A 57,671-nucleotide genomic window follows, 5' to 3' on the forward strand; every position below is an offset into this window, starting at 1 on the left:
AGGATAGGACGTTGCCACGCAGACTAGACCAACGTGTAGTTTCCTACACGTTGGTCTTTTTTCTTATAAAGAGTTTGTTTTAAGTAAGACTTTATAAATCTAGGAGTATGAAATAAAGCTTTTAAATTCAAATATCCAATTTTGTTTGTAGATAGGATTAGAGTTAACTAAGGCGTTTAAAAGAAAAATGCCTAATATCGATATAAAGATGATATCCCTATATCGATATTAGGCATGATGGAAAAGGCTTAACAAATTTTTCCTTTATTTATTATTTCCACTTCATAACACAAACTGGTTCAGGGCAATAAATATCTTTTTGAATAAGTGTCAATTTTCCTGTTTCTGGGTTACGTTTATACAATGTGAGGTTATCAGAATTTTGATTAGATGCTAATAGATAACTTTCATCTTTGCTAAGGTTAAAGTCACGGGGGAAGTCACCCTCAGTAGAGATAGATTGAATGTGTTTTACCGTGAAATCTGGTTGAATTTCAAAAACAGCAATTGTATTTTCCCCACGGTTAGAAGTGTAGACGTATTTGCCATCTTTTGAAATACGGATAGCAGCAGCACCGTTATGCGCTGTCCAAGTTGCAGGGATTGTTTTAATAGTTTGAAGATGCTTAAAGCTGGCGTCTTTATCGTTGTATTTTAAGACTTCTAATTTACTGCTTAGTTCACCTAATAAGTAGGCGTACTTACCATTAGGATGGAATGCAATATGGCGTGTACCAAAACCATCTTCACATTTATAGCGAGAAACTGCCGTTAGTTTACCATCATCTGATATATCGTAAACAACTACTAGATCCATTCCGAGGTCACAAACAACAAGTCGCTTGTCAGGTGTAAGATCAGCGTAATGGACATGTGGAGCTTCTTGTTCTGGTTGGGGACCAGTTGCACCTTCATGAAGAACTGAATCAGTTTGGGTTAATTCACCATCAGGACTGATTTTAAATACATCAACTTTAGCTGTGTGGTAGTTTGCACTATAAAGTAAGTGGCGTTCTTCATCTAAGCCGACATATGCAGGAGGTGCACCAGCAGCTAAAACATCACTTAACATTTTTGCATTACTATCGCTAAGTGAATAGGATGCAACACCGCCTTGATCGTCAACTTGCTTAATAGCATAAACTCGTCCATTTTTACCAACTTGCAGGTATGCTGGCTTTTGTGATGGAATTGCTAATTCCACATTAGTAATTTTACCTTGATCTGTGTCAAGAGTAGCCTTATAAATACCCTTACTTGTCTTTTTAGTATATGTTCCAATTAGAAATTGTTCAGTCACGTCAATTTCCTCCTTTTGAAAATGCTTACCTATATAATAGCAATTTGCCCATCGTAATTCTAGCTGTGATACACTGTTCTTAGTAATTTTAAAGTGGTTGGAGGAACAAAAGTGAAAAAAGTAGAACGTCAGCGTGCCCTTGTGGCCAAAAATCTTGCGCTTTTTCAGTGTCCTGTCTGTAGGCAAAAGATGATATCGGTGACAGGAAATAGTTTGATTTGTGAAAATAATCATCATTTTGATTTTAATCGTCATGGTTACCTTCATTTTCTTAATGGTGCCGCTAATACGGAATATAGTCGCGAAATGTTTGAATCGCGCCGTCAGCTGTTAACAGCAGGATTATTTAAGCCAATTATTCAAAAAATAAGTCAATTAATGCCGCAAAAAGCAATGCGGATATTAGATGTTGGTACTGGTGAGGGAACGCCATTACTTCAATTAGCAAATTTAAGGTCTAAATGTAATGACACAATGGTTGGGTTTGATATTTCAAAACCAGGGATAACTTTAGCTACGCAATTACCATTGAACGCTTTCTTTTGTGTCGCTGATTTGCGGAAGTTACCTTTTGCTGCCAGTAGTTTTGATTTTATTCTTGAACTATTCTCACCATCTGATTATCGTGAATTTAACCGTGTCCTTAAAGATGATGGAACTCTTATTAAAGTAATTCCTAACGCGAATTATTTAGTTGAACTACGCCATTTATTGTATCAAGCTGGCGAGCGAAATTACCAATACGATAATTCACGAGTGCTAAAGCTATTTAAGCAGCATTATCCTAATTGTCGACATCAAGCGATTACGTATGAATTTAATATTCCTGCTGGATTACAGGCAGCAATGCTAGAAATGACACCTTTACATTGGGGAGAGAATGCTAAACCATTAACTAATGAAGAATTAAGCAGTTTAACAAAAATTACTGTCGATGTTAGTTTGTTAATTGTGAAAAAAAGTTGATTTAAATATTGCATAAATAAGAAATTAGTGCTAAATTATTATAAGAAATCGTTTGATAATTGACATCGAAATGAATATGTTCGTTGGTGATTATCAAGGAGTACTTCATTAAAGCAGCGTTTCGCCGTGCCCACACCGAGACCCTGCTTTTTTTATTTGTTTAAGGAGATTTTACTATGACCAATCATATTGTCCTATTTGAACCGCTTTTTCCAGCTAATACGGGTAATATTGCGCGTACTTGTGCGGGAACCAATACAGAATTACATTTAATAAAACCACTTGGCTTTTCAACTGACGACAAGCATATGAAACGAGCTGGACTAGATTACTGGGATAAAGTTAAAATAACTTATCATGAAGATTTACCTTCATTCATGGAAACAATTCCAGATATAAAGCACTTATATATTGTGTCAAAATTTGCGACTCATGATTATACAGATGTTGATTACACAGATGAAGGAGACCATTATTTCTTGTTTGGTAAAGAAACGACTGGTTTACCGGAACGATTTATGCAAAAATATCCTGAAAATGCAGTTCGGATTCCACAAAATGATAATAATATTCGGGCACTGAACCTATCAAACAGTGCAGCAATCGTTATTTATGAAGCTTTACGACAACAAAGCTTCCCTAATTTAGCACGAGTTCACCGTTACGAATTTGATAAATTAAAGTAAGTTTAAGGAGGCACGTTACCATGGCGAGAAGAAGAAAAACATCATCCCGCCGCACAAAGGGACCGACACGAAAGAAAAAACAACAGTATCGACTAATTGATAACTTAATCGGTATAATCATTTGTTTATTAATGTTAGTCGGCCTATTTAATTTGGGTATGTTAGGGACCTTTCTCGACAACTGTTTCAAAATTTTTGTCGGTGAAACGTACCCTATTGCTATGATTATAGTTTTCCTTTACGGCCTATGTTTTGCCCTTTATAGTCATTGGCCTCATTTTAAGAAAAGATGGGTGCTTGGAACAATTATTGCGTATGCAGGGTTGTTAATGTGGCTACAAACCGCAATGTTTCAACAGCTTAGTCTACATTCAAAGATAATAGAAACAACCTGGAACAATCTTAGCAAAGTGATTTTTAATGGCGATTCAACAGTGTTGATTGGTGGTGGGATGGTTGGTGCTTACCTATATAACGGAAGCAATATTTTGATTTCTGAAGTAGGTACGGCAATCTTGTCCTGGCTATTAATGACTATTGGGATAATTATTTTCTTTGCGTTACCATGGCGAGAATTCTTAGTTAAATTGGGAATCGGGATTAAAAAATCGGGGGCGGTAGTCGCTGATGCTCATGATCAATTAATGAAAAAGCGAGCTGAAAATGTCAGTGAACCGACCACAGCGCCCTCAATAAATGTACCAATTGCCAAAGTTTCGCGGCAGGTTAAAGACTTTTTTGCTGATAATGATTCAGAAATTGATTCGCCATCAGCAGCTTCAGCGCCCGTATCCCAATCAGCTGAACCAACTATTCGGGTAGCGAGTGAAAGCCAGCCCGATAGCAAAGCGGCTCCTGCATCAGTGGTGGATACGGCGGAAAGTACAGCTGGAGAGATGGACTTAGCAGGAATTGATGCGCAAGAAGATGATGATTATCAATTGCCACCGGTTAGCTTATTGAGTCAAGTAAAAGCAACCGATCAGCAAAAAGACCTTCACAATATTAAGAAAAATACACAGACGCTTCAGCAAACATTAAAATCATTTGGAGTTGATGCAACGGTTGAAAATGTAAATCTTGGGCCATCAGTAACCAAGTATGAATTACGTCCAGCAGTGGGAGTAAAGGTTAGCCGAATTACTCATTTAGCCGATGACCTAGCATTGGCTCTTGCTGCTAAGGATATTCGAATTGAAGCACCAATTCCTGGAAAATCACTGATTGGGATTGAAGTGCCTAACCAACAGATTGCGACGGTTGGTTTTCGTGATATGGTCGAAAATGCTCCCAATAATGATAACCCGATGGAAGTTCCCCTTGGACGCAGTGTTACAGGGGATGTTAAAATGGCTGATTTGACTAAGATGCCTCATCTATTAATCGCCGGAGCAACCGGTAGTGGGAAGTCCGTTGCAATTAATGTTATTATTACGAGTATTTTATTAAAAGCCAAACCTCATCAGGTTAAGATGTTGATGATTGACCCTAAAAAGGTGGAGCTAAGTGTTTATAATGGAATTCCTCATTTACTAAGTCCGGTTGTTTCAGAACCAAAAAAGGCAGCCCGGGCACTTGGTAAGGTAGTCGCTGAGATGGAAAGACGCTATGAACTATTTGCTAAATTTGGTGTCCGCAACCTAGACGGCTATAACAAGCTTGTGCAACAAAATGAGGAACATCCAGATGAACCCCAGCCAAGTTTACCGCTGGTTCTTGTTATTGTGGATGAGTTAGCTGATTTGATGATGACTGTTTCACATGATGTTGAAGATGCAATTGTCCGGATTGCTCAAATGGGGCGGGCAGCTGGTATCCACATGATTCTTGCAACTCAACGGCCATCTGTTGACGTTATTACCGGATTAATTAAGGCTAATGTTCCGTCAAGAATAGCTTTTGCTGTTTCAAGTGGAATTGATTCGCGAACGATTATTGATACTAATGGTGCCGAAAAACTGTTAGGACGAGGTGATATGTTATTTGAACCGATCGATCAAAATAAACCAGTCCGAATTCAAGGCGCTTTTATTTCAGATCATGATGTTGAGGCGGTCGTTGACTTTATTAAAAATGAGCGACCAGCTGAATATGATGATAGTATGGTTGTAACTGACAATGAAATTGAACAAGAAGAGCAGGCGGAAGAAGAGGATGAATTATTCCCAGAAGCTTTAGACTTTGTTGTTGACCAGCAAAAGGCTTCGACATCACTAATTCAGCGTCGGTTTCGGATTGGTTATAATCGGGCCGCACGAATTATTGATGACATGGAACAGCGAGGCTTTATCGGTCCAGCTAACGGCTCAAAACCACGGGAAGTTTATAAACAAAAAGATGAATAAAAAGAGGCCGGCGAATTTTACGCCAAGCCTCTTTTTTAATTTAGATTAAGTTTAAGGATGCAACAGCACCAAAGATCAATGAACCAAGCATTGCAATCAACATTAGCCAAATTGCAACCATTGTAATCTTTTGGAAACGGGTCTTCTTTTTTCGCTGCATTATTAACCGTCCTTCCATTTATCGATAATAGTAGTGTAACGCATTTTTACAGTCTTTTTCAAATCTTGTTTTAAATTATGGTAAACTTAAGTTATTTACATCAGTAGAAAGGAACTGAAAGAGTGTGGCGGTAAGTATTCGCGTTATAATTTTGGAAATTATTTTATTGATTTTTATTTGGTTTGTCGAGCACTTATTTTTACGAATTTTTCACTTTAACAAAAAAGTTAAACATTTATGGTGGGGATGGACCATTATTTTATGGATTTTGATCATTGTTAATCTTGGGTATTATTGGCCTGCCTATCCGATTGCCTTGTGGATGATTTTAGCATTGATTCTAATTGCTTTACAAATTGCCCATAACCATGAATTCCTTTATCGTCGTTATTGGCCGGTATTTTGGCGATATTCTGCATACTATGCGTTAATTATATATATAGGTAGCTTTATTATTTCGCGATGGCTACCGTTAGTATAAGGCTTGCGACTGCAATTCAAAGCAGTTACGAGCCTTTTGCTGTATTTTAAATATAAGTGATTTATAAAGCGTCTATTACTTTTTGATAAAATTCACAAAATTACGTGGTGAGAAGTGGGGGATTGTGGTAGACTTGACCTATAAGTGGTAAGGGGGTAATTTGGTTGTGTTAATGGGTGAATTTACACATACAATTGACACCAAAGGCCGATTAATTATCCCTGCCAAATTTCGAGAACAGTTAGGCACGCACTTCATTGTTACTCGGGGGTTAGACGGATGCTTATTCGGGTACCCGTTAGAAGAATGGAAGCTTTTAGAGCAAAAGTTAAAAGCTTTACCACTAACAAAGCGCGACGCACGGGCGTTTGTGCGATTTTTGTATTCTGCTGCGACAGATTGTGAAATTGACAAACAAGGACGGATCAATATTCCGTTGACCTTACGCAAACATGCTACACTTACCAAAAAGTGCGTAGTTGTTGGGGTTTCAAATCGTTTAGAAATATGGAGCAATGAGCGGTGGAGTAAGTTTACAAACGATACGGCTGAGAATTTTGATGAGATTGCAGAAGATCTTAATATTGATTTTTAAATGGAGGGTTTAGTTGATGGCAGAATTTAAACATGTAACGGTACTTTTGAAGGAGGCCGTAGCAGGATTAAATGTGCAATCAACCGGCACTTACGTTGATGCAACATTAGGTGGTGGTGGCCACACGCAGGCGATTTTAAAACAGCTAGCGGGTGGTCATCTATATTCTTTTGATCAAGACAAAACTGCAATTGAATACAATAGAGAGCAGTTAAAATCAGCAATCGATCAGCATCGATTAACTTTAGTTGAGAATAATTTTCGCAACTTAAAAGCAGCTTTAGGCCGTTATGATATTAATCACGTTGATGGCGTTTTATACGACTTGGGCGTGTCATCACCACAATTTGACGATGCTAAACGGGGGTTTAGTTATCAGCACGATGCGCCATTAGATATGCGGATGAATCAAGAACAATCGCTATCGGCGATGGAGGTTGTTAATGAATGGCCATATGAGCGGATTGTCAAAATTCTTTATCGTTATGGGGAAGAACGTTTTGCAAAACAAATTGCTCGTAAAATTGAGCAACGACGTAAACTTACCCCAATTAGAACGACATTCGAATTGGTTGATGTAATAAAAAGTGCTATTCCTGCAGCAGCTCGTCGGCATGGGGGGCATCCGGCCAAAAAAAGTTTTCAAGCAATTAGAATTGCGGTCAATGATGAACTAGGGGCACTAGAAGAGTCACTAGAGCAAGCCTTAGATATGTTAAATGTTGGCGGACGAATTAGTGTAATTACGTTCCAATCATTAGAAGATCGCTTAGTAAAAACGATGTTTCGCGAGAAAACGACATTAAGTGATGATGTGCCACAAGGATTACCAGTGATTCCAACGGGAATGGAACCAAACTTTAAATTAATCAATAAGAAACCGATTGTCGCTAGTGAAGAAGAACTAGCAGAAAATCATCGTGCGCATAGTGCTAAGTTAAGAATCATTGAAAAAATAAAAGAAGGAAAGTGACTTATTATGGTTTCAAATGCGGCAAGGCAACTTGCGGGAGAGCAGCAACCTCGGCAAATACCTAAGAAAAAAGTTTCACGACAACCGAGAATTGCACCAAGTCCAGTTAGGTGGTCGAAATTTGAACGTTTTTTAGTAGTTGTTGGAAGTTTAGTAACGTTGACTTTAATGCTTAATCTTCTCTCTACTAAAATTAATATCAATAATCAGCAACGGCACTTACAAGATATACAAACTCAAATTAGTAAGGCGAAAAGTAGCAATACCAGTTCGCAGCAAGAAATTGCTGAATTGACGAGTCAATCGCATTTGAAATCAGCAGCACACAAGTATGGATTAACAGATAAAAATTCAAATGTAAGGAACGTTAATAAATAATGAATAAGAAGCCACAACGAACGAAAAATAGGGGACATAGAGAAAACCGAGGGACCTTTGGCAAATGGCTCTTTCTAATAACGGTTGGAATGTTTACCTTGTTTATCGTTCGTTTTGCGTATATCGCAATAAATAAGGATGTTCAGCATGTTAATTTACGATCACAGGCAGAACAAATTTATACCCAGCACCGGATTATTCAAGCGCGGCGTGGAAACATTTATGATGCAGACGGAAATGCGATCGCAACAGATACGAGCAAGTATACTTTGTATGCTGTATTAGATCGAACTCAAAAATCTTCCGATGGTAAGCCGCTTTATGTTAAAGACCGTAAAAAAACAGCGCAAATATTGTCAAAATATATTGATCTTACACCTACTCAAATTGAGAAGGTTTTGAAACCCAAAGGACAGGTATATCAGGTTGAATTTGGTAGTGCCGGTAGTAACTTATCTGTTTCAACCATGCAAAAGATTAAAAATTATCATTTGCCCGGAATTAATTTTATTGCAACTCCGGCTCGTCAGTATCCAGAAGGCGAATTTGCTTCCCAGATAATTGGGATGGCAACACCCAAAGTTAAAAATAATAATGGGACAGATGAAACTAACCTTGTTGGTCAATTAGGCCTTGAAGGCTATTTTGATAAACAGCTTACCGGCGTGAATGGATTACGAAAAGATAAGCAAGATGTTTATGGTTATCAGATAGCAAACTCAAAGCAAGTAACTAAAAAAGCAATTAATGGTGATAATATTTATACTACCCTTGATTCACAAACGCAGCATTTTCTGGAAAATAAGGTCAATAAAGTTTATAAAAGTTCTGATGCTAATTCAATGACGGCAGTTGTAATGGAAGCAAAAACAGGGAAAATCATTGCAGCTACTCAACGGCCAACCCTTCATGCAGAAAATAATCCAGTATGGCGAAACATGCTTGTTCAAGATGCTTATGAGCCCGGTTCAGTAATGAAGATTCTCGCATTAGCTGCGGCTATCGATACTGGTCATTTTAATCCTAATGCAACCTTTAACTCGGGAACTTGGGCAATGGGTGGTGGAAAAATCACCGATTGGTCAAGCTCAGGTTGGGGAACTATTTCCTACAAAGATGCATTTGATATGTCAAGTAATGTTGGGTTTGCCCATATCGAACAAGATATGGGAGCTGACACTTGGATGAAATATATTAAACGATTTGGCTTATTAAAAAAAGTAAATGTAGTTGGAATGGGAAATGAAGTTAACGGATATACAACGTTTAAGGGCGCCCTTGCTCAAGCAAATACGGCTTTTGGACAAGGGATTACGGTAAATGTAATGCAGATGATGCAAGCATTTAGCGCAATTGGCAATAATGGTAAGATGATGAAACCATATATTGTTAGCAAGGTCGTGGATGGCAATAGCGGTAAGACTATTCAGCGAGTAAAGCCCAAAGTTGTTGGTCATCCGATTAAAGCTTCAACAGCTAATAAAGTGCTTGGCTATATGCAGGGTGTTATTTATGATCAAAAAGGGTTGGGGCATGACTATCAGATTAAGGGATACCGGATTGCTGGGAAAACGGCAACCGCCCAGATTGGTGGCGCTCATGGTTATTCAACCGGTGATACAAGTTACTTATATTCATTTACCGGGATGGCACCAGCTAAAAATCCTAAATATATTATCTATGTAACATTGAGACAGCCACAAAACTTAAAGAAACCGGCAACTAAACAAATTGCTAGCGTCTTTAATCCAACCATGAAGATGCTATTAAGTCAGCAAAAAGTCGCCGAAAAGGCTAAAAAGAAAGTTATTACGATGCCGAACGTTGTAGGCAAATCGAGTGAAGAAGCTAATAAGCAACTGTCACAAAAGGGAATGCAAGTAGTTGTAATCGGTTCAAATAAAAAGGTTAAGCAACAATCTGTAGAACCAAATCAGCAGGTACTTACTGATCAGCACATTATTCTTGCTACTGGCGGTGAGTATCATATGCCTGATTTAGCGGGTTGGAGTTCCGCTGATGTTCAACAATTGGCAAAGATCCTTAAATTAGATGTGAAGGAAAGTGGCACAGGTTATGTTACTAAGCAAAGCATTTCACCTAATGAAACGGTAAAACGTGGAGCTACGCTGACAGTTCAATACGAAGCAAAAAACTAGCATTCAAAACTAATTGGAGGTCAATATGAATTTTTTAAGTGCAGTTTTGACAATTTTAAGTTCGTTTTTAATTACGTTCTTATTAATGCCCTCATTAATTAAATATTTTCGGGCAAAAAAAGAAGGGCAGCAAATTAGAAAAGAAGGTCCTACCTGGCATAAGAAAAAAGCCGGTACCCCGACAATGGGAGGATTGTTATTTATCTTTTCTGCCGTTGTAACAGTTTTATGGGTTGCTGCATGGCAAGGGTTAATAACTAATACCTTATGGGCACTTCTGTTTGTCCTAATAGTGTATGGCTTAATTGGAATGTGGGATGACAGTATTAAAATTTTCCATCATCAAAATGAAGGATTTAAACCATGGCAAAAGGCATTATGTCAAGTACTTGCTGCAATGGTATTTACTGTTATTTATCAGCATGAAGGATTTCAAATGGGCTTTGGAACAACTCAGGTCGGATGGCTGTATGGGTTATTCATTATTTTTTGGATTGTTGGTTTTTCCAATGCTGTTAACTTAACTGATGGTCTTGATGGTTTGGTTAGTGGTTTATCAATTATTTCATTTGCTGCATACTTGATTATTGCCTTGGTAAACCTAAATCAGCCTGGTTATCCAGAAATTGCCTTGTTTTGTTTAGCAATGATTGGAACCTTGCTTGGTTTCTTTCCTTATAACCATAAACCAGCCAAAATATTTATGGGGGACATGGGGTCATTGGCAATTGGGGCATCACTAGCAGCCGTTTCATTGCTTCTTCATCATGAATGGTCATTATTAGTAATTGGAATTGTTTATGTCTGTGAAACGGCAAGTGTTATTCTGCAAGTTGCCTCATTCAAAACAACAGGCAAACGGATCTTTAAGATGACACCGATCCATCACCACTTTGAAATGTGTGGGTGGAGTGAATGGAAAATTGATATTGTCTTTTGGCTTGTTGGCTTAATAGCATCTATTATTGCTGTTACGACAATCCTATTAGTTGGTTAAGGAGTACAGTTAAATGAAAAAGATCAATGATTATCAAGATAAAAAAGTACTTGTAATGGGGTTTGGGATTAGCGGAATTAATGCTGCCCGTTTATTAGTAAAATTGGGTGCTCATGTCACAGCTAATGATCAGGCTATTCCAAAAGATCATAAAGTTGTTGATGAGTTAAAAGCCGATGGAATAACGGTAATTACTGGCGATAATCCTTTATCTTTAGCTGATGAAGGATTTGATGTCGTTGTGAAAAATCCGGGCATTCCATATGACAATCCATTAGTAGCCAAATTTGTTAAGCAGGGAACACCAATTATTACTGAAGCAGAATTAGGTTGGCAAATTTTTGATGGTCACCTTGTTAGCATTACGGGAAGTAATGGTAAAACGACAACTACCACTTTGACGCAATTAATGATTGCTGAAAATGCAAAACACCAAGTAAAATATGCTGGAAATATTGGGGTTTCATTTAGTAAAGTAGCGGAGCAATTAGGACCGGATGATACCCTTGTTACAGAACTGTCGAGTTTTCAATTGCTTGGTGCGCCAACAATCCATCCGCATATTGCTATTATTACTAACATTTTTTCGAATCACTTGGACTATCATAAAACGCGAGAGAATTACATTAATGCCAAACTAAATATTACGCGGAACCAAACGAAGAACGACTTTTTAGTAATTAATTGGGATCGGGATGAATGGCAAAAAATTTCTCGGCGAAGTCAAGCAACAATAGTTCCATTTTCGCGTTTAAACAAGAGCCATGAGGGTAGTTACGTTGAAGATGGCATAATTTACTGGCGTGGCGAAAAAGTTATGAAGGCAGAAGATATTCGGTTGATTGGACCCCAAAATGTTGAAAATGCACTTGCGGCTATTGCTGCTGCTAAATTAAGCGGCGTTTCTAATGAAGCGATTGTAAAAGTTTTAACTACTTTTAGTGGAGTTCGTCATCGTCTGCAATATGTAACGGAGTACCAAGATCGGTTGTTTTACAATGATTCTAAGTCAACAGACATCGAGGCAACAGAGGTAGCTCTTCAAGGATTTAAGCGTCCAGTAGTTCTTTTAGCCGGCGGACTAGACCGCGGCTATACATTTGAACGCTTAGTTCCCTACTTTAAGCAACATGTGAAAGCAATCGTTGTATTTGGTGAATGCAAAGATAAAATGAAGGATGCTGCTCAACAGGCAGAGATACCAACGATTATCGAAAGTAAAGATGCAATTACAGCTGTTCCCGAAGCATGGAAGTTAAGTGAGCCAGGAGATGTAATTCTTTTATCGCCAGCAAATGCAAGTTGGGATCAATTCCCAAGTTTTGAAGTACGTGGCGATAAATTTATTGAAGCAGTTGAAAAACTGACAGGGCGAAAGGAGAAGTAAGATGCGATTATTAGTATCAGGTGGCGGAACAGGTGGCCATATCTATCCAGCATTAGCTTTAATTGAACGGTTGAAACAAGTGGAGCCAGATACAGAGGTACTTTATGTCGGCACCACACGTGGACTTGAAAATAAAATCGTTCCTGATGCAGGCATTAAACTTGAAACCATGCATATGCAAGGATTTAAGCGTTCTCTTTCACTTGAAAATTTTAAGACAGTTTACCTTTTTTTGAATTCTGTGCACCATGCCAAAAAAATTATTAAAGATTTTAAACCAGATGTTGTCCTCGGAACAGGTGGATATGTTAGTGGAGCAGTTTTATATGCAGCTGCTAAAAAACACATTCCGACAGTTATTCATGAACAAAATAGTGTGGTGGGGGTTACTAATAAGTTTTTAAGTCGCTATGTTGACCAAATTGCAATTGCATTTGAAGCAGCAAGAAATCAATTTCCTACTGCAAAAGTGACCATGACGGGTAATCCGCGTGCGCAACAAGTTGCTGCCCAAAAGGATAGTGACTTTTCATGGACAAGCTACGATTTGAAAGATAATGTCCCGACTTTAATGATTTTTGGTGGTAGTCAGGGGGCTCCAAAGATTAATAAGACCGTAGTTGATTCAATTGCTGAGTTTAACAAGCGACCGTACCAAGTTATCTTTGCGACGGGGCAGAAACGATACGATTCTGTAAAAGAGCAATTGACGGCAGCAAATGTTAAGATAGCAAACAATGTTAAAGTTGTTCCTTACATCAAAGATATGCCAGCCAAGATGCCTAAAGTTGCTGCATTAGTATCACGAGCAGGAGCAACAACCATTGCTGAAGTAACTGCTCTCGGCGTACCAACAATTTTGATTCCAAGTCCATATGTTACTGCTAATCATCAGGTTAAAAATGCCCAAGCGCTTGTTCGCAATAATGCAGGTTTAATGATTACAGAAGACAAATTAGATTCGCGTTCACTATTAATTCAAGCAGATAAAATCATGGAAGATGAACAGCTTCGGGAAAAAATGGCTGAGGCTGCTAAAAAAATGGGCCGGCCCGATGCTGCTGATCGCCTAATTAAGGTTTTACACAAGGCAATCGATGAGCACTAAGCAAAGGGTAGACTGTTTTCTAAACTTTAGTAGGAGGAGTATGGATGACAAATGGGAAATATGCTGTTGAACATCATAAATATTCACAACGACTAACAGAGTTAGAAAAACGCAGTGCGGCCGCCAAGCAGCGGCAAGAAGGTAAAAAGTCTCCTAAAGCTCATATTGGTAATAAGATACGCGGTATTAAAGTTAAACGGTATGTTTCAAATGGCGAGCGCGTTTTAAAGCTAGTTATCTTATTTAGTTTAATCCTTCTCCTGATGTTTTATATCATTTCTCCTTATAGCAAGGTTAAAGATATAAAAATAAATGGGAATCATGATTTAACAAGAACACAAGTTGAAAAGAAAACTACTGTTTATCCCGGACGCTTTATCTGGGGCGTTTATCTCAATCGGCATAAGATTGCTCAACAGGCGAAGCAAAATAGTCCGCAAATAAAAGACGTCACCATCAAAGTGATCGGTCCACAATCTCTGAAGTTAACAGTTAAAGAGAATGCGCTGTTAGGAACGGCAGTAATGAATAATGATACATATGCAGTTTTAGCAAATGGAAAGTTACAGAGAACAAAAACGGCGGATAACGGGATTGCCTATAAACGTTTTGATGGTCACCGTGAAGCCTTGGCAACGACGGCTGCGCAGTTAGGAAAGCTAAAACCAGCTGTAAGAAATGGTATTTCTAGTGTCAACTATCAACCAACTAAGAATTATCCTGACCGAATAATAATTTATATGCGAGATGGAAATACTGTTTACGCAGATCTTAATACGGTTGGTGATAAGTTAGCATATTATCCTGCGATAGCGGCAAGCATGAAGGATAAAGGAGTAATTGACCTTCAAGTAGGAGCATATTCTTATGGATATGGCTCTAAGGATAAATGATTTTGTGAAAAACCTTGATAATTCTCTTTTTTGTCGTTGTTTATGTGTGGTAAAATCTTATGTAGGTTAAATAAAATTCAAAAATAATTAAGTTAATAATAGTCTTAGGAGGGTTCCTTTTAGAATGAATAATTCAGAAGTATACGTTGGATTAGATATTGGAACCACCTCGATCAAAGCACTGGTGTGTGAAAGTGTTAAGGGTCAGTTAAAAGTTATTGGTGTTGGTGTAGAACGATCGGCAGGATTGAACCGAGGAGTTATTGTCGACATTGATAAGACCGCCCAAGCAATTTCGGCGGCGGTAGCACAGGCCGAGGAAAAGTCCAACGTGGAAATTAAGAGTGTTGTAGTTGGCTTACCGGCGAACTACTTACAAATGCAACGGGTACATGGTATGATTACAATTGCAACGAGAGGACAGTCCAGAGAGATTGTCAATCAAGATGTGATTGATGTAGCACGTGAAGCATTAACGCAAAGTATTCCGCCAGAGCGTGAAATAATAGATTTAATCCCAACAGAATTTACCGTTGATGGCTTTTCTGGTATCAAAGATCCTCGGGGAATGGTCGGTGTTCGTTTAGAAATGAAAGCGACCCTTTACACGGGACCTAAGACCATTATTCATAACACAAAAAAAGCAGTTCAACAGGCCGGGTATGACATTAAGGATTTTGTTATTACCCCAATTGCTACAGACTTCAACCTTTTGAATGATGGTGAACAAGATTTTGGAACTGTTGTCGTTGATTTAGGTGGGGGCCAAACGACTACTAGCATCATCCATGATCATCAATTGAAATATACATATGTTGATCCTGAAGGTGGAAAATATATTACCAAAGATATTTCCACTGTTATGAATACTTCGCTAAAAAATGCTGAGCAACTTAAGCTTAACCATGGATATGCAATGGCATCATTAGCGGATGAAGAGGTGCAGGTAGACGTTGATGTTGTTGGTCAAAATGACCCCGTCCAATATTCAGAGCAGTATTTATCAGAAGTAATTGAAGCACGGGTACGTCAAATCTTTGAACGTATTCAAAGTAAGCTACAAGCAATTCACGCGCCAGAATTACCAGGTGGTGTGGTATTAATCGGTGGAGTCGCTGCTTTACCGGGAATTAAAGAACTTGCTGAACAGTATTTCACTGGTAGTATCAAGGTGAATGTTCCGGAGCAAATGGGAATTCGCCATCCTCGGTATGCTGTTAGTTTGGCTTTAGGAATGTATGAAAATCAACTATCTGACATTGATCGTTTAATTAAGCAAACTGTCCAAAAAGTTGATACAATTAAGAGTCCGCACGAAGAAAAATCCCAAACAACTAGTACCAATACTGTTAATCAGGAATGGCCTGAAGAATCAGTTAAGCAGCGAGAACGGGCACAACGACAAGCCCAACAGCGGCTAGTTGCTGAAAAACCACAACAAAAGAAAAAGAAGCAAAGTGCATTTAGCAACCGATTTAAGAATATCTTTAATAATCTATTTGACTAATTTTACGGAGGAATACTGCTATGGATAATGAAACGATCACTACTGAAAACCAATTTGCGGAAGCACGAATCAAGGTAATTGGTGTCGGTGGTGGTGGCGGTAATGCCGTCAACCGAATGATTGCAGAAAAGGTGCAAGGGGTTGACTTTATCGTTGCCAATACTGATTTACAGGCACTAAATAATTCAGAAGCTGCAACAAAAATTCGTCTTGGACCTAAATTAACAAAGGGTCTTGGCGCAGGATCTAACCCTGAAGTAGGAGAAAAAGCCGCTCAGGAAAGTGAAGAACAAATCAAAAAGGCACTTGAAGGGGCTGATATGGTCTTCATTACTGCTGGTATGGGTGGTGGTACCGGTACTGGTGCTGCACCAGTTGTTGCTAAGCTTGCCAAGGACAGTGGCGCTTTAACAGTGGGTGTTGTTACTCGTCCATTCTCATTTGAAGGACCACGGCGTGCACGTTACGCTGCTGAGGGTCTTGAAAAGTTAAAGGCTAACGTTGATACTTTAATTATCGTTGCTAATAACCGTTTACTTGAGATGATTGATAAAAAGACGCCGATGATGGAAGCTTTTAAGGAAGCTGATAATGTTCTTCGTCAAGGTGTCCAAGGTATTTCTGACTTGATTGTTACCCCTGGATACATCAATCTTGACTTTGCTGACATTAAGACATTAATGTCTAACCAAGGATCAGCTTTAATGGGTGTTGGTTCCTCAACTGGTGAGAACCGGGCTACCGAGGCAACAAAGAAGGCTATTTCTTCTCCATTGCTTGAAGTTTCAATTGACGGGGCACAACATGTTTTAATGGATATTACTGGTGGCAAGGACCTCTCAATGTTTGAAGCTCAAGAAGCATCTGATGTTATTAAACAAGCTGCTGGTACCAACGTTGATATTTCATTTGGTATGTCATTAAATGAATCATTAGGTGATGAAGTACGAGTTACTGTTATTGCAACTGGAATTGATAAGAAAAAGAAGATTCAACAACAAAAACCAGCAGAAAATGATGCACCACGAGTAACGCGTCCAGTTCAACGGGAAGAACAGCCTATTGAACAACCTAAACAACGGGATCCTTTTGATGGCTGGAATGATCCGACAGCAGATTCCAGTAATCAATCACAAAATTCTGACAACGAGTTCTCACATGTTACTAAGCCAGAATTCAATGTATTTAACGATGATGCGGCTAATACGGATGACAATGATGATACTAACTTATCGACTCCACCGTTCTTCAAGAATCGTCGTAAGTAAATAACTTAAGTAAAGGGTGGATCAATATATCCGCCTTTTTGCGTCTATCTAATTTAATTAAGGAGGCAATCACAATGGCAGCAAACTTTCTAAAAAGCTTGTTTGGGGATGAAGATATTGATGAACAAGAAAACTATTATGAGTCAACTGATCAAAGCAATATAACTCCTACAAATTCTAATAATAAAATTGTGCCGATTAATAGCGGACGAGTAAACCAGCTGAGCCAAATTTCATTATATGAGCCACGATTATATGCTGATGTAAAACAAATCGCTTCGCAGTTACTTGATGGTCATGCCGTAATTGTTAATTTTACCCAAATGGATTCTAGTGTTGCAGCGCGGCTTGTTGATTTCTTGAATGGTACTGTTTTCGCAATTGATGGCGAGATGAAACGTATTGGCAAGGAAATTTTCTTATGTACGCCTAAAAATTATGAAATATCAGGTAATTTAACAAGTAATTTAAAAAATGATGGTGACAAATTTTAGTCACTAAAAGGAGTTTATATGATCGCATTTTTATTGTGGGCTCTTTATCAATTGGTGGATGCTTATATTTTAGTAATCATCGTTTGGTGTATTATGTCGTGGTTTCCTAACGCGCGTAATTCACGTTTAGGCGACATTATTAATCGATTGGTAGAGCCATATATGCACTGGTTTGACTTTATTCCACCAATTGGAGGAATCAGTTTTGCTCCGATGGTCGCTATTTTAGTTTTATATTTTGTTCAAGCTGGTCTAGCACATATTTCAGCAATCCTTTAGTAATCTAAGCGAGGAATATTTTGAACGAGCATAATATTAAACAACATTTTCGCGCGGAGGAAGCTCCGCTTATTGATCAGGCAAATGATTGGATTGCTACTGCTGAAGGTCAATATCGGCCAATCTTAACTCCTTTTTTGAATCCGCGTGAACGTTTTATTGTCCAAACGATTGTTAATCGTAATAACAATGTTAAAATAAAAATGTATGGTGGTTGGCAAGGCGCAGAAATGCAACGAGTTTTAATTTATCCGCCTTATTATGAACCCTCTATAGATGATTTTGCCTTACAGGTTTTAGAGGTTAATTATCCTGCTAAATTTTCAGAACTTCATCATCGTCAAATTATGGGGACATTGATTGGTGAAGGACTTGAACGTAGCGCATTCGGGGATATTTTAACTGATGGGCTACGGTGGCAAGTCATTGTGACTAAAACGATGGCTGAGTATTTACGCAAAAACGTAGATCATGTGGGCCGAATAAAAGTTAAATGGCTGCCAGTTGCACCCGAAGCAGTAGTAGTACCGCTTGAAGAATGGACACCGCTAGTAACAACTGTTTCTTCTTTGCGATTAGATGTAGTTGTAGCAGCGGGGTTTAATTATTCACGGAACCGAGCAAAACAATTAATAGAGCATGGTCAAGTTCGATTAAATTGGGAGGAAGTAAATCGCCCAGATTATCAAGTTGTGGTACATGATTTGATTTCTGTTCGACATGGTGGCCGCCTGCGGATCGATATGACCAATGGAAAAACAAAAAAAGATAAAGAAAGAATTACCATTTCAATTGTAAATGCGTAATTTGAATGGAGGAATTTACTCATGAGTTTGACGGTTGATCAAATTAACAATAAACAATTTAATACAAAGATGCGTGGTTACAATCCTGAAGAAGTTCAAGAATTTCTTCAAGAAGTTTCACAGACTGTTCAGCAATTAATAACCGAAAATAATAATTTACAAGAACAAGTTCGGGCAAATGATAGTAAGATTAAATACTTTGCTGACTTAAAGGACTCTTTGAACAAGTCTATTTTAGTTGCCCAAGAAGCTGCTGATAAGGTAAAGAATAATGCTAAACGGGAAGCCGATATCATGATCCGTGAAGCGCAAAAGCAGGCTACTGATATTGTTTCTGAGGCTAATGATAAATCTAATCAGGTTATTGAAGACGCAGCAAACTCAACTAAGAAGTTGACCAGTGAGACTAATGACCTTCGCAAGCAAACCCGAATCTTCCGTCAGCGTCTCCAAGTAATGCTTGAATCCCAATTAGAAGTAATTAAGAGCAACGAGTGGGACAAGCTTTTGGAAAATGATGATTTGAGTAAATATGATGAAATTGAAAAAATTTTGGGAAGTCGTCTTGACAGCAGTTCTACAACCAGTGTAGAATCAACTGCAACAACTTCTAGTGAAGAACCAGTTGCTCAACCAGCACAACCTACTGCAACGACTACGGAGTCAACAGAACAACCAGTAGAAGATGCAGCAGCGGAACAACCAACTGATAATAGTAATGATGGTTCTAATTCACCTGAAACGGTTGTTGTCTTTCCAGATAGCAACAAGTAGGACACTAGAAACGTATTTTAATAAAATCGCTGATAAGAAGTGGAATAGCTATAATAACACCAAAGCGAGTCAACAGATGGTGAGAGGTTGATGATGTTTAGTTATTTCTGATCATCTTGGAGTACCTTATCTGATCGATCCAGTAGGATAAGGCGGGTCATTACCGTTAAAAATGATTTGAGGAAACTTTAATATATTTAAAGTTTTGAATCCGGGTGGTACCGCGAAAAAGCTTCGTCCCAGTATAGGGAGGAAGCTTTTTTATTATTAAAATACGAGTTAATGAAAGGGGTAATTACAATGCGTGTCAAAGATACATTAAACCTTGGCCGGACAAAATTTCCAATGCGTGGAAAATTACCGGTGACAGAAGCGCAACGGGAACAGCTATGGGAAGAAAATAAAGTTTACGAATTACGACAAAAATTGAATGAGGGTAAGCCAACCTTTGTCCTTCACGATGGTCCTCCATATGCAAATGGGAATATTCACATTGGTCATGCGATGAATAAGATTTCAAAGGACTTTATTGTTCGCTATAAGTCAATGGCTGGGTTCCGAGCACCTTATGTTCCGGGATGGGATACTCACGGATTACCAATTGAACACCAATTAACAAAATCGGGCTATGATCGGAAAAAGATGAGTTTAACAGAATTCCGTGACTTATGTCGCGAATACGCATTAAAGCAAGTTGATAAGCAGCGGACCGACTTTAAGCGTTTAGGTGTCAGTGGCGAATGGGATCATCCGTACCTTACTCTTGATAAAGAATTCGAAGCAGCTCAGATTCGGGTATTTGGTGAGTTTGCAAAGAAGGGCCTGTTATACCAAGCTAAAAAGCCAGTATACTGGTCTTGGTCTTCTGAATCTGCCTTGGCAGAAGCTGAAGTTGAATACCATGATGTTGTTGCTAAGACCGCCTTCTTTGCCGAACAAGTTAAGGATGGTAAGGAACGTTTAGACAATAATACATATATGGTTGTTTGGACTACTACTCCATGGACCGTGCCTGCTTCAGAAGCGGTGGCGGTTAATCCTAAATTTGATTATTCCGTTGTAAAGCCTGCCAATGATGATCGGAAATTTGTTGTTGCAACAGATCTCCTTGAAAAGTTAGCTGAAAAACTTGGCTGGGAAGATTATGAAGTTGTTGATCACCTTGCTGGTCAAGAACTTGAAGGAATGACAACTCAGCACCCATACCTTGACCGTGACCTTTTAGTGGGATTAGCTGATTATGTTACAGCCGATGCGGGGACTGGTTTAGTCCACACCGCTCCTGGTTATGGTGATGATGACTACAACTTTGGGAAGAAATATGATTTGCCAATTTTTGCCCCAATCAATGATCAAGGGGTATTAACGAAAGAAAACGGTGACGGCTTTGACGGTGTATTCTACCAAGATGCTGATGACGTTTCTCTTCAAAAGTTAGAAGAGAATAATGCTTTACTTCTTCAAGAACCGCTTCAACACAGTTATCCATTTGACTGGCGGACAAAGAAGCCAATTATTTTCCGTGCAACTGATCAATGGTTTGTTTCAATTGAAAAAATGCGACAAAACATTTTAGATGCGCTTGAAGATGTGAAGTACCATCCTGAATGGGGGAAGGTTCGTCTTCGTAACATGATTAAGGACCGTGGTGATTGGGTAATTTCCCGTCAACGGGTTTGGGGTGTACCGTTACCGGTGTTCTACGCTGAAGATGGCACGCCAATTATGGAAGAAGAAACAATTAACCACGTTGCTGACTTATTTGCAAAGTACGGTTCGAATGTTTGGTTTGAACGGGATGCCAAGGACCTCTTGCCTGAAGGATATACTAATGAACATTCACCAAATGGTAAGTTCACTAAGGAAACTGACATTATGGATGTTTGGTTTGATTCTGGTTCTTCACATCAAGGTGTCTTAGCGGAACGTGATTACCTAACGTATCCAGCCGACCTGTATCTTGAAGGATCTGACCAATACCGTGGTTGGTTCAATTCTAGTTTGATCACAAGTGTTGTTTGTTCTGGTCATGCCCCATATAAGGAAATCGTTTCTCAAGGATTTACGCTTGATAAGCGTGGCAACAAGATGAGCAAGTCCCAAGGAAATGTTATTGATCCTAACAAGGTTGTTCAACAAATGGGGGCAGAAATTATTCGCTTATGGGTAATGAGTGCTGATACTTCTGCTGATGTACGGGTTTCAATGGGAACTTTCCAACAGATCTCGGAAGCTTATCGGAAGTTGCGAAATACATTCCGCTTCTTGCTAGCTAATACTGCTGATTTTAATTCAGAAGAAGATACTGTGTCGTATGAAAAACTCCAATCAGTTGACAAATACATGTTGGTTAAACTCAATCATTTCTTAAAGAAGATGCGGGAAGACTTTGATAATTATGACTTCCTAAATGCTTACAAACTTTTAATCAACTTTGTTAACAATGACCTTTCTGCTTTCTACATGAATATTGCCAAGGATGTTCTTTACATTGAAGCAGAAAATTCTGAAGCTCGTCGTTCAATGCAAACGGTCTTCTATGATATCTTATTAACATTAGTTAAGTTGCTTACCCCAATTCTTCCTCACACGACTGAAGAAGTTTGGAGTTACATGAATGAGCCAGAAGACTTTGTTCAACTAACAGAAATTCCAGATCCACGGTCTTTTGACGGTGAAGAGGAATTATTGAGCAAGTGGGATGAATTTATGGAAATTCGGTCACACGTACTCAAGAGTCTTGAAGAAGCACGGAATGCAAAATTGATTGGTAAATCGCTTGAAGCTCAAGTCGACCTTTACTTAACGGCTAGTCAAAAGCAACTGCTTGATAGTCTTAATGAAAATGTTCAATTGCTACTCGGTGTTTCTGCTCTTCATGAACATTCGGCTGATGATGTTCCAGCTGATGCTGATCAATATAATGACGGTGTTGCTGTTAAGGTTACAACTGCAAAGGGCGAGACCTGTGCTCGTTGTCGAATGGTTAAAGAAGATGTTGGCAGCGATCCGGCTTATCCTGAACTATGTGCTCGGTGTGCAGCAATTGTTCGTGAAAACTTCCCTGAAACAGTTGATGAGGGCTTGGAAAACTAATAATATCTAAAAATTAGCGGTTTTCGTTAACCGGTAAATGACAATTATTTTTAAGCGGTGTAAAATACCAAGTGACGCTTGTTGCTTGGTATTTTATTTTGGAGTTGGTAGAAATGCTCAAAGGAAAAGTAAAGAGTTTTGATGAACAAAAGGGATGGGGCTTTATTACCGTTCCCCATGAAGGTGAGATTTTTGTTCATTATAGTGGAATCGAAGGAACGAGACATCGCATTCTTCATCCAGGTGAAGAAGTTTCGCTTGTGATTGTCCAGGGACAAAAGGGACCACAAGCAGCCCATGTACGGGTATTAAAATAAAGAAAAGAATGAGGAGATAAGATGGATTTTGCAGAACGGCTAATAAGTAGCAAGACAGTTTTTCATGGACATTTGATTGACATTGAAGTCCAACAAGTTATGACGCCTACTGGTAAAAAGGCACAGCGGGAAATCGTCCACCATGCCCCAGCAATTGCAATCTTGGCGCTTACGGATGACAACAAGATGATCCTTGAAAAGCAGTGGCGGGCCCCAATTGCAAATACAACTTTAGAAATTCCGGCAGGAAAGTTAGATCAACGTGACGCTAATGATGCAGTTCATGCAGCCAAACGGGAATTGAATGAAGAAACACGATACGAAGCAACAAGTTTAAAGAAGATTTCTTCGTTTTATACATCTATTGGGTGCATGGATGAGTATATGACCCTTTACTTAGCCACCGGTTTGAAACGAGTTACTCATGAATTACCCCAAGACCAAGATGAACGCTTAGCTTTACGTGAAGTTACTTTACCGAAAGCATTAGAGATGATTGATCTTGGTGAAATAGAAGATGCCAAGACAATTATGGCAATTTATTATTGGCAAGGAATGAATAAACGTGGATAATAGACAACCTCAAGATGGACAACAATCAAGAATGTCGCGGAGTCAATATCGCCAGCAGCAACGCGAAGCTGAACAACAACCGGTACAAGAACCGCGTCAAGAGTCTGCTCAGCCTTATAGTCGGGAGGCGGCTGCTAACCAACGGCATGAAGAAAGTGTTGTCGAAAAGACGAATCGCTTAAAAAGGCGCTTAAATATAACCATCATTGCCTTGGTTGCAGCAATTATTATTGTTTACCTAATACTATTTTATGTTGGATAAAGGAGAAAAATTATGCGATTTGGAATTATTTGTGCGATGCCAGAAGAAATTAAGGAATTAACCGCAAAATTAGCGGACCGTCAAGAAAAGAAGATCGGCGGAAAAACTTATTTATTTGGTAAGATTAGCAATCAAGAAGTAGTCCTAGTAGAATCGGGAATTGGCAAAGTTGAAGCAGGAATCACAACCGAACATTTAATTACGGATTGTGATGCAGATGTAGTAATTAATTCAGGATCTGCTGGTGGTATTGGTGAAGGTCTCCATGTGGGGGATGTTGTTATTTCAACTGAAACAGCATACCACGATGTTGACGCAACAGCATTTAATTATCGTTATGGGCAGTTACCAGGGAAAGAACCACGCTTTAAAGCCTCCTCTCAATGGGGAACTGCATTAGAAAAAGCTGGTGAAAAGACCGGATTAAATGTTAAGCGGGGCTTAATTGTCTCGGGTGACCAGTTTATAGCTAGTTCGGCTGCTATTGAAGAAATCTTAAACCACTTTCCAGATGCTCTATCAAGCGAAATGGAAGGAGCGGCGGTTGGTCAAGTAGCAACTGACCATCAAACCCCTTATGTTGTTGTACGAGCAATGTCAGATACTGGTGATGAAGATGCCGGGGTAAGCTTCGATGACTTTATCATTGATGCTGGTAAGCGTTCTGCAAATATGCTGCTCCAGCTTTTTGCGGATTTAGATAAGTAAACGGAAGGATGAAGTTTTGTGAGTGAGATTTATTTGGATAATGCGGCAACAACACCAATGACGCCAGTGGTAATTGATGAAATGATCAAGCAAATGAAAGAGTCGTGGGGCAATGCCTCAACTGGGTATTCATTTGGCCGGCATGCTAAATTGGTGATGGAAGATAGTCGTCATGTGATAGCGCAAAGTATTAATGCTGCTGATAATGAGATTATTTTCACCAGTGGAGGAACTGAAAGTGATAATACCGCGATTATCCAAACCGCCTTTAAACGGCAAAATCTTGGTAAACATATTATTACTACAGCGGTTGAACATGAAGCTGTCCTCAAGCCGCTTCACTTTTTAGCAGAGCATGGCTTTGAAGTGACTTACTTACCAGTAGATGAAAATGGTAACATCTCAATTGATGATTTTAAGGCCGCTCTCCGTGACGATACAATTCTTGTTACGATAATGATGGAAAATAATGAAGTTGGTAGCCAAATGCCGATTCACGAAATCGGCGAGATTTTAAAAGATCACCAGGCATGGTTCCATACCGATGCAGTGCAAGCATACGGGTTAATGCCGATTGATGTTAAGGCAGATCATATTGATATGTTGTCGACTTCAGCCCATAAAATTAACGGGCCGAAGATGATTGGCTTCTTATACCGCCGTGATGGCATAAGCTTCCCTAGTTTTATTAAGGGTGGCGACCAGGAAACAAAGCGCCGTGCTGGAACAGAGAATGTTCCCGGGATTGCTGCTTTTGCCAAGGCGGTAGAATTGAATACATCGGCAGTTAAAAAAGAACGTCGTAACCGTTATTACGATTTTAAACAAAAGATTGTGCGGGCACTTGAAGAAAATAATATCGATTTTGCAGTAAATGGTTTAATTAATCAGACGCATGTACTGAACTTATGGTTTAAGGGAATTTCAACCTATGTTATGCAAACGGATCTTGATCTTGCAGGTATTGCGGTTTCTGGCGGTTCCGCTTGTACAGCTGGAAGCATTGAGCCTTCTCATGTTTTAACTGCCATGTTTGGCGCTGATAGTCCGCGAATTAGTGAATCTATTCGTGTTAGCTTTGGAGCGTTAAATACTGAGCAAGATATTGATCAATTAATTAAGACGGTTATTAAGACGACCCAAAAGCTAAAGCAGATTAACGGAGAGGATTAAAATGGATTTTACAAAGACGGTACAAATTACTGGTGATAAGGATAAATATACGCTAAGCCCTGCAGTGAAAAAATATGCTTTGCTCGATCTTGGCTTTGAGCAGACGAAACGCGGTAACTATGAGTATCTTGGCAGTCTTGATACTAATAACCCTTTCAAACCGGTTGCACGAATTAGAATCCTAATTAATGGCGATCTTAATGGATTTAAAATGGAGACGCTATCTGGGAATGGTTTACGGAAGATTAACATTTTTAATCATCAACGAGCAGCTGAATTTGTTCAACAGTATCACTATATTTTAGATGAGATGGTTGACCGGCAAATTTTTACTAAATAAAAACCGTGCAGGGGTAATAATACTTTGGTACAATGGTTATCACTGGATGCATGCGACCTTCACTCGTAGATTATTCCAGAATCTATACGAAATGATGGTGATAATTCATGACTGATAATAGTCATACACGTGTTGTAGTTGGAATGAGCGGTGGTGTTGATTCATCAGTAACTGCTTTGCTCTTAAAGCGCCAGGGATATGATGTCGTTGGCGTTTTTATGAAAAATTGGGACGATACAGACGAAAATGGCGTTTGTACTGCCACGGAAGACTACAAGGATGTAGCAAAAGTTGCTTCTAAGATTGGGATTCCATATTATTCCGTTAACTTTGAAAAGGAATATTGGGACCGGGTCTTCAAATATTTCATTGCTGAATATAAGAAGGGACGGACGCCTAATCCTGACGTTATTTGTAACAAAGAAATTAAGTTTAAAGCGTTTATCGATTATGCTAATCAACTAGGGGCAGATTATGTTGCCACTGGTCATTATGCTGATGTTAAACGTGATGAAAATGGCCGAATGCACTTAATGCGGGCTAAGGATCAGCATAAGGATCAAACTTACTTTTTAAGTCAGCTTGATTACAAACAGCTTGATAAGGTAATGTTTCCACTAGCGGGATATACTAAGCCTGAGATTCGCCAAATTGCCGAAGAGGCCGGGTTGGCTACTGCAAAAAAGAAAGATTCAGTTGGTATTTGCTTTATTGGTGAAGATGGCCATTTTCGTGAATTCCTAAGTCAGTATATTCCAGCCCAACCAGGAAATATGGAGACCCTTGATGGTAAAGTTGTTGGCCACCATATGGGATTAATGTATTATACGATTGGTCAACGGCGCGGCCTTGGCCTTGGGGGTAATAAAGAAAGCAACGAGCCTTGGTTTGTAATTGGGAAAGACATGAGCAAGAATGTCCTTTACGTTGGTCAGGGATACCACAATGACCACCTATACGCTACTCATCTTGAAGCAAGTGATATCCATTGGGTTGATGATGTTGTTAGTCGTTACGGTCGTGATTTTCACTGTACAGCAAAATTCCGTTACCGCCAGACTGATGTTGGGGTGACCGTCCACCTTGCTGCTGATGATAAAAAAGTGACAGTTGAATTTGACGATCCAGCCCGCGCGATTACTCCAGGGCAAGCAGTTGTCTTTTACGATGGACCAGAATGTCTTGGCAGCGCAATAATTGATCGTGCTTACAGTCATGATCGGCAACTTCAATACGTTTAATTCATATTTTAAATTTAAGAAGGCAAGAGTATTTGAAAACTTTTGCCTTCTTAAATATACATAATTAATAATTCTGTGATAAACAATTGCCCCAAACTCTGGTAAGATAGTAAATAAAAGGAGCAACGACAGAGATGACAAAAGTTTACTTAATCCGGCATGGAAAAACACAATGGAATTTAGAGTCTCGCTATCAGGGTGCCAATGGAGACTCGCCACTATTAAAAAACAGTTATCGTGAGATTGAGCTGTTAGCAGACTCTTTACAAAGCGTCCCTTTCGTGCATGCATACACTAGTCCATTAAAGCGTGCCCAGGTAACTGCGCAGACATTATTAAGTCACTTAAATCAAGAAATCCCATTGACAATTGATAGTCGCTTAAAAGAATTTAACCTTGGTAAAATGGAAGGGATGCATTTTGAAGACGTCGCAGCAAAATGGCCGGAAGTTCTCAAAAACTTTCGTCATCATCCTGATAAGTATGATGAATCGCTTGTTGCAGGAGAGAGTTTTGCTGCTGTGATTGCTCGTTTTCGCGCGGCAATTGAAGAATTTTGCCGGCAGTATCCAGCAGGTAATATTTTGATTGTCTCTCATGGTGCCGCACTAAACGCAGCCATCAATGCTTTAATTGGAACGCCACTTGCCCACTTAAAAGATCGAGGCGGCTTGAGCAATACTTCAACGACGATTTTAACAACTAATGATGCTAAAACTTTTGAACTTGAAAAATGGAATGATACATCATACCTTCATAAAAATAAGGTTGATCCAACTGATACTATATAAGAGGTGATATTAATGACAGATAAGACGGATTTTCGTGACCCAAAGAAAAAGGAGACTGAAAAATTAGTCCACAAGTTAGTAGAAGCAATTGATGAACACCCAGATCGAGTTAACAATTACTATGATCTTGGTTCTTTGCTGACACGGTTAAATGATTATCAACAAGCAGAAGAACTGTTCATGAAAGCTCTTGGTATTTTTGAAGCAAAGGGCGATCAGACCGCGATGAACCTCTTAAACTATGGGCTTGGCAACCTTTATTATGAAGTTGGCAAGGTAAATGAAGCAATCAAACTTTACAATAAGATTGATGATCCTAAGCTCAAAGCTGATTCTTATTTAATGATGGCTCAAAGCTACATGAAAAAGGGGCAACATAAGCAGGCCGTGGCGTACGGCCTAACAGCTCATGAACTACGGGCAGATGATCCTGAAATCAATCAGGTAATTGGTGACTCATTATTAGCGCTTGGTGAATTTAAAAAAGCCAAGGAGTACTATGATGTAATCTTAAAGCGTCACCCAGGCCGGGCTGATACACAATTTAACCGAGGAATTGTAGCAATGGTACTTGGTGAGCCTTATAAAGACTATCTTGCCCAAGCTAAGCAGCTAGATCTCAACTATTATCATAAGAGTGAGGAACGGTTAAATGATATTGAAAAGACCCTTCGCGCAACTCAAAATAAAGATTAGCAACGAGAAAGGATGACTTCTATGGCTGAAGAAATCGACCTATTTAAGACGCCAACGGAGCCGTCTTTTTTTATTGGTCAAGTCCAATCAGAAATTTTTAGTAGCCCAGATTCATTTTTTAAGGTTTTGATTGTTTCCGTTGAAGAAGCAAACTTTGACTGGCATGAACCAGAGATTACAGTTACGGGGAGTCTCGGGGAACTTAGCGATGATCAAACATACCGTTTCGAGGGAAAAATAATTGAACACCCGCGGTATGGTCAGCAGTTTCAAGCAACTTCATACAGTGTTAACCGGCCTACAAGTAAGGAAGGCCTAATTGACTTTCTGTCTGGTAAGCAGTTTGAAGGAATTGGAAAGAAAACTGCTGAAAAAATTGTCAGTGAACTAGGAACAGATGCTATTGATAAAATCATCGCTGATCCGCATGTCCTTGACAAACTGAAGCTGCGAAAGGCAGTTAAATCTTCGCTTATTGATAATCTTCGTGCAAATCAAGGGATGGATCAGATTATCATTGGTTTAAATGATTTAGGCTTTGGCGCTAACCTTAGTAGTGCAATCTTTGATAAATACGGTGAAGAAACTTTGCATATCATCAATGAAAATCCCTACCAGCTTGCGACAGAAATTGATGGAATAAGTTTTAAGCGGGCTGATCAAGTTGCCAAGCGGCTTGAAGTTCCCGCAGATGATCCGCGGCGAATTGATGCCGCAATTGTTCAAACCCTTGATGACTTAACGATGGAAACTGGGGATACTTATACAACTACCCGACCCTTGCTTCAACAAACAATTCAGCTATTAGCACAAGGAAGCGGTGGTCAAGTGTCAACGGATGCCGTGACTGCCCGAATTGTTGAATTAGAAAAAAATCAAGGAATCCGATATGCGGATAAAAAAGTTTATCCCACGTCCCTCTACAATGCTGAATGGCAGATTGCTGACCATTTACATCGGTTGTTGACGGTTGAACCCGATAACTTACCAGCTGAAACAGTTGAAAAAACAGTTGCTAAGGTTGCTGATCAGTCGGGGATTACCTATGATAAAATTCAAAAAGAAGCAATCAAAATGGCTTTGACTAGTAAGGTCATGTTATTAACAGGGGGACCGGGGACGGGAAAGACAACGATTATTAAGGGAATTGTAGCTAGCTATGCTAAAATCCATAATATATCCCTTGACGTTGATGAGTATAAAGAGAAAGCTTTTCCCGTGCTGCTAGCAGCCCCAACTGGCCGGGCAGCTAAAAGAATGAGTGAAGCAACTGATCTTCCAGCAAGTACGATTCACCGGCTCTTAGGTCTCAACGGACGGGAGATGCCGACTGATCTTAATGGTCGGGATTTAGAAGGATCGCTGTTAATTATTGATGAAATGTCAATGGTTGATACGCTGTTGTTCAAGACGTTAATTCAGGCAGTTCCAACATCTATGCATGTTGTCCTAGTTGGTGATAAGGATCAGCTACCTTCAGTAGGCCCAGGACAGGTTTTTCATGATTTACTTGATTTTGCCGAATTACCAAAAGTCGAGTTAACTAATATCCACCGTCAGTCTGCTGACTCAACGATAATTCCGTTAGCCCATGCAATTAAACAGGGGAACCTACCGCCAGATCTGACTAATAAATTGGCAGACCGGTCGTTTATTTCCTGTCATGCAAACCAAGTGCCAAGCGTTGTCCAGCAAATTATTGATTTATCAAAAAAACGAGACTATTCGGCAAATGATATTCAAATTCTGGCACCAATGTACCGTGGTCAAGCAGGGATTGACCGCCTGAACGAACTTGCCCAGCAAGCTTATAATCCACCCGCTACCGGGAAGCAAGAGGTTGATTTTCGCGGGCAAATTTTCCGTGTTGGTGATAAGGTTTTGCAACTAGTAAATGTTCCTGAAAAAAATATTTTTAATGGTGATATTGGCCGAATTACGGCAATTGAGAGTAATAAAATAGGCGGAAAACGTAATGAATCGATCACCGTTGATTATGACGGCAATGAAGTTTCATATAGTCGGATGGAGTGGAACCAATTACGGTTAGCATATTGTATTTCTATTCATAAGGCTCAGGGAAGCCAATTTAAAATGGTTCTCTTGCCGATTGTACAGCAGTTTAGCCGGATGCTTCAACGTAATCTGCTGTACACGGCAATCACCCGAGCAGCAGAAAAATTAGTCTTAATTGGCGAGCCGTATGCGGTAGTGACGAGTGTAAAAAATGAAGCTGTTAACCGTAATACATCCTTAGTAGATCGCCTTAATAGGGTTTGGGCGCGGCACAATGAGTTAACCACGCCGCTTGAACAGGATAAAGAATTATTATCAAATGATTTAACGGAAGCCAACAATAATGAATTTGCAAAGACTTCAGAACCACCAGCCCAGCCGACTACTCCTCGTCAGTATATTTTGACTGCTGAGCTAATTAATTCAAATAAAATTGACCCGCTCATTGGAATGGAAAATATTAGTTTGCAAAGTTTTCATCAAGTCAAATAATACTTGATTGAATGAGCATTTGTTGTCATAATAGTTATGATTATTGTCGAACTTTAAAGGAGTACAAAAATGACCCAGATTAAAAATGCCGATAATGTGCGTCTATTTTCATTAAATTCAAATCCGCAACTAGCTGACCAGATTGCTAAACGAGTAGGAATTCCATTAAGTCAGGCGTCGATTAGCCATTTTGCTGATGGTGAGATTAAGATTACTATCGATGAGAGTGTTCGTGGGTGCGAAGTGTATGTGATTCAGTCCGTTTCAGATCCTGTTAATACTAATTTGATGGAATTATTGATTATGGTTGATGCACTACGTCGTGCAAGTGCTGCTAAGATCAACGTGGTAATGCCTTATTATGGTTACGCCCGTCAAGACCGTAAAGCTCGTAGTCGGGAACCAATTACTGCTAAGCTAATTGCTAACCTTCTTGAGATGGATCAAATTAATCGATTAATAACAATTGATTTACATGCTCCTCAAGTTCAAGGTTTCTTTGATATTCCGGTCGACCACTTACAAGCAACAAGTTTGTTTACTAAGTACATTGAAGATCAAAACTTAGGGGATGATATTGTGGTGGTGGCCCCGGACCACGCAGGTGTAAATTTAGCACGTAAATTTGCGGAACGAATTAAGGCTTCGATTGCAATTATTGATAATCGTAATGATGAAGTTCGTGAGCGGGTAGATCAAGAAGTGCCGGAATATGTTATTGGTGATGTAAAGGATAAGACTGCGATTATCGTGGATGACATTGTTGATACTGGTATTCGGATGAAGCTCTCTGCGGAAGCACTAAAGAAGTTTGGTGCGGGTAAGATTTACGGCGTTGCTACCCATCCGGTACTATCAGCAGATGCAGTTAATACTTTAGAAAATTCCGCATTAGAAAAGATGATTGTAACCGATACGATTCATTTACCAAAAGAAAAGCAATTTTCAAAGTTAGTTCAGCTCTCAGTTGATGATTTGCTAGGAGAAGCGATCGTGCGGGTGCATAATAATCAATCAATTGATACGTTATTTAATCGTAAATAAGCAAAAAACTGCGTGATATTATCTATCCGTATTTTTCTTAGTTTTATTGGAAAAGCAAATAGGGTGTCAAAGTTCGGATTTCCGAGCTTTGACGCCCTATTTATATTCTAATTAGAAGAACAGAACAACCCTATTTATAGTTCTAGAATTGGCAAATTGTTGACAAAGTCATTGTATGCTTGTTGTTCATTAGTTTCTGCTGTATTAGTAATATCAAGATTAGCCTGATGAAGGTCATCTTCACTAATTTCAAGTTTGTGGGTAAAAGTAGCATTACCGATTAATTCAATCCAGTATTCGCCAGCATTATGATGGAGAATTGTCTTGACCATTCCGCCAGGGTTATAAACACTGATTGGTTCATTAAAGGTAACCATGTTTGGCTTAACAAGGGCAAACGCAAGACTGGTAGCAGACATTCCTGTACCACAGGCATTAGTAAAACCAACACCTCGTTCAAAGGTCTTGACAAAAAGGGCATTGTGACCAAGAACATGACCAAAGTTAACGTTAACTCCGTCACTGAAATAAGGGTTGTCGCTATTTAAGCGTGCCCCTAATTCGCCAAGGTCGGGACCATTTAATTCTTCCTTGCTAACAAAACTAATTAGGTGGGGGTTAGGAACCGCAAGGGCTGAGAATCGTAAACCCGGTAATAGTTCAGGGACAGGGGTGTCTAACAATCGATCATGACCTAAATTGTTATATGGGAGGGCATCTTTTTCAAAACGTACCGGGGAAATTTCCACGGCAAATGCGGGAACTCCGGGAGCTAATGCCTCATGTTTTCGTACATGGAGACTTGCGTTCATTGTGTCAACCTTAAAATCAGTTAGGCTATCACGTTCAGCAACATACCGCGCTACTGTCCGCAAGCCATTTCCACACATTGAGGCCTCACTCCCATCAGCGTTAATTATGCGCATTTGAGCAGCCGCACCAGCACGAACCGGTTTATTGACGACCAGAACACCGTCTGCACCGTCGAGAATATTATTTTGCGGGTCGGTAATCTTTTTAGTAAAAGCAACTAATTCTTCATCGGATAGTGGCTGTTGGAGTTTAGTCTGATCCAAAATAAAGAATGAATTTTGTGATCCATGTACTTTCAATAATTGTGCCATTAGTTTCCTCCTAATTTACAAAAAAGCGGTGGTAAATTGCTCGAACTGCATCGTCAGCATCTTCATCATAGGTCCCAATCATAATAGCAATACGGGATGCACCTTGATTAATCATTGGAACCGCAATATTTTTCTCCGCTAGTGGCATTAAAATATCATCGATTACGCCAGTTCGGTCACGCATTCCTTCACCGACAACCATTGTGATGGCATAATTATCAATCCATTCTAAGCAGTCAGGGTTAACTTCTTCTTGAATTTCGTTACAGATTATATCAACCAACTGGTCATCGATTGCGTTTCGATCAAGGATAATTGTAATATCATCAATCCCCGATGGCATATGTTCATATGATACATCATGTTTAGCTAAAATTTCCAGAATACGAAGGGTAAAACCTGCCTGTTTGTTAAGAAGATATTTATGAAGATAGAGGGCGGCAAAGTGTTTGCCGCTAACGACCCCAGTTACAATATCACTCGGTTGAAAGTCCTTATCTGGGACGATCATTGTGCCTGGCTTGTCGGGATCGTTAGTATTACGAACGTTAATTGGAATATTGCCTTGGATTGCTGGGATCAGGGCTTCATCATGAAAGACCGAGAACCCCGCATATGATAATTCTCTCATTTCGCGATAGGTCATCTTTGCGATTGGTTGAGGATGATCAACGACATGAGGGTTAGCAGAGTAGATTGCGTCAACATCAGTAAAGTTTTCATAAATTGAAGCATTGAGACCACGCGCTAAGATTGCACCAGTAATATCAGATCCTCCTCGCGAGAAGGTTGCGATGTGACCAGCGAGAGTTATGCCATAAAAACCAGGGAAAATTAATAACTCTGTATTACTATATGCAAAGTGGCTTAATGCAGAGTAAGTTTCAGGAATTACGCTTGCGTTATTAGGGGTTCCCGTAACAGTGATTCCTGCCTCGTTCGGGGTTACAAACCGTGCTTTATAACCCCGATGATTTAAGATAATGGCCATTAACTGGGCATTTAGACGTTCGCCATGGGCTTTAAAGGCAGCCATTAAGTAATTATTATTAGGGTAAGAATGGGCGGGTAATGACTGGAGCCGTTTTGCTAAGGGAGCTAATTTTTCGTTCGGTAAGTCAAAGTAATCAGCAATCTCCTGATAACGACTAAAAATTTGATCCACAATTGCTTGCGGATCATCACCCTTTATCACCGTATTAGCATATTTGATTAGTAAGTCAGTTACTTTGATGTCATCAGCAAAACGTTTTCCAGGGGCTGAGGTAACAATAACCCGTCGCTCGGGGTCGGCTGAAATAATATTAATCGCGTTTTCAAAGGCCTCCCCGTTTGCCAGAGAGCTACCACCAAACTTTACAACTTTCATGTTTGAAACTCCTTTAAGATAATTAGACTTGCTAATGTATCTCTTGAATAATTTAATCGAATTCTAACATATTCCGTGGGACTTGCAAGCCTTTTTAGTTTATAAACAAAGTAAATTGGTGGTTCTTACATCTAATAAATTAAAAAAAGTTTTTTGAATTTAATGAATCCTATTGACATTCTCATAAAAGACTTATAAGCTATGTATAAATCGAAGAGGCGCAACCGACACTAGTAGACTAATTTAGTTTGCCACACGATAAGGTTAGTTGAACAGGGAGGTTGCCGAAGCGCTTAATTTGGCACGATTAAGTAGCTGGGGCGTAGTTGAATAAGCTACGGACTGTCGCAGGACAATAAGAGCCTGCGTTGCGCTATCGACAAATCAGAATGGATAAGTGAATTCCACTGTTTGTTTGCGCAGACAGTGGATTTTTTTATGCGACCTCTTTGTAGTACATTTCATGGAGGAAATATAAATGAATGAACAAATAACTGATCAACAACTAAATGCAGCCGGGCACTTAACGATTGGAGGGTGTGATGCGTTAGAGCTTGCACAAGAATTTGGTACGCCGCTTGTTGTATATGATGTTCAGCAAATCCGCCAACAAATTCGAGCATTTAAGCGGGTGTTCGAGGAAAATAATGTTGATTATGCGGTTAGCTATGCAAGCAAAGCATTTGCTGCGATTGCAATGTATCAAGTCGTTGCAGCAGAAGGCGGTCATGCTGATGTAGTTTCAGGTGGTGAATTATATACCGCGCTTAAAGCCGGTTTTCCAATGACAAATGTCAGTTTTCACGGAAATAACAAGTCGCGGGAAGAATTAGTAATGGCGGTCGATCACCACGTGGGGACAATTATGATTGATAATTTCCATGAGATTGACTTACTAGCAGCAGTCTTAGAGGAGCGCAATGCTACGATCAATGTAATGTTACGGATTACGCCAGGAATTTCCGCTCATACTAATAAGTATATTCAAACTGGTCAGGTAGATAGCAAGTTTGGTTTTGACCTTCAATCAGGTCAGGCGGATGAAGCCCTAGCAAAGGTTCTTGCTAATCCGCGCATGAAGATGAAAGGACTTCATGCGCACATCGGCTCACAGATTTTTGAATTGGCAGGTTTCGAGGGGGTGGCTAAAAAATTAGTTGAAGTTGCTGCCCACTGGCAAGAAAAGTTTGCCTACCAAGCAGAGGTTATTAATGTGGGGGGCGGCTTTGGAATTCGCTATGTTAAGGATGATCACCCCCTTGCGCCCGAAGAATTTGTTGATGCAATTATCAAAGCAATCAAAAATGAGATTGAGCAAACAGGTCTTTCCATGCCGGCTATCTGGATTGAACCAGGCCGTTCAATTGCGGGACCAGCAGGATATAACCTATATACAGTTGGCTCCCGTAAAGATGTTCCAGGCTTGAAGCCGTATGTAACGGTTGATGGCGGAATGGGTGATAATATTCGGCCTGCTTTATATGAGGCCCAATATGAAACGGTTCTTGCTCGTGACCCGCAAGCTAAAACAATTGAACATGTTCGCTTAGCCGGAAAATATTGTGAATCTGGTGATATTTTAAGCCAAGATCAAGCGCTACCGGCAACCAAGCCAGGGGATGTCCTAGCAATGCTTGATACTGGTGCTTATGGCTATTCAATGGCTTCTAACTATAATCGAAATCCACGACCAGCAGTAGTCTTTGCGGAGAATGACAAAGCGCAAGTGGTAATTAAGCGGGAAACATTGGAAGACTTAATCCGCTTGGATGAACCCTACCAACAATAAAAAGGCATATATAAAGGAAGAAAGAGGTAAATAACATGGCAGAATTAGATGCACAAGCAATTATTAACTACATTAGTAACGCTCCCAAGAAGACTCCGGTAAAGGTATACATCAAGGGGGATTTAGCAGGACTCGAATTTCCTCAAGAGGTGGAAGCATTTGTTGAACAGCATACTGGTGTTCTCTTTGGGGATTGGACTATTATTGAGCCGTTCTTGCAGAAGGAGACAACAGCAATTGAATCCTACCACGTTGAAAACGATGCGCGTAATTCCGCCGTTCCGTTGCTTGACCTTAAAAATATTAATGCACGGATTGAGCCAGGAGCCATTATCCGGGATAAGGTTTTAATCGGCGACAATGCTGTAATCATGATGGGAGCAACGATTAATATTGGTGCCGAAATTGGAGCTGATTCGATGATCGATATGGGCGCTGTCCTTGGCGGTCGGGCAATTGTTGGCCGTCATTGTCACATTGGTGCTGGAACAGTGCTTGCCGGGGTGGTCGAACCAGCCTCAGCGGAACCAGTCCGGATTGATGATAATGTCATGATTGGTGCGAATGCAGTTGTGATTGAAGGAGTCCATGTAGGTGAGGGCGCAGTTATTGCGGCAGGTGCCATTGTTACCCATGATGTAGCTCCCCATACGATGGTTGCTGGGGTTCCGGCTAAATTTATTAAGAATGTTGATGATCAGACTGCCGGTAAAACTGAATTAGAAGACGATTTGCGGAAGCTATAGGAGTGATGGGTATGTTAACAGAAGCAGAATTAATTACCATCCGGCGACACCTCCATCAAATTCCTGAATTAGCCCTTCATGAATTTGCAACTCACAAGTATTTAGAAGAAACGATTGCTAACTTTAATCAAGAATTCTTAGAAGTCCAGACACCTGAAGAATTACCAACGGCCTTAATGGTACTTGTGCATGGGCAACGTCCCCAACGAACCATTGGTTATCGGACCGATATTGATGCTTTACCAGTAGAAGAGCAAACTGGCCTGCCATACGCTTCAACTCACCCTGGAGTTATGCATGCTTGTGGTCATGATATTCATATGACAGTAGCACTGGGAGTATTGAATTACTTTAGTGAACACCAGCCCCAAGATAACCTGCTGTTCTTCTTTCAACCAGCTGAAGAAAGTGAGAATGGGGGGAAGCGAGCATATGAATTAGGTTTATTTACCGGGAAATGGCGTCCTGATGAATTTTATGGTTTGCATGATAATCCTGACCTACCAGCGGGGGCAATTGGCTGCCGTATGGGAACCCTATTTGCGGGAACCACGGAAGTTAATATTGACCTCAATGGTAAGGGTGGTCATGCAGCTTATCCTCAAGATGCCAATGATACTGTTGTTGCCGCTGCTTCCTTAATTTTACAGGTGCAAACTGTTATTTCACGAAGTATTGACCCGATTCAAAGCGGGGTAATCACGTTGGGAAAAATCGATGGTGGAACAATTCGTAATGTAATTGCTGGACATACCCGAATTGAAGGAACAATTCGCGGGTTGACACAGACAATGATTGAGACGATTGACCAGCGTTTAAGCGACCTTTGTGCAGGAATTGGTCGCAGCTTTAATATGGATGTCAACTTGGAACTCAACCAGGGCGGTTATTGGCCAGTTGAAAATAACCCTGAATTAACAAAAAGATTTATCCAATATATGGAAAAGACACCGACTGTTAACTTTATTGAAACTCAACCAGCAATGACTGGTGAAGACTTTGGTTACCTTTTAGCAAAGTTTCCGGGAACAATGTTTTGGCTGGGTGTTGATGATGATTCACAATTACATTCGGCGACCTTGACCCCTAATGAGGCAGCAATCAAACGCGGCGTGGATGCAATTACCGGCTTTTTAGAATATCGGATGCAGTAATTGGGTAGTAATGGAGGAAATAAAATGACAACATTAGAAAATGCAGACTTAATGACAGCAATCGTGACCCCCTTTGATGACGAAGGAAAGATTGATTTTGCCAGCCTTGAACGCTTAGCGAATTATTTAATTGAACATGGTAGCAATGGTTTTGTAATTGGCGGAACCACTGGTGAAACTCCGGAACTGACCCATGACGAAAAAATCGAACTTTACCAACGTTTTGGTGAAATAGTTCATGGCCGGGTTCCCGTTATTGCTGGGACAGGAAGTAATAATCCTGAAGAAACCATTGCTTTTACTAATGAAGTTGCGCAAATTAATGGAATTGACTATGCGTTAGTGGTAGTACCACCATATAACAAACCTAACCAACGGGGGATGGTGGCCCACTTTACAACGATTGCTGATAATGTAAACCTTCCAGTAATTATGTATAACATTCCAGGACGAACTGGTGTCAAGATGGCGCAGGAAACAGTTGTTAAATTATCTCACCATCCAAACATTGTTGCTGTCAAGCAGTGTGCGGCTCTTGAAGAATTAGAATATATCGTTGACCACCGCGACCCTAACTTTGCGGTCTTTACGGGGGAAGATGCCCAAGCGCTCACTGCACGGGTATTAGGTGCTAATGGTGTTATTTCAGTTGCTTCCCATAACTATGTCGACCAGATGCGGCAAATGTACGATGCCCTTTACCGCGGTGACTATCAAACAGCTGGTAAGTTGCAACGATGGTTAACGCCACGGATGGCAGCGCTCTTTATGTTCCCATCACCTTCGCCAGTTAAGGCCGTGTTAAACGCCCAAGGCTTCCAAGCAGGAGGTTGTCGATTACCAATTCTTCCGTTAAATGAAGATGAAAAGCGAGAACTAGAAGCAGCCTTATCACTGCCCGTTAATTCGTTAACTACGCAAAACTTACCGCTAAACTTGGGGGAATAAATGATGAAAAAAGTATTAATTGCCGGCGCCACGGGGGCAATGGGCCAAAAAGCTGTTGACCTTGTTAATTCGTTAGACGGATTTGAAATTACAGCCGCCCTTGCACCACACTTAACCACTGAAAATAAAGCTGACTATCACTTAGCTGCTGAAGTAAAAACTTACCAGCAACTAGCTGAAATTGACGATAATGTTGCTGATATTTGGATTGATTTTACATTGCCAAATGCGGTTTATGCAGATGTAAAATATGCTTTGGAACATGGGATGAAGCCAATTGTTGGGACAACCGGGCTGACTGATGATCAACAAGCTGAGTTGACCCAACTGAGCCGCGAGAAACGTGTTGGTGGTTTAATAGCTGCTAATTTTGGCATGTCAGCAGTCCTCTTGATGAAATTTGCGCAAGAAGCGGCAAAGTATTTCCCTGATGTTGAAATTATCGAAATGCACCATGGAGATAAGAAAGATGCACCGTCTGGGACAGCCTTAAGTACGGCTAAATTAATCGATCAAGTTCGACCGGCACATGAAACCAATCCTGCCGAAACGGAAAGCCTTCCAGGAGCCCGTGGTGGTGACTATCATGGAATCAAGATTCATGCGGTTCGTTTACCAGGATATATCGCTCATGAACAAGTTCTTTTTGGGGGCGATGGTGAAGCATTAACAATTCGCCAAGACTCATTTGACCGTCAATCATTTATGAACGGTGTCAAGGTTGCTTTAGAAAAGGTCGATCAACTGTCTGAACTCGTGATTGGACTTGAAAATATTCTATAGGAAGTGAAAAAATGCCAAAATTACAAGCTGAATTATCGACAGTAGTTAACAGCCGTCTCGCTGCTGTTCCACCAGCACAGATCCGGGCATTTGATGAGGAAATTTCAGCAATTCCTGGATTAGTGAAGCTAACGCTTGGTGAACCAGATTTTGCGGTGCCTGAACATGTTAAAGAAGCAGCGATTAACAGTATTAAAGATGATGATTCCCACTATTCTGCTAGTAAGGGTAAGATTGAACTGCGCCAAGCAATTAGTAAAGACCTGGAACGCAGCCGCCATGTTCACTATGATCCCGCAACTGAAATTGTGGTAACGGTTGGCGCAACCGAAGCAGTGACCGCGACAACCTTTGCAATGCTAAACCCCGGTGATAAGGTAATTATCCCGACTCCAGCATTTTCACTTTATTTTCCAAGCGTATCTTTAACCGGTGCTGAGCCAGTCAAGGTTGATACATCTGACGAGGGATTTTTACTCTCAGCGGAGCGGCTGGAAGAAGTATTAAAAAAGGAAGGAACAGCTGTCAAAGCGGTGTTGCTTAACTATCCTAACAACCCGACTGGACGATCTTATCGCAAAGAGGAATTAGAAGCGCTCGCCAAGGTAATTCAGAAACACCATCTTTATGCGATTGTTGATGAAATTTATAGCTCATTAATGTATGATCAGCCATTCCACTCGCTGGCAACCCTTTTACCAGAGCAGACCGTACTGATTAGCGGTTTATCAAAATCACATGCGATGACAGGATACCGGTTAGGATATGTTGCGGGCCCAGCTGACTTTATTGCAACAATGTCTAAGATGCATTCGTTTATGGTAACAGCGCCCAATGATACCGCCCAAGCAGCGGCAATTGAGGCGTTGGAAAATGGTAGTGATGACCCCCAAGTATTTAAGCAGGAGTACCGTCAGCGCCGAGATAAGCTTGCTAATGCAATGCGGAAAATGGGCTTTGAAATTGCTTTACCTGATGGGGCATTCTACATTTTTGCTAAGATTCCAGCACAATTTGGCGATGACGATATGGCATTTGCCCGGAAAGTTGCTCATGAAGCAAAAGTAGGAGTAATTCCTGGCAATGCGTTTGGCCCTGGTGGTGAAGGGCACATTCGCTTGTCGTATGCTGCAGCTGATGCAGTGATTGATACTGCAATTGAACGTTTACAAAATTTTATGAAGAATTTAGAGTAGGTTGAAAGAAGGAACTAAGATGAGTAAGGAATATAATGTCGCAATATTAGGTGCTACTGGGGCGGTCGGTACGCGGATGATTCAACAGCTAGAACAATCAACAATTCCGGTCAAGAGTGTTAAACTTCTAGCTTCTGCCAAGTCTGCGGGGAAAGTGCTCGCTTTTAACGGCGAACCTGTTACAGTTGAAGAAACAACGCCAGAATCATTTGATGGGGTTGATATCGTCCTATCATCTGCTGGTGGTTCAGTATCTAAGAAGTTCCTTCCTGAAGCAGTAAAGCGGGGGGCAGTTTGTGTTGACAATACGAGTGCCTTTCGGATGGAGCCTGATGTACCATTGGTGGTTCCAGAAGTAAATGAAGAAGCATTGAAGAATCACCATGGGATTGTTGCTAACCCTAATTGTTCGACGATTCAAATGGTGGTTGCTTTGGAGCCGATTCGGCAAGCTTTCGGGTTAAACCAAATTATCGTTTCTACTTATCAAGCCGCATCGGGTGCTGGGCAATCAGCACTGAATGAATTACGTCAAGAAGCGCAAGACTATCTTGATGGTAAGGATATACAAGCTGATGCTAATATTTTACCAACAAAGGGTGATAAGAAGCATTATCCGCTTGCTTTTAACCTTTTGCCGCAAATTGATGTCTTTGAAGATGACGGCTATTCCCACGAAGAATGGAAAATGATCCATGAAACAAAGAAGATTATGTTAAATGATATGAACGCCAAGGAGATTAAGGTGACTGCAACTTGTGTCCGGGTACCAGTCCCGATTGCTCATGGGGAGTCCGTCTACTTTACTGTTGATGATCCGTCAGTTACGGTTGACCAGTTGCGGGAAGTCTTGCAGAATGCTCCAGGAGTAGTTCTTCAAGATGATCCAGCGCACCAAATTTATCCTCAACCAATTAATGCCGTTGGTAAGCGTGATACTTTCGTTGGCCGGCTCCGTGCTGATGAAGAAAATCCAGGTTCCTTTAACATGTGGGTGGTTGCTGATAACTTACTAAAGGGGGCCGCTTGGAATACGGTTGAAAATGCAGAACGGTTAGTTGCAAATGGGTTAATTTAGAAAATTTATGCAAAGAGACTATGGTAGCTGTGACAGCGATAATAGTCTTTTTTACTTATTAAGGAGATGCAAGATGAAAATTGAACATGTTACGATAGCGGATTTACCAGCAATTTTGGAAATTGAGCAAGCAGGTTTTAACCCAGCGGAAGCAGGAAGCAAGGCAGCATTTATTAATCGGATTGCCAATATTCCTGATACTTTTTTGGTTGCTAAAGAAAAGGCACAAGTGGTTGGTTTTATTGTTGGACCGGTAACGACCACTCCAATAATTGATGATAAATATTATCAACATGTTGAGCCTAATTTACCAACTGGCGACTACCTATTGGTATTGTCAATTGCAGTGGCACCGATTTTTCGAGGGCAAGGTATCGGTAGTCAGCTGTTAGGAGCTTTTGCTGGACTCGCACGTAATCACCATTGTCAAAGTATCATTCTGGACTCATTAGCCAAAAACATTCCTTTTTATGAAGCTAATGGCTTTAGCGAAGCGGGCATCTCGCCATCTAGTCATGCCAATGAGACCTGGTATAATATGGTAAAGACCGTCTAAGTTTAATAAGAAATAATAATGAGGGAGTTTATTTAATGACAGAAGATAATTACCAATATGATGAAAATGGCTTTCGCGAAGACTTGAAAAATGATCCCGATGTCCTTCACCAGCCTGATGCTGACCGGACCCAACGCGACCTCATCACCCTTGATTATGATGAAACCATGGCCTTTTTGAATGGGGAAAAGGAAGTAAAGACTGTTTATGATTTTTCAGATGAGGTTTTAGATAAGATAAAGGAAAAGTATCCAACGCTCAATGATACGCCAATTGACAAAGTGATTATGGAAAAATATCAGCAGATTTTATCAGCCCGTTATAATGAATCGCAAGCAAATAATAAGACGATTCATCCCGATGATCGTGAGGGTAATGATGAATAGTTTAATAACCTTTATTATTTCAATTGCCTTTTTAGGCTTAGTAATTTGGGAAAATCGGCTGCATAGTCAGCTAGGTTTTTTAGCCAGTCAGCGTCCGGATAAGGTTACTAAGGATTTCATAAAAGTAGTTCGCCAAGAACGATGGTTAAACTGGCTATTATGTATTTTAGCGATCATCGTATTTTTAACTACTAGTCGGTACTCGGTTTTAATCATGAGTATTATTACCATCATTGAGCTATTATTGGTTATGCGAATGGATCGCGTTAAAAATGAAATGATAGAGTAAAGCTTATTGTAGCAACCTTTCTTATTTGTTTTTTAAGAAATAGTAACGATTATTAAGAACCTCCTAACTATTGCTATACTCATTTGAAAAATAATGTTAAAGTTAGAATTGTGTATTTCACTATTTATTATTGTTTGTTTATTTTGAGGATTTATTTTGGGAGGGTGTTTTATTTATATGGTAAAAAAAGCACATCATTCAACTAATCATCGATCTCGCGGGGTCGTTACCGGAGCAGTTAGTGCTCTTAGCTTATTAGCGGTATCAACGCAAGCTGTTAATGCCGAACAATTAACAGTCAAAGCGGGCGATACGATGTGGGGGCTTGCAAAACAACATGGCCTATCAGTTAGTGCATTAGAGCAAGCAAACCCATCAGTTAAAAAACTAAGCGATAGTGTTGACTTAATTACTGTTGGTCAGCAGTTAACCCTGCCAGCACCACAACATGATGCTAGTGCAGACCTTAACGTTGACGGCAGCTATACAGTTCGACCAGGTGATACGTTAAGCTCAATTGCTGATCGTTACAACATCTCTGTTAACCAATTAATGTCTTGGAATAATTTGACTTCTTCAGACTCGCTTTACATTGGTCAACAACTTAGTGTCACAGGTCCGGTAGCAAATACTGCAACAGCACCTGTACAACAATCACCTGTTGCAACGACAGCTCAACCTGTTGTTAGTGCTGTTCCTGTTGTTACGCCGCAATCAGCTGTTGCAAGTCAACAAGCAAGCTCGCAAGCGGCAACTACTACTGCCCAGACACCTGCGGCTTCATCAGTTAATGCTGCTAGTCAAACTAGTCCGGTTACAACGGCTAACTCAACTAGTGCTGCTGCTCCTGTATCAGCAACTGACACGCAGAGCACAACAGCTGCTTCGACTGTTGTTGCTGCTGGATCAAGTGCCATGGCTTCAACAGCGCCAGTCGTTTCCGCAACTAATAATGCTGCTGCATCACAATCAACTGCACCAACGACTGTTCAGTATCGTACTCAATCTGCTGCTAATACGGTTGCATTGGCAAATAATACAAGTCAAGCTAGCGTAAGCAACAATTCTGCTACACTATATAGCCAATCGTTTGTTCAAACAGCACCGGTAGCGAGTCAAGCTCCACAAGCCCAAACGGTGCTAGCTTCACAAGTTAACACTACTCCACAGAGCTCGGTTCAACAATCAGCTGTAGCTTCTCAGGCACAACCGCAACAAGCACCAGCTAGCCAGCCAGCAACAAATGCTAGCCAAGATTTGCAACATGGTTCAGTAGTTAGTCTTGCTACTAAGATTGCTAACTCTAATAGCGTGCCATATGTATGGGGTGGCGAAAACTTAAGCGGAATGGATTGTTCTGGATTGGTCAAGTATGTTTACGCTAATGCAGAAGGTAAGCAATTACCACATTACACTGGCGCACTAGAGAACTGCGTTGACCAACACCCAGTTAGCCAAGCTAAACCAGGTGATCTTTTATTCTGGGGTAACCATGGTTCAACTTACCACACGGCTATTTACACTGGTAATAACCAATACGTTGCTGCTGCTAAGCCAGGGACTAATGTTGCTACTTATACGATTAGTCCATACTTTAACCCTAGCTTTGCTGGGACGGTTAAATAATTCAAATAGATTTATGAGAGCTTTTTCATGAGATGGTAACAAAGATGTAACTAAAAAAGGGTTAACATTTGTGGCTGTCCGTGTTATCTTACTTGTATTGCAATTCCAGTATTGCTCTAAAATATTTCACATTTATTGGGGAGTGTTAAATATGAGTAACAAACATGAAATTGAAGAAGACTTGTATCGTGCTCAATCACGGTTGGATGACCTATGTAAGCATGAAGCCCAGACAAGTACGGGGTCGCAGACTGTTACGATTCAACCACAACATGGTGAAGAGATGCAATCTTTACGTGAAGAGTGCAGTCAATTGCGGATTATTTTAGAAGCGATGGAAGCTTCAGAAGATTAGTTTAATTTTAATAAAAAATAAAGGTTGATAATAAGCAAATATCCTAAGTTGCTTATTATCAACCTTTTTATGATTCTCTTGTTTGCCAAATAGGGTATTGTGTAACATCAAGGGCGATATCAATAAAACGATTGCCCATTTCTTCCCCATCCGTCTGACTAAACTCTAGTGAGGTGGTCGTAATATGAAGATTATCTCCTTGAAAGTGATGTGCAAATTTTGACTGGTCTAGTTTTCCCCGAGCTAACTGGAGCAGTTGCCAAGTTGTCATAGGCCAGTTTTTACGTTCGGCGACCACTAGTTCAAATGATGGCTTTGCAAGAGAGGCGTGGGGAGCCACTCGGAAACCGCCACCAATAAATGGGTGGTTACTTGCAATTGCAATATAAGCCTTAGGGAAAATAAAACGCTCATGCCCACATTGAATCATTATTGCAAATGGTTCTTGGTCATACATGACCCCTAAAGCTTTTTGTAAGTAAGTAAAGCGCCCGATGTGGTTCTTTTTATGCCGTATCTTAAAAGTGTTTGCACGACTAACAATAGCAGCATCAAAGCCGATACCAATGTTATTTAGGAAATACCCATCTTCTCCCCGAATAGCTTCATGATAATGACCGATATTGATCATTTGTGGTTTGTCAGCAGTTAAGATCTGGTTTAATGCTGTGTGGGGATGTAAGGAGATGCCATAGCCCCGGGCAAAATCATTGCCAGTACCAGCCGGAATGTAGCCAACTGCAAGCGGTGTCTTTCCTAGGTGTTTGGCAGCCTTCATTAAGCCATTGACAACTTGGTGGAGTGTTCCATCACCGCCAATTGCAATTACAACTGTTGATTCGGCTGAATGAGACTGGGCAATTTGCTTAGCAAGGTATTCGCCATGGTTGGGGTATTTAGTAGTTTCAAAATGATAATCAATTTGTTGCTGGTCTAAATATGGCTTAATTGTGGACCATGCCTTTTCAGCATTGCCATTACCAGCGTGACGGTTGAGGATGATTGAATAGTTCATCAATGTTCCTCCTTGTAAAATGCTAAAAAGCAAAAAATGAGGCTGAGGAAAAAGAAATTTTCTCAGCCTCTGTTAATGATTAAAGATTAAAACGTCGTCAACTTAAAGTTAGGGTTCTGCTTTTCGTAAGCAAGAGCTTTATCATCAAGTTGTTCTACAAATTCGATGTTATAATCAGTGTTTTGTTCAACCATTAAGAGTGCCTGAGCTTCAGAATCAGCTTCAAGGTATAATGATTGGGTATTTTCGCGAACTGGACGCTTAGTCTTGTCAGCTTGGTAGTATACTTTAAAAGTCATACTGTTAAAAACTCCTTAATTAAAGATATTATGCAGTAATTTACTCTATTTATTCTATCACATATGATCTAAAGTGTCCTAAATTTTCCTAACATGGTATTATTAAATAAAGGTAAAGGGCAAAGAGGTGTTGGATATGGGCCTATTTTTTATATGCATCTTAGCGGCAGTAATCGTTATTATCCTTTATTTAGCGATCCACCGGCTGCTCATCAATCGTGCAACGATGATGGTGCGAAACAAGGCGCAAGAAGTAACGGATTTTGCAGTAAATGATTGTTTAAAGTCATTACTATCGTGGGAACGGACGCTTTCATCTCAGATTGTTGCGGATGTATGGGGGAAAGGTGTCTTAGCATTTGAATATCATTTTGATTACCGAAAAGCGGGAATTAGTCTTGATGATTTTACCGAAGAAAAATTAGCAACAAGATTAGACGAATACGCTAAGCAGCATCAGCTCCAAATAGCACCAAAAGCAGCCAAGGCATTTGTGATTACTGACTGGTGGACATACGAAGGAATCTTGCATATTGATGTTGCCTACTTAGTCAATGAAGCGACTGTTGAATATATTGATGATTTAAAACGATTAAAGCATGATAGTAAGTGAAAACGACGACTAGTAAATTCTAGCCGCCGTTTTTTAATCTCTGAAGTATTTTAGCTAATCATAACAGTATCAGCAGGAGCTTCAAATGGATTTTCTTTATTAATATGGTCGTAGAAAAGGACGCCATGTAAGTGATCGATTTCATGTTGACAAACAATTGCTGGATAATGCTTCAAGCGTACTTTATGTGTTTTACCGTTAACATCTTGGTAACGGAGGGTAATCCGATCGTGACGCGGCACATATCCGGGAACATCTTTATCAACAGAAAGGCATCCTTCTCCTTCTGTTAAAGCTCCATACTGAACTGATTCGCTAACGATAACTGGGTTAATGATGACGTCCTTAAATAATGGTTCACCATCTTCGTCAGGGGAAGGGACTAGCACGGCTGCCATTTGCTTGGAAACGCCAACTTGTGGGGCAGCAAGGCCGACCCCCGCCCGTAATTTATATTTTTCGCATAATTCAGGGTCTTGACTGACCTCTAAGTATTTCATCATTTCTTTAGCTAACTGTTGGTCCTCATCAGAGAGGGGAAACGAGACCTCAGCTGCCCGTTTGCGCAAAACAGGGTTACCATCACGGGTAATATCTTTCATTAAATACATTACTCACTATGCCTCCAATAAAAATTTCAATTATATTATAGTCTATCATAACTATTTAAAATTGCTAATGTTGATAATTCAGTGGTAAATAACCACAATTTTATTAGAAAGCGTTTACTTTGAATGTAAAACTTCGACATTTTTCAAGATTAAGTTTATGAAAGCGCTTGTATTATTTAATCAATCAGTTATACTATAAATGTAGGTAGGCAATCGCTTACATGATGTTAATTGGATTTGGAAAGGAATGTTGAATATGGCCAATACCAAAGCTGTCAATTTCGCTGAGATTAAAGCCAATGAAGGGGCTCCATATGCTAAGCCTGTACAAATTCTTGATAATGACGGAAATGTTGTTAACAAGGACTTAATGGCTAATTTCAGTGATGACTTATTAGTTGACTTAATGAAGAAAATGGTTTGGGAACGTGCCTTGCATGAACAAACAATGAGTTTTTCAAAACAAGGGCGGTTAGGTTTCTACGCTCCGACATGGGGTGAAGAGGCATCAGAAATGGGAACCGCAGCTGCTTTTAAGAAGCAGGATTTTCTCTTCCCAGCATATCGTGATTTGCCACAATTAATTCAACATGGAGCAACTGTTGCTCAAATGTACTTATGGTCAAAGGGACACATCAAGGGTAATCTTTTTGATGCACGTGCTCTTCGTCCACAAATTATTATTGGGGCCCAAATGGTTGAAATGGCTGGGGGTGCCCTTGGAATTAAGAAGAACGGTGAAAAAGATACTGTTGCTTACGCCTATACTGGTGAAGGTGGTAGTTCACAAGGTGATACTTATGAAGGAATGAACTTTGCCGGGGCATTCCAAGCTCCTGCTGTCTTTATCATTCAAAATAATGGCTGGGCTATTTCATTCCCACGTAAGCTTCAAACAGAAGCTCAAACAATCGCGCAAAAGGGTGTTGCTGCGGGAATCCCCGGTGTACAAGTTGACGGAATGGATGTTCTTGCTTGTTATGAAGTTGCTAAAGAAGCACGTGAATTTGCAGCTGCTGGCAATGGTCCAGTCTTAATTGAAACCTTAACATACCGGTTTGGGGCCCACAGTTCAGCTGGTGATGATCCTAGTCGTTACCGGACTGATGAAGAAACTAAGCCATGGTTTGATAAAGATCCACTAATTCGTCTCCGCAAATACTTGACTAAGAATGGTCTTTGGTCTGAAGAAGAAGAACAAAAGTACGTGGATGAATGCAAGCAAAGCTTTAAAGAAGCAATGAAGGAAGCTGACTCAGTAGAACCCGAAAAAGTTAGCGATATGTTGAAGCGGACATTTGAAGTTCCAACTCCAGACATTAAAGAACAAATTAAGAAGTACGAAGAAAAGGAGTCGAAGTAATCATGGCTAAAAAGACTTATATCAAAGCTATTACTGAAGGTATTGACATCGCTTTAGCCGAAGATCCTAAGACTTTAGTATTCGGTGAAGACGTTGGTAAAAACGGTGGGGTTTTCCGGGCAACTAACGGTTTGCAAGAAAAGTACGGTGTTGACCGTGTATTTAGTACCCCTCTTGCCGAATCTGGTATTTTAGGAATGTCAATTGGTTTAGCGGCTACTGGCTGGCGTCCAGTTCCTGAAATTCAATTTATGGGCTTTACTTTTGAAGCAATGGACTCGATCGCAGCTCAAATGTCACGGATGCGTTTCCAATACAATGGTACTAAGCATGCCCCAATTACAATCCGGACTCCATATGGTGGAGGAACTCACACTGCTGAATTGCACGGGGATGACCTTGAAAACTTCTTTGTTGGAATTCCAGGATTGCGGGTAGTCGCACCAAGTTCAGCATATGATGCTAAGGGGTTAATTATTTCAGCAATCGAAAACAATGATCCTGTGCTCTTCCTCGAAAACCTTCGTCTGTACCGTTCCGTTAAGGGTGAAGTACCTGATGATAAGTACACTGTTCCGTTGGACAAGGCAAATGTTGTTCAAGAAGGAACAGACGTTACTATCATTGCTTATGGTGGTGAAGTTTCTGAAGCGCAAAAGGCAGCTGAGAAGTTAGCAAAAGATAATATTTCAGCTGAGGTTATTGATTTGCGTTCACTTTATCCAATTGATACTGATACTATCTTTGAGTCACTTAAGAAGACTCACCGGGTAGTAATCGCACAAGAAGCACAAAAGATGGCTGGGGTTGGTGCACAGGTTGCATCTGCTATTTCAGAAGGTGCAATCATGTACCTTGATGCTCCAGTTACACGGGTCGCAGCTCCTAACTCAGTTTACCCATTCCCACAAGCCGAAAATGTATGGCTTCCAGGAGCGCGTGAAATTGAGGATGCCGCACGCGAAGTAGTTAATTACTAGCAATGCGTGGAGTAGAAAGGAAGTTAATACGATATGGCATATATTTTTAGACTACCAGAAATGGGTGAAGGTTTAACTGAAGGTGACGTTGCTTCTTGGCTTGTTAAAGAAGGCGATGCGATTAAGGCTGACGATGCTTTAATTGAAATCCAAACTGATAAATCAACTACCCAATTAGTTTCACCAGTTGATGGGACCGTTACAAAGCTCTTTGTGAATGAAGACGATCACGTTGAAAAGGGTGATAAGCTTGCCGAAATTGATGATGGCAAGGCAGGTACAAGCACTAATGTTGAAGTAGAAGGCGAAGATAATACTGATAGTAGCGATTCCTCTGCGAATGAAGCAGAAACAGCTACCCCGGTTAAGGATGAAGAAGCAAGTGCTGCGCCAGCCAAGGGAGGAGTTGCCCCGCTCGCAGAACCAAATAAGCTTGTGATGGCAATGCCTTCTGTGCGGCAATATGCTCGTGATAAGGGCGTTGATATTTCACTTGTTCAACCAAGTGGTAACCATGGACAAGTGCTAAAGGCTGATATTGACAACTTTAACGGTGCTGCTGCTAGTGCTCCTGCGTCAACAGCGGCTACATCTGCTGCTCCAGCTGCCGCCAGTGCTCCTAAGGCGCAAAATACGATTAAACCTTATAAGGGTGCCGGTGAAGATGCTGAAACTCGTGAGCCATTATCAAATATGCGTAAGATTATTGCTAAGAATATGCGTGATTCTGTCGACATTAGCCCAATGGTAACATTATTTGACGATGTTGAAGTATCTAAGTTAATGGCTCAACGTAAGAAATACAAGGCTGTGGCTGCAGAACAAGGTATCCACTTGACTTTCTTACCATATGTTGTTAAAGCATTAGTTGCAACAATGAAGAAGTTCCCAGAACTGAACTGTTCAATTGATGATGCTGCACAGGAACTTGTTCAAAAGCATTACTACAATATTGGGATTGCAACCAATACTGACCATGGCCTCTACAACCCTAACATCAAGGATGCTGATAAGAAGGGCATGTTTGAAATTGCAAAAGAAATTGCTGATAATGCTCAGGATGCCGAGGACAATAAGCTTAGCCCATCTTCAATGGCAGGCGGCTGCATGACTATTTCTAATATTGGATCAATGCGTGGTAAGTGGTTCACCCCAATTATTAACCAACCAGAAGTTGCTATTTTAGGTGTTGGCACAATTGCTACTGAACCAATTGTTAATGAACAAGGTGAAATTGTTGTTGGCCATATGATGAAATTATCATTGACAGTTGATCACCGTTTGATTGATGGTGGATTAGCACAAAACGCAATGAACTACCTAAAGCGGATGCTTCATGATCCAGAATTAATTATGATGGAGGGCTAGTATAGTATGGCTGATGTTGAACAAAAAGATACAGTAGTTGTTGGTGGAGGCCCTGGTGGTTATGTTGCTGCTATTCGGGCTGCGGAGTTAGGTCAAAAAGTTACTTTGATTGAAAAAGGCGATCCGGGGTTAGGTGGTGTTTGTCTTAACGTTGGTTGTGTACCATCTAAGGCATTAATCGCTGCTGGTCATCGTCTTCAAGAAGTTAAAGATTCATCAGTATATGGTATTTCAAAGACCGATGCTACGATAGACTTTAAGCAGACCCAAGAATGGAAGCAAAAGAAAGTCGTTGACCGAATGACCCGTGGTGTCGAAATGTTATTAAAGAAACACAAAGTTGAAATTATTAACGGGGAAGCAATTCTTGACAATGACCATCAATTACGGGTAATTAAGCCCGGTCCTAAGCAATTTATGGATAATGATAATGGTCGGACGATTACCTGGAAGAATTTGATTTTGGCAACCGGGTCGCGTCCAGTTGAAATCCCTAACTTCAAGTTTGAAGGACGGGTGATTGACTCTACTGGTGGCCTTAACTTACCAGAGGTACCTAAAGAATTAGTGGTTATCGGTGGCGGATATATTGGGTCTGAGTTAGCTGGTGCTTATGCTAACCTTGGTTCACATGTAACAATCATTGAAGGACTTCCTTCAATTTTGAACGGCTTTGATGATGACATGGTTAAAGTTGTTGAAAAGAATATGAAGAAGAAGGGCATTGACATCGTTACTGGTGCAATGGCAAAGAAGTCTGAACAAGATGATGATAGCGTAACAGTTACTTATGAAGTTGACGGTAAAGAGCACACAATCAAGGCTGATTACTGCATGGTTTCAGTCGGTCGGAAACCAAATACTGATAATTTTGGTTTAGACATGACTAGTGTAAAGTTAAACGACCACCATCAAGTAATTGTTGATGAACAGGGACGGACCAATGTAGAAGGTATTTGGGCAATCGGTGATATTGTTCCAGGTCCTGCTCTTGCGCATAAGGCTTTCTTTGAAGGCAAGACTGCAGCGGGAGCAATTGCCGGTAAGAATACTGCTAATGATTGGGTTGGTGTTCCAGCGGTCTGCTTCACTGATCCTGAAATGGCAGAAGTTGGTATGAACGCGGCAACGGCTAAGGAAAAGGGAATTGAAGTAGCAACTGCCCAATTCCCATTTGCCGGAAATGCACGGGCGGTTTCTCTTGATGAACCAGAAGGCTTTGTTCGTCTTATTTACACAAAAGATAAGAAGAACATTGTTGGCGCTCAATGTGTTGGTCCTGAAGCAAGTACTCTTGCCGGGGAACTTTCACTTATCGTTAACGGTGGAATGAATGTTGAAGATGTTGCTTTAACTATTCATCCTCACCCAACTTTGAATGAACCAATTCAAGAAGCTGCTGATATTGCCCTTGGGTTCCCAACCCACATCTAAAACTTAATGATCTCTCTATTCAAGAAGCTGTCAAATTATTGATGGCTTCTTTTTTTGTTCATATTTCTAAATTGAAAATTAGATTGTATAATACAGGTAGTAAATATGTGGAGGGTTAAAAATGAATTCACAAAATTATAGTTATCCGCTAGACCCGTCTTGGACAACTAAAGAAATGGAACAAGTAATTGCGATGTTTCGTGCTGTTGAGGATGCTTATGAAGTCGGTGTTGATCGTCGTCTGGTTTTAGAGTGCTACCGTGCATTTAAGCAAGTAGTGCCTTCAAAGGCGGAAGAAAAACAACTAGGCCGCGAGTTTGAAAAAAACTCTGGCTATGTACTTTATCAGGTTGTTAAAGAAGCTCAAGAATCTTCAACTAAAAAAATAAAGATGGTTGGTTCAAAATAATGGCTGAAATTAATGAATTAGATTTAAATGCGCAAAAAATTATTCGTCAAGCAGGACAAAATGCGCATGATAAGATGAATGATAGTTACCAAATTGATACTAAAACAAACTATACGGATCTTGTAACAACAATTGACCGAGAAAATGAACAGCTCATTAATGAACAAATACGAAAAATTGACCCCGATAGCCGAATTTTAAGTGAAGAAGGCTTAGGAGACCGTCAAATTACTGATCTTCATGGGCATATTTGGATTGTGGACCCCATTGATGGGACAATGAATTTTGTCAAGCAGCATAATAACTTTGCTGTGATGTTAGCCCTTTATATTGACGGTGTTCCAATGTTGGGGTATATCTTAGATGTAATTAATAACCGGTTATACCATGGTCAGCGCGGAAAGGGCGTATACGTTGATAAGCAACGTCTTCATGCGCCGGCGGACTTAGGGCTAAAAGAAAGTCTTTTAGCAATGAACCGGACCCTGACACTCGGTGGTACTCCTGCCTTGAAAAAGATTGCGCAAGAGGCGATGGGGTTAAGGATGTATGGTAGTGCGGGAATGGAAATGATTGGCGTTATTACTGGCCAGCTAGGTGGTTATATCTCTAATTTAAAGCCGTGGGACCTTGCAGCCGGACGAATGTTAGCAGAAGAATTAGGGTTAGTTGTGAAATCAATTGACGGTAGTTCTATTAATGTGTTATCATCTAATCTTGTATTAGTAGCAACGAGTCAGGTTAGTCGAGATATTCGACAGATCATCAATTAGTTGTCGAGGCTGTGACCGCGATGTCACAGTTTTTTTATGAAATTAGTCGTTGATTAGCCGCTGCTGTTCGACTTAAAAATAATGATATGACGAAAGGGAGATCAAGTTTTGAAAACTCGTGACGACATTCGTAACATTGCGATTATTGCCCACGTTGACCACGGTAAGACTACTTTGGTTAACGAAATGTTAAAGCAATCAGATACTTTACCAGAACACTTCTCAATTGAAGATCGTGCGATGGATACCAACGCTATTGAGCGTGAACGTGGAATTACTATTCTTTCTAAGAATACGGCTGTTAAGTATGAAGGACACCAAATTAATATTTTGGATACCCCAGGACACGCAGACTTCGGTGGTGAAGTTGAACGTGTTATGAAGATGGTTGACGGTGTGTTATTAGTTGTTGATGCTTTTGAAGGAACAATGCCACAGACGCGTTTTGTTCTTAAGAAAGCCCTTGAACAACATTTGACACCAATTGTTGTTATCAACAAGGTTGACCGTAAAGGCGCTCGGCCTGAAGAAGTTGTTGATGAAGTCCTTGACTTATTCATTGAGTTAGGTGCTGACGAAGATCAACTTGACTTCCCTGTTGTATATACTTCAGCTATGAATGGTACTTCAAGTTATGATTCTGACGTTTCGACTCAAGAACACACCATGAAGCCATTGTTTGATACCATTATCAAGACCATTCCCGCACCAGTTGACAACTCCGATGAACCACTTCAATTCCAAGTTGCAATCTTGGATTACAATGATTTCGTTGGTCGGATCGGTATCGGTCGTGTTGTTCGCGGAACGATCAAAGTTGGTGACAATGTTACCGTTATGAAACTTGATGGTACTAAGCATAATTTCCGCGTAACAAAATTATTTGGTTTCTTTGGGTTAAAGCGTCTTGAAATTCAAGAAGCAAAGGCTGGAGATTTAATTGCAGTTTCCGGAATGGAAGATATTAATGTTGGGGAAACAGTTACTGATCCTAACCATCCAGAAGCTCTTACACCATTGCGGATTGACCCGCCTACATTGCAAATGACTTTCCGGACTAATGATTCACCATTTGCTGGTCGTGAAGGTAAATTTGTTACTGCTCGTCAGCTTGAAGACCGTCTTCGTCATGAATTGCACACGGATGTTTCATTACGGGTTGATAATACCGATGAACCTGGTGCATGGACTGTGTCTGGTCGTGGAGAATTACACCTTTCAATTTTAATCGAAACCATGCGTCGTGAAGGTTACGAATTGCAAGTTTCTCGTCCAGAAGTTATCTACCGTGAAATTGACGGCACAATGTGTGAACCATTTGAAGAAGTACAAATTGATACACCAGATGAATATACTGGTGCCGTAATTGACAGTTTATCTAAGCGGAAAGGTGAAATGAAAAACATGGAACCTTCTAAGAACGGTCAAACACGGTTAATCTTCCTTGCTCCATCACGTGGTTTAATTGGTTACTCTACTGAATTTATGACTATGACTCGTGGATACGGTATTATGAACCACACCTTTGAAAAGTATGCCCCAGTTATTAAGAACTGGAACCCTGGTCGTCAAAAGGGTACTCTAGTTTCCATGAATGCTGGTAAAGCTACTACTTATGCCATGATGGGAATTGAGAGTCGTGGTCAATTGCTAATTGATCCAGGTACGGAAGTATACGAAGGAATGATCGTTGGGGAAAACAGTCGTGAAAATGATATTACTGTTAATATCACTAAGGGTAAGAACCTAACCAACGTTCGTGCTGCTGGTTCAGATGAAATGGCCCATATTAAGACACCTACGCACTTCTCACTTGAAGAATCGCTGGAATTCTTAAACGAAGATGAATACTGTGAAATTACTCCAGAAAACATTCGTTTACGTAAGAAGATCCTTAACACCAACGCTCGTGAAAAGGAAGCAAAGCGTCGTCGTGCAGCTTCACGTAAGTAAAAATTTATAAAGCTTGGGAGGCTAGTTGGCTTTCCAGGCTTTTTTTATTTGATGTATAATAATGGTTGTATTTTATCTTTAGGTAGGTGCGCTTTGTGAAGAAAAAGAAATTAAAATTCCGTCGCCTTCGTTCTGTATGGAATGATATTCGCTACCTCGATTATTACATCCTAGTTCCTTATCTTGCACTTTGCCTGATTGGGATCGTAATGGTCTATTCGGCGAGTGCTTCCATTGAGATGCAAAATGGGGGGACACCGCTTGGATACCTAATTAAGCAGACAATATATGTTTTAATGGGTGTGACTGTGATGGCTGTTTTAGCGAATTATCCCCTACGACATTATCGAACGAAAAGATTTTTACGTGATTCAACCCTTGTAGTAGGGGCACTCCTCGTAATTGTTCTTGTTTTCAGCCGGGCAGTTAATGGGGCCAAAGGTTGGTTATCGTTAGGTTTTTTCAATATCCAGCCAGTCGAAATTTGTAAGTTATATTTTATTTTATATTTAGCAGACCGAATGGATAAGATAAGGCAACGAGGCCAACATTTTACCACTGATGCTAAGGGACCATGGCTAATTATTGTTGTCTTTCTTGGGTTAATCGTGATTCAACCAGACATTGGTGGAATGGCAATTAATGCCGCGATTATTGCGATTATGTTGTTAGCTGCTGACTATAAATGGGGGGTTGGACTAGGAATTATCCTAGTTTTACCGGCTCTTGGCTATTTCGGGTTAGAACGACTTGTTGAGAGCGGGATGCTGCAAGGCGGTGGCTATCAGGTTGCTCGTTTTGTTGCTTTCTTAAATCCATTTGGAAATGCCAGTGGTTCAGGAAGCCAGCTTGTTAATTCTTATTACGCAATTAGTAATGGTGGAGTGTTTGGTGTTGGCTTAGGTAACAGTATCCAAAAGATGGGTTACCTTCCAGAACCGAATACTGACTTTATCATGTCAATTACCAGTGAAGAATTAGGATTAGTTGGGGTAACAGTTATTCTTATTACCTTGTTAATCTTGATTTGTCGAATGATTCAAGTAGGAGTACGAGCAGATAGTTTATATCAAACGTTGATTTGCTATGGATCTGCTACCTTCTTTTCAATTGAAACACTCTTTAATATTGGTGGTGTTTTAGGCTTGC

Annotated in this window: 58 protein-coding genes, 1 riboswitch and 1 other annotated feature (1 of these 60 running past the window's edge); of the genes, 51 read left to right on the plus strand and 7 right to left on the minus strand. The window is 40.3% G+C overall.

Annotated features, from left to right (window positions below):
- Window positions 1–271 precede the first annotated feature (271 nt).
- Window positions 272–1,300, minus strand: coding sequence for a lactonase family protein (locus DTK66_RS02315; protein ID WP_191667662.1), 1,029 nt, complete (start codon window positions 1,298–1,300; stop codon window positions 272–274).
- 111 nt (window positions 1,301–1,411) lie between these two features.
- On the opposite strand from DTK66_RS02315, the gene DTK66_RS02320 reads away from it, so the two are divergent.
- The 3 genes from DTK66_RS02320 to DTK66_RS02330 all read left to right on the plus strand — a co-directional run bounded on the left by DTK66_RS02320 (window position 1,412) and on the right by DTK66_RS02330 (window position 5,297).
- Window positions 1,412–2,266 (plus strand): methyltransferase domain-containing protein, encoded by an 855-nt coding sequence (locus DTK66_RS02320; RefSeq protein ID WP_191667663.1) that lies wholly within the window; start codon window positions 1,412–1,414, stop codon window positions 2,264–2,266.
- A gap of 176 nt (window positions 2,267–2,442) precedes the next feature.
- Window positions 2,443–2,952: a tRNA (uridine(34)/cytosine(34)/5-carboxymethylaminomethyluridine(34)-2'-O)-methyltransferase TrmL gene (gene trmL / locus DTK66_RS02325; protein WP_153931510.1), complete on the plus strand. Its 510-nt coding sequence runs from the start codon at window positions 2,443–2,445 to the stop codon at window positions 2,950–2,952.
- A 20-nt stretch (window positions 2,953–2,972) separates the two neighbouring features.
- Window positions 2,973–5,297: a DNA translocase FtsK gene (locus tag DTK66_RS02330; protein ID WP_191667664.1), complete on the plus strand. Its 2,325-nt coding sequence runs from the start codon at window positions 2,973–2,975 to the stop codon at window positions 5,295–5,297.
- 40 nt (window positions 5,298–5,337) lie between these two features.
- Here the strand turns inward: DTK66_RS02330 and DTK66_RS02335 are convergent, their stop codons facing one another.
- Window positions 5,338–5,457 (minus strand): DUF4044 domain-containing protein, encoded by a 120-nt coding sequence (locus DTK66_RS02335; RefSeq protein WP_003666746.1) that lies wholly within the window; start codon window positions 5,455–5,457, stop codon window positions 5,338–5,340.
- A gap of 124 nt (window positions 5,458–5,581) precedes the next feature.
- Here DTK66_RS02335 and DTK66_RS02340 point away from each other — a divergent pair, with 124 nt between their 5' ends.
- The 27 genes from DTK66_RS02340 to DTK66_RS02470 all read left to right on the plus strand — a co-directional run bounded on the left by DTK66_RS02340 (window position 5,582) and on the right by DTK66_RS02470 (window position 32,305).
- Entirely contained in the window at window positions 5,582–5,938 is a 357-nt protein-coding gene (locus tag DTK66_RS02340; protein WP_191667665.1) for a hypothetical protein, read from the plus strand.
- A 166-nt stretch (window positions 5,939–6,104) separates the two neighbouring features.
- Window positions 6,105–6,533, plus strand: a complete 429-nt coding sequence (gene mraZ, locus DTK66_RS02345) for a division/cell wall cluster transcriptional repressor MraZ (RefSeq protein ID WP_191667666.1) — start codon at window positions 6,105–6,107, stop codon at window positions 6,531–6,533.
- Window positions 6,534–6,549: 16 nt separating this feature from the next.
- Window positions 6,550–7,506, plus strand: coding sequence for a 16S rRNA (cytosine(1402)-N(4))-methyltransferase RsmH (gene rsmH / locus DTK66_RS02350; RefSeq protein ID WP_191667667.1), 957 nt, complete (start codon window positions 6,550–6,552; stop codon window positions 7,504–7,506).
- 6 nt (window positions 7,507–7,512) lie between these two features.
- Window positions 7,513–7,884, plus strand: a complete 372-nt coding sequence (gene ftsL2 / locus DTK66_RS02355) for a cell division protein FtsL (protein WP_153930173.1) — start codon at window positions 7,513–7,515, stop codon at window positions 7,882–7,884.
- Entirely contained in the window at window positions 7,884–10,043 is a 2,160-nt protein-coding gene (locus tag DTK66_RS02360) for a penicillin-binding protein (protein ID WP_191667668.1), read from the plus strand. Before ftsL2 ends, DTK66_RS02360 begins: the two co-directional genes overlap by 1 nt.
- Before the next feature lie 25 nt (window positions 10,044–10,068).
- Window positions 10,069–11,040: a phospho-N-acetylmuramoyl-pentapeptide-transferase gene (mraY, locus tag DTK66_RS02365; protein WP_153930175.1), complete on the plus strand. Its 972-nt coding sequence runs from the start codon at window positions 10,069–10,071 to the stop codon at window positions 11,038–11,040.
- A gap of 13 nt (window positions 11,041–11,053) precedes the next feature.
- Entirely contained in the window at window positions 11,054–12,427 is a 1,374-nt protein-coding gene (gene murD, locus DTK66_RS02370; protein WP_191667669.1) for a UDP-N-acetylmuramoyl-L-alanine--D-glutamate ligase, read from the plus strand.
- Between the two features lies 1 nt (window position 12,428).
- Complete coding sequence (gene murG, locus DTK66_RS02375) at window positions 12,429–13,535, plus strand: undecaprenyldiphospho-muramoylpentapeptide beta-N-acetylglucosaminyltransferase (protein ID WP_191667670.1); 1,107 nt, start codon at window positions 12,429–12,431, stop codon at window positions 13,533–13,535.
- 44 nt (window positions 13,536–13,579) lie between these two features.
- Window positions 13,580–14,428 (plus strand): cell division protein FtsQ/DivIB, encoded by an 849-nt coding sequence (locus DTK66_RS02380; protein WP_153930178.1) that lies wholly within the window; start codon window positions 13,580–13,582, stop codon window positions 14,426–14,428.
- Window positions 14,429–14,552: 124 nt separating this feature from the next.
- Complete coding sequence (gene ftsA / locus DTK66_RS02385) at window positions 14,553–15,935, plus strand: cell division protein FtsA (protein ID WP_153930179.1); 1,383 nt, start codon at window positions 14,553–14,555, stop codon at window positions 15,933–15,935.
- Window positions 15,936–15,955: 20 nt separating this feature from the next.
- Complete coding sequence (ftsZ, locus tag DTK66_RS02390; RefSeq protein ID WP_153930180.1) at window positions 15,956–17,203, plus strand: cell division protein FtsZ; 1,248 nt, start codon at window positions 15,956–15,958, stop codon at window positions 17,201–17,203.
- Between the two features lie 74 nt (window positions 17,204–17,277).
- On the plus strand, window positions 17,278–17,697 hold the full coding sequence (locus DTK66_RS02395) for a cell division protein SepF (RefSeq protein ID WP_153930181.1): 420 nt from the start codon (window positions 17,278–17,280) through the stop codon (window positions 17,695–17,697).
- A gap of 18 nt (window positions 17,698–17,715) precedes the next feature.
- Window positions 17,716–17,976, plus strand: a complete 261-nt coding sequence (locus tag DTK66_RS02400; protein WP_153930182.1) for a YggT family protein — start codon at window positions 17,716–17,718, stop codon at window positions 17,974–17,976.
- 20 nt (window positions 17,977–17,996) lie between these two features.
- Window positions 17,997–18,782, plus strand: a complete 786-nt coding sequence (locus tag DTK66_RS02405; protein WP_153930183.1) for a YlmH family RNA-binding protein — start codon at window positions 17,997–17,999, stop codon at window positions 18,780–18,782.
- A 21-nt stretch (window positions 18,783–18,803) separates the two neighbouring features.
- On the plus strand, window positions 18,804–19,556 hold the full coding sequence (locus DTK66_RS02410) for a DivIVA domain-containing protein (RefSeq protein ID WP_191667671.1): 753 nt from the start codon (window positions 18,804–18,806) through the stop codon (window positions 19,554–19,556).
- Window positions 19,557–19,576: 20 nt separating this feature from the next.
- Window positions 19,577–19,801, plus strand: a binding site (T-box leader).
- Window positions 19,802–19,856: 55 nt separating this feature from the next.
- Window positions 19,857–22,652 (plus strand): isoleucine--tRNA ligase, encoded by a 2,796-nt coding sequence (ileS, locus tag DTK66_RS02415; RefSeq protein WP_191667672.1) that lies wholly within the window; start codon window positions 19,857–19,859, stop codon window positions 22,650–22,652.
- Window positions 22,653–22,765: 113 nt separating this feature from the next.
- Complete coding sequence (locus DTK66_RS02420; RefSeq protein WP_153930186.1) at window positions 22,766–22,969, plus strand: cold-shock protein; 204 nt, start codon at window positions 22,766–22,768, stop codon at window positions 22,967–22,969.
- Window positions 22,970–22,990: 21 nt separating this feature from the next.
- Complete coding sequence (locus tag DTK66_RS02425) at window positions 22,991–23,542, plus strand: NUDIX hydrolase (RefSeq protein WP_191667673.1); 552 nt, start codon at window positions 22,991–22,993, stop codon at window positions 23,540–23,542.
- The gene (locus DTK66_RS02430) at window positions 23,535–23,804 is read left to right on the plus strand and encodes a hypothetical protein (RefSeq protein WP_191667674.1); all 270 of its coding nucleotides are present in this window, start codon (window positions 23,535–23,537) and stop codon (window positions 23,802–23,804) included. Before DTK66_RS02425 ends, DTK66_RS02430 begins: the two co-directional genes overlap by 8 nt.
- Window positions 23,805–23,816: 12 nt before the next feature.
- Window positions 23,817–24,512 carry a 5'-methylthioadenosine/adenosylhomocysteine nucleosidase gene (locus DTK66_RS02435; protein ID WP_191667675.1) on the plus strand — a complete coding sequence of 232 codons (696 nt, stop codon included), beginning with the start codon at window positions 23,817–23,819 and terminating at the stop codon, window positions 24,510–24,512.
- A gap of 18 nt (window positions 24,513–24,530) precedes the next feature.
- Window positions 24,531–25,685, plus strand: a complete 1,155-nt coding sequence (locus tag DTK66_RS02440) for a cysteine desulfurase family protein (protein ID WP_191667676.1) — start codon at window positions 24,531–24,533, stop codon at window positions 25,683–25,685.
- Window position 25,686: 1 nt separating this feature from the next.
- Entirely contained in the window at window positions 25,687–26,025 is a 339-nt protein-coding gene (locus DTK66_RS02445; RefSeq protein WP_153930189.1) for a DUF1831 domain-containing protein, read from the plus strand.
- A gap of 107 nt (window positions 26,026–26,132) precedes the next feature.
- Window positions 26,133–27,266: a tRNA 2-thiouridine(34) synthase MnmA gene (gene mnmA, locus DTK66_RS02450; RefSeq protein ID WP_153930190.1), complete on the plus strand. Its 1,134-nt coding sequence runs from the start codon at window positions 26,133–26,135 to the stop codon at window positions 27,264–27,266.
- Between the two features lie 134 nt (window positions 27,267–27,400).
- The gene (locus DTK66_RS02455; RefSeq protein WP_153930191.1) at window positions 27,401–28,057 is read left to right on the plus strand and encodes a histidine phosphatase family protein; all 657 of its coding nucleotides are present in this window, start codon (window positions 27,401–27,403) and stop codon (window positions 28,055–28,057) included.
- Between the two features lie 12 nt (window positions 28,058–28,069).
- Window positions 28,070–28,753 carry a tetratricopeptide repeat protein gene (locus tag DTK66_RS02460; RefSeq protein WP_153930192.1) on the plus strand — a complete coding sequence of 228 codons (684 nt, stop codon included), beginning with the start codon at window positions 28,070–28,072 and terminating at the stop codon, window positions 28,751–28,753.
- Window positions 28,754–28,774: 21 nt separating this feature from the next.
- Entirely contained in the window at window positions 28,775–31,261 is a 2,487-nt protein-coding gene (recD2, locus tag DTK66_RS02465) for an SF1B family DNA helicase RecD2 (protein WP_191667677.1), read from the plus strand.
- A gap of 69 nt (window positions 31,262–31,330) precedes the next feature.
- On the plus strand, window positions 31,331–32,305 hold the full coding sequence (locus DTK66_RS02470) for a ribose-phosphate diphosphokinase (protein WP_153930194.1): 975 nt from the start codon (window positions 31,331–31,333) through the stop codon (window positions 32,303–32,305).
- Between the two features lie 134 nt (window positions 32,306–32,439).
- Here the strand turns inward: DTK66_RS02470 and dapF are convergent, their stop codons facing one another.
- Both dapF and DTK66_RS02480 read right to left on the minus strand, forming a co-directional pair.
- Window positions 32,440–33,429, minus strand: a complete 990-nt coding sequence (gene dapF / locus DTK66_RS02475; RefSeq protein ID WP_191667678.1) for a diaminopimelate epimerase — start codon at window positions 33,427–33,429, stop codon at window positions 32,440–32,442.
- A gap of 10 nt (window positions 33,430–33,439) precedes the next feature.
- Window positions 33,440–34,798 carry an aspartate kinase gene (locus DTK66_RS02480; RefSeq protein WP_191667679.1) on the minus strand — a complete coding sequence of 453 codons (1,359 nt, stop codon included), beginning with the start codon at window positions 34,796–34,798 and terminating at the stop codon, window positions 33,440–33,442.
- A gap of 205 nt (window positions 34,799–35,003) precedes the next feature.
- A riboswitch (Lysine riboswitch) is annotated at window positions 35,004–35,183 on the plus strand.
- Between the two features lie 93 nt (window positions 35,184–35,276).
- On the opposite strand from DTK66_RS02480, the gene lysA reads away from it, so the two are divergent.
- From lysA to DTK66_RS02540, 12 genes are all read left to right on the plus strand, one after another.
- Entirely contained in the window at window positions 35,277–36,587 is a 1,311-nt protein-coding gene (lysA, locus tag DTK66_RS02485; protein WP_191667680.1) for a diaminopimelate decarboxylase, read from the plus strand.
- A 35-nt stretch (window positions 36,588–36,622) separates the two neighbouring features.
- Entirely contained in the window at window positions 36,623–37,333 is a 711-nt protein-coding gene (gene dapD / locus DTK66_RS02490) for a 2,3,4,5-tetrahydropyridine-2,6-dicarboxylate N-acetyltransferase (protein ID WP_191667681.1), read from the plus strand.
- A 5-nt stretch (window positions 37,334–37,338) separates the two neighbouring features.
- Window positions 37,339–38,487 carry an N-acetyldiaminopimelate deacetylase gene (locus DTK66_RS02495; protein WP_191667682.1) on the plus strand — a complete coding sequence of 383 codons (1,149 nt, stop codon included), beginning with the start codon at window positions 37,339–37,341 and terminating at the stop codon, window positions 38,485–38,487.
- Between the two features lie 24 nt (window positions 38,488–38,511).
- Complete coding sequence (gene dapA / locus DTK66_RS02500) at window positions 38,512–39,435, plus strand: 4-hydroxy-tetrahydrodipicolinate synthase (protein ID WP_191667683.1); 924 nt, start codon at window positions 38,512–38,514, stop codon at window positions 39,433–39,435.
- A 3-nt stretch (window positions 39,436–39,438) separates the two neighbouring features.
- Window positions 39,439–40,218, plus strand: a complete 780-nt coding sequence (gene dapB, locus DTK66_RS02505; RefSeq protein ID WP_191667702.1) for a 4-hydroxy-tetrahydrodipicolinate reductase — start codon at window positions 39,439–39,441, stop codon at window positions 40,216–40,218.
- 11 nt (window positions 40,219–40,229) lie between these two features.
- A complete protein-coding gene (locus DTK66_RS02510; RefSeq protein WP_191667684.1) occupies window positions 40,230–41,414 on the plus strand; it encodes an aminotransferase class I/II-fold pyridoxal phosphate-dependent enzyme in 1,185 nt (394 codons plus the stop codon).
- A 19-nt stretch (window positions 41,415–41,433) separates the two neighbouring features.
- Window positions 41,434–42,492 carry an aspartate-semialdehyde dehydrogenase gene (locus DTK66_RS02515; RefSeq protein ID WP_191667685.1) on the plus strand — a complete coding sequence of 353 codons (1,059 nt, stop codon included), beginning with the start codon at window positions 41,434–41,436 and terminating at the stop codon, window positions 42,490–42,492.
- A 73-nt stretch (window positions 42,493–42,565) separates the two neighbouring features.
- Complete coding sequence (locus tag DTK66_RS02520) at window positions 42,566–43,048, plus strand: GNAT family N-acetyltransferase (RefSeq protein ID WP_191667686.1); 483 nt, start codon at window positions 42,566–42,568, stop codon at window positions 43,046–43,048.
- A gap of 35 nt (window positions 43,049–43,083) precedes the next feature.
- Window positions 43,084–43,434, plus strand: a complete 351-nt coding sequence (locus DTK66_RS02525; RefSeq protein WP_153930204.1) for a hypothetical protein — start codon at window positions 43,084–43,086, stop codon at window positions 43,432–43,434.
- Complete coding sequence (locus DTK66_RS02530; protein WP_225208961.1) at window positions 43,427–43,723, plus strand: hypothetical protein; 297 nt, start codon at window positions 43,427–43,429, stop codon at window positions 43,721–43,723. The genes DTK66_RS02525 and DTK66_RS02530 overlap by 8 nt, the downstream gene beginning before the upstream one ends.
- Window positions 43,724–43,900: 177 nt before the next feature.
- Complete coding sequence (locus tag DTK66_RS02535; RefSeq protein WP_191667687.1) at window positions 43,901–45,349, plus strand: LysM peptidoglycan-binding domain-containing protein; 1,449 nt, start codon at window positions 43,901–43,903, stop codon at window positions 45,347–45,349.
- A gap of 151 nt (window positions 45,350–45,500) precedes the next feature.
- Window positions 45,501–45,704 (plus strand): hypothetical protein, encoded by a 204-nt coding sequence (locus tag DTK66_RS02540; protein ID WP_153930207.1) that lies wholly within the window; start codon window positions 45,501–45,503, stop codon window positions 45,702–45,704.
- Window positions 45,705–45,771: 67 nt separating this feature from the next.
- Here the strand turns inward: DTK66_RS02540 and DTK66_RS02545 are convergent, their stop codons facing one another.
- Both DTK66_RS02545 and DTK66_RS02550 read right to left on the minus strand, forming a co-directional pair.
- Window positions 45,772–46,719 carry a diacylglycerol/lipid kinase family protein gene (locus tag DTK66_RS02545; RefSeq protein ID WP_153930208.1) on the minus strand — a complete coding sequence of 316 codons (948 nt, stop codon included), beginning with the start codon at window positions 46,717–46,719 and terminating at the stop codon, window positions 45,772–45,774.
- A gap of 86 nt (window positions 46,720–46,805) precedes the next feature.
- Window positions 46,806–47,018, minus strand: coding sequence for a DNA-directed RNA polymerase subunit epsilon (locus DTK66_RS02550; RefSeq protein WP_153930209.1), 213 nt, complete (start codon window positions 47,016–47,018; stop codon window positions 46,806–46,808).
- A 136-nt stretch (window positions 47,019–47,154) separates the two neighbouring features.
- Between DTK66_RS02550 and DTK66_RS02555 the strand changes: the two genes are divergently transcribed.
- Window positions 47,155–47,631 (plus strand): hypothetical protein, encoded by a 477-nt coding sequence (locus DTK66_RS02555; RefSeq protein WP_153930210.1) that lies wholly within the window; start codon window positions 47,155–47,157, stop codon window positions 47,629–47,631.
- Between the two features lie 50 nt (window positions 47,632–47,681).
- Here the strand turns inward: DTK66_RS02555 and def are convergent, their stop codons facing one another.
- Window positions 47,682–48,242, minus strand: a complete 561-nt coding sequence (gene def / locus DTK66_RS02560) for a peptide deformylase (RefSeq protein WP_153930211.1) — start codon at window positions 48,240–48,242, stop codon at window positions 47,682–47,684.
- A 256-nt stretch (window positions 48,243–48,498) separates the two neighbouring features.
- On the opposite strand from def, the gene pdhA reads away from it, so the two are divergent.
- The 8 genes from pdhA to DTK66_RS02600 form a co-directional block, all read left to right on the plus strand.
- Window positions 48,499–49,605: a pyruvate dehydrogenase (acetyl-transferring) E1 component subunit alpha gene (gene pdhA, locus DTK66_RS02565; RefSeq protein WP_153930212.1), complete on the plus strand. Its 1,107-nt coding sequence runs from the start codon at window positions 48,499–48,501 to the stop codon at window positions 49,603–49,605.
- 2 nt (window positions 49,606–49,607) lie between these two features.
- Window positions 49,608–50,585, plus strand: coding sequence for an alpha-ketoacid dehydrogenase subunit beta (locus tag DTK66_RS02570; RefSeq protein WP_153930213.1), 978 nt, complete (start codon window positions 49,608–49,610; stop codon window positions 50,583–50,585).
- A gap of 33 nt (window positions 50,586–50,618) precedes the next feature.
- A complete protein-coding gene (locus DTK66_RS02575) occupies window positions 50,619–51,953 on the plus strand; it encodes a 2-oxo acid dehydrogenase subunit E2 (RefSeq protein ID WP_191667688.1) in 1,335 nt (444 codons plus the stop codon).
- A 6-nt stretch (window positions 51,954–51,959) separates the two neighbouring features.
- Window positions 51,960–53,387 (plus strand): dihydrolipoyl dehydrogenase, encoded by a 1,428-nt coding sequence (gene lpdA, locus DTK66_RS02580; RefSeq protein ID WP_191667689.1) that lies wholly within the window; start codon window positions 51,960–51,962, stop codon window positions 53,385–53,387.
- A 121-nt stretch (window positions 53,388–53,508) separates the two neighbouring features.
- A complete protein-coding gene (locus DTK66_RS02585; RefSeq protein ID WP_153930591.1) occupies window positions 53,509–53,796 on the plus strand; it encodes a UPF0223 family protein in 288 nt (95 codons plus the stop codon).
- A complete protein-coding gene (locus tag DTK66_RS02590) occupies window positions 53,796–54,569 on the plus strand; it encodes an inositol monophosphatase family protein (protein ID WP_191667690.1) in 774 nt (257 codons plus the stop codon). Before DTK66_RS02585 ends, DTK66_RS02590 begins: the two co-directional genes overlap by 1 nt.
- A 108-nt stretch (window positions 54,570–54,677) precedes the next feature.
- Window positions 54,678–56,522: a translational GTPase TypA gene (typA, locus tag DTK66_RS02595; protein WP_153930589.1), complete on the plus strand. Its 1,845-nt coding sequence runs from the start codon at window positions 54,678–54,680 to the stop codon at window positions 56,520–56,522.
- A 95-nt stretch (window positions 56,523–56,617) separates the two neighbouring features.
- Window positions 56,618–57,671, plus strand: partial view of an FtsW/RodA/SpoVE family cell cycle protein gene (locus DTK66_RS02600; RefSeq protein WP_191667691.1) — the 5' portion only. It continues 170 nt past the right edge of the window; only the first 1,054 of its 1,224 coding nucleotides appear in the window; the start codon lies at window positions 56,618–56,620; the stop codon falls past the right edge of the window.

The organism is Limosilactobacillus walteri (assembly GCF_014830205.1).
Classification (GTDB): Bacteria; Bacillota; Bacilli; order Lactobacillales; family Lactobacillaceae; genus Limosilactobacillus; species Limosilactobacillus walteri.

Excerpts from the sequence above, each read along its gene's own strand:
- recD2 (WP_191667677.1), top strand. The coding sequence starts at position 28,775 with ATGGCTGAAGAAATCGACCTATTTAAGACGCCAACGGAGCCGTCTTTT.
- DTK66_RS02435 (WP_191667675.1), top strand. The coding sequence starts at position 23,817 with ATGCGATTTGGAATTATTTGTGCGATGCCAGAAGAAATTAAGGAATTA.
- mnmA (WP_153930190.1), top strand. The coding sequence starts at position 26,133 with ATGACTGATAATAGTCATACACGTGTTGTAGTTGGAATGAGCGGTGGT.
- DTK66_RS02420 (WP_153930186.1), top strand. The coding sequence starts at position 22,766 with ATGCTCAAAGGAAAAGTAAAGAGTTTTGATGAACAAAAGGGATGGGGC.
- DTK66_RS02360 (WP_191667668.1), top strand. The coding sequence starts at position 7,884 with ATGAATAAGAAGCCACAACGAACGAAAAATAGGGGACATAGAGAAAAC.
- DTK66_RS02335 (WP_003666746.1), bottom strand. The coding sequence starts at position 5,457 with ATGCAGCGAAAAAAGAAGACCCGTTTCCAAAAGATTACAATGGTTGCA.
- DTK66_RS02380 (WP_153930178.1), top strand. The coding sequence starts at position 13,580 with ATGACAAATGGGAAATATGCTGTTGAACATCATAAATATTCACAACGA.
- rsmH (WP_191667667.1), top strand. The coding sequence starts at position 6,550 with ATGGCAGAATTTAAACATGTAACGGTACTTTTGAAGGAGGCCGTAGCA.
- DTK66_RS02545 (WP_153930208.1), bottom strand. The coding sequence starts at position 46,719 with ATGAACTATTCAATCATCCTCAACCGTCACGCTGGTAATGGCAATGCT.
- DTK66_RS02540 (WP_153930207.1), top strand. The coding sequence starts at position 45,501 with ATGAGTAACAAACATGAAATTGAAGAAGACTTGTATCGTGCTCAATCA.
- ftsL2 (WP_153930173.1), top strand. The coding sequence starts at position 7,513 with ATGGTTTCAAATGCGGCAAGGCAACTTGCGGGAGAGCAGCAACCTCGG.
- lysA (WP_191667680.1), top strand. The coding sequence starts at position 35,277 with ATGAATGAACAAATAACTGATCAACAACTAAATGCAGCCGGGCACTTA.
- DTK66_RS02530 (WP_225208961.1), top strand. The coding sequence starts at position 43,427 with ATGAATAGTTTAATAACCTTTATTATTTCAATTGCCTTTTTAGGCTTA.
- DTK66_RS02585 (WP_153930591.1), top strand. The coding sequence starts at position 53,509 with ATGAATTCACAAAATTATAGTTATCCGCTAGACCCGTCTTGGACAACT.
- DTK66_RS02525 (WP_153930204.1), top strand. The coding sequence starts at position 43,084 with ATGACAGAAGATAATTACCAATATGATGAAAATGGCTTTCGCGAAGAC.
- DTK66_RS02510 (WP_191667684.1), top strand. The coding sequence starts at position 40,230 with ATGCCAAAATTACAAGCTGAATTATCGACAGTAGTTAACAGCCGTCTC.
- DTK66_RS02395 (WP_153930181.1), top strand. The coding sequence starts at position 17,278 with ATGGCAGCAAACTTTCTAAAAAGCTTGTTTGGGGATGAAGATATTGAT.
- DTK66_RS02330 (WP_191667664.1), top strand. The coding sequence starts at position 2,973 with ATGGCGAGAAGAAGAAAAACATCATCCCGCCGCACAAAGGGACCGACA.
- def (WP_153930211.1), bottom strand. The coding sequence starts at position 48,242 with ATGTATTTAATGAAAGATATTACCCGTGATGGTAACCCTGTTTTGCGC.
- dapA (WP_191667683.1), top strand. The coding sequence starts at position 38,512 with ATGACAACATTAGAAAATGCAGACTTAATGACAGCAATCGTGACCCCC.
- lpdA (WP_191667689.1), top strand. The coding sequence starts at position 51,960 with ATGGCTGATGTTGAACAAAAAGATACAGTAGTTGTTGGTGGAGGCCCT.
- dapB (WP_191667702.1), top strand. The coding sequence starts at position 39,439 with ATGAAAAAAGTATTAATTGCCGGCGCCACGGGGGCAATGGGCCAAAAA.
- DTK66_RS02590 (WP_191667690.1), top strand. The coding sequence starts at position 53,796 with ATGGCTGAAATTAATGAATTAGATTTAAATGCGCAAAAAATTATTCGT.
- DTK66_RS02480 (WP_191667679.1), bottom strand. The coding sequence starts at position 34,798 with ATGAAAGTTGTAAAGTTTGGTGGTAGCTCTCTGGCAAACGGGGAGGCC.
- DTK66_RS02410 (WP_191667671.1), top strand. The coding sequence starts at position 18,804 with ATGAGTTTGACGGTTGATCAAATTAACAATAAACAATTTAATACAAAG.
- DTK66_RS02400 (WP_153930182.1), top strand. The coding sequence starts at position 17,716 with ATGATCGCATTTTTATTGTGGGCTCTTTATCAATTGGTGGATGCTTAT.
- DTK66_RS02515 (WP_191667685.1), top strand. The coding sequence starts at position 41,434 with ATGAGTAAGGAATATAATGTCGCAATATTAGGTGCTACTGGGGCGGTC.
- ftsZ (WP_153930180.1), top strand. The coding sequence starts at position 15,956 with ATGGATAATGAAACGATCACTACTGAAAACCAATTTGCGGAAGCACGA.
- dapD (WP_191667681.1), top strand. The coding sequence starts at position 36,623 with ATGGCAGAATTAGATGCACAAGCAATTATTAACTACATTAGTAACGCT.
- murG (WP_191667670.1), top strand. The coding sequence starts at position 12,429 with ATGCGATTATTAGTATCAGGTGGCGGAACAGGTGGCCATATCTATCCA.
- murD (WP_191667669.1), top strand. The coding sequence starts at position 11,054 with ATGAAAAAGATCAATGATTATCAAGATAAAAAAGTACTTGTAATGGGG.
- DTK66_RS02425 (WP_191667673.1), top strand. The coding sequence starts at position 22,991 with ATGGATTTTGCAGAACGGCTAATAAGTAGCAAGACAGTTTTTCATGGA.
- DTK66_RS02555 (WP_153930210.1), top strand. The coding sequence starts at position 47,155 with ATGGGCCTATTTTTTATATGCATCTTAGCGGCAGTAATCGTTATTATC.
- ftsA (WP_153930179.1), top strand. The coding sequence starts at position 14,553 with ATGAATAATTCAGAAGTATACGTTGGATTAGATATTGGAACCACCTCG.
- trmL (WP_153931510.1), top strand. The coding sequence starts at position 2,443 with ATGACCAATCATATTGTCCTATTTGAACCGCTTTTTCCAGCTAATACG.
- DTK66_RS02455 (WP_153930191.1), top strand. The coding sequence starts at position 27,401 with ATGACAAAAGTTTACTTAATCCGGCATGGAAAAACACAATGGAATTTA.
- DTK66_RS02570 (WP_153930213.1), top strand. The coding sequence starts at position 49,608 with ATGGCTAAAAAGACTTATATCAAAGCTATTACTGAAGGTATTGACATC.
- DTK66_RS02535 (WP_191667687.1), top strand. The coding sequence starts at position 43,901 with ATGGTAAAAAAAGCACATCATTCAACTAATCATCGATCTCGCGGGGTC.
- DTK66_RS02495 (WP_191667682.1), top strand. The coding sequence starts at position 37,339 with ATGGGTATGTTAACAGAAGCAGAATTAATTACCATCCGGCGACACCTC.
- DTK66_RS02460 (WP_153930192.1), top strand. The coding sequence starts at position 28,070 with ATGACAGATAAGACGGATTTTCGTGACCCAAAGAAAAAGGAGACTGAA.
- dapF (WP_191667678.1), bottom strand. The coding sequence starts at position 33,429 with ATGGCACAATTATTGAAAGTACATGGATCACAAAATTCATTCTTTATT.
- ileS (WP_191667672.1), top strand. The coding sequence starts at position 19,857 with ATGCGTGTCAAAGATACATTAAACCTTGGCCGGACAAAATTTCCAATG.
- pdhA (WP_153930212.1), top strand. The coding sequence starts at position 48,499 with ATGGCCAATACCAAAGCTGTCAATTTCGCTGAGATTAAAGCCAATGAA.
- DTK66_RS02550 (WP_153930209.1), bottom strand. The coding sequence starts at position 47,018 with ATGACTTTTAAAGTATACTACCAAGCTGACAAGACTAAGCGTCCAGTT.
- DTK66_RS02445 (WP_153930189.1), top strand. The coding sequence starts at position 25,687 with ATGGATTTTACAAAGACGGTACAAATTACTGGTGATAAGGATAAATAT.
- mraY (WP_153930175.1), top strand. The coding sequence starts at position 10,069 with ATGAATTTTTTAAGTGCAGTTTTGACAATTTTAAGTTCGTTTTTAATT.
- DTK66_RS02575 (WP_191667688.1), top strand. The coding sequence starts at position 50,619 with ATGGCATATATTTTTAGACTACCAGAAATGGGTGAAGGTTTAACTGAA.
- DTK66_RS02520 (WP_191667686.1), top strand. The coding sequence starts at position 42,566 with ATGAAAATTGAACATGTTACGATAGCGGATTTACCAGCAATTTTGGAA.
- DTK66_RS02470 (WP_153930194.1), top strand. The coding sequence starts at position 31,331 with ATGACCCAGATTAAAAATGCCGATAATGTGCGTCTATTTTCATTAAAT.